General features: G+C 40.5%; 49 protein-coding genes, 1 tRNA gene and 1 pseudogene (1 of these 51 running past the window's edge). 36 read left to right on the top strand and 15 right to left on the bottom strand.

The annotated features are described in order from the left end of the window. The 4 genes from EHQ64_RS00365 to EHQ64_RS00350 form a co-directional block, all read left to right on the top strand. A protein-coding gene (locus EHQ64_RS00365) for a hypothetical protein (protein WP_246048479.1) crosses the window boundary here: on the top strand, positions 1 to 2,031 show its end. Its footprint begins 2,634 nt before the window's first position; only the last 2,031 of its 4,665 coding nucleotides appear in the window; the start codon falls outside the window, past its left edge; it ends in the stop codon at positions 2,029 to 2,031. A gap of 18 nt (positions 2,032 to 2,049) precedes the next feature. Beyond that, positions 2,050 to 2,661, top strand: coding sequence for a toxin-antitoxin system YwqK family antitoxin (locus EHQ64_RS00360; protein WP_167882326.1), 612 nt, complete (start codon positions 2,050 to 2,052; stop codon positions 2,659 to 2,661). 285 nt (positions 2,662 to 2,946) lie between these two features. Continuing rightward, positions 2,947 to 5,832: a polymorphic toxin-type HINT domain-containing protein gene (locus tag EHQ64_RS00355; RefSeq protein ID WP_135647458.1), complete on the top strand. Its 2,886-nt coding sequence runs from the start codon at positions 2,947 to 2,949 to the stop codon at positions 5,830 to 5,832. Further along, positions 5,804 to 6,199, top strand: coding sequence for a hypothetical protein (locus EHQ64_RS00350; protein WP_135647457.1), 396 nt, complete (start codon positions 5,804 to 5,806; stop codon positions 6,197 to 6,199). Before EHQ64_RS00355 ends, EHQ64_RS00350 begins: the two co-directional genes overlap by 29 nt. A 231-nt stretch (positions 6,200 to 6,430) precedes the next feature. Here the strand turns inward: EHQ64_RS00350 and EHQ64_RS00345 are convergent, their stop codons facing one another. Together EHQ64_RS00345 and EHQ64_RS00340 are read right to left on the bottom strand one after the other, a co-directional pair. Next, a complete protein-coding gene (locus EHQ64_RS00345) occupies positions 6,431 to 7,483 on the bottom strand; it encodes an integrase core domain-containing protein (protein WP_135647455.1) in 1,053 nt (350 codons plus the stop codon). Positions 7,484 to 7,632: 149 nt separating this feature from the next. After that, complete coding sequence (locus tag EHQ64_RS00340) at positions 7,633 to 11,232, bottom strand: vitamin B12-dependent ribonucleotide reductase (RefSeq protein WP_135647453.1); 3,600 nt, start codon at positions 11,230 to 11,232, stop codon at positions 7,633 to 7,635. Positions 11,233 to 11,449: 217 nt separating this feature from the next. On the opposite strand from EHQ64_RS00340, the gene EHQ64_RS00335 reads away from it, so the two are divergent. Further along, a tRNA-Asn gene (locus EHQ64_RS00335) sits at positions 11,450 to 11,525 on the top strand. Positions 11,526 to 11,702: 177 nt separating this feature from the next. Here the strand turns inward: EHQ64_RS00335 and EHQ64_RS00330 are convergent. Continuing rightward, the gene (locus EHQ64_RS00330; RefSeq protein WP_135647451.1) at positions 11,703 to 12,854 is read right to left on the bottom strand and encodes an NHL repeat-containing protein; all 1,152 of its coding nucleotides are present in this window, start codon (positions 12,852 to 12,854) and stop codon (positions 11,703 to 11,705) included. 591 nt (positions 12,855 to 13,445) lie between these two features. Here EHQ64_RS00330 and EHQ64_RS00325 point away from each other — a divergent pair. After that, positions 13,446 to 13,997 carry a hypothetical protein gene (locus EHQ64_RS00325; RefSeq protein WP_135647449.1) on the top strand — a complete coding sequence of 184 codons (552 nt, stop codon included), beginning with the start codon at positions 13,446 to 13,448 and terminating at the stop codon, positions 13,995 to 13,997. A 14-nt stretch (positions 13,998 to 14,011) separates the two neighbouring features. After that, positions 14,012 to 16,231, top strand: coding sequence for a membrane dipeptidase (locus EHQ64_RS00320; RefSeq protein ID WP_135647447.1), 2,220 nt, complete (start codon positions 14,012 to 14,014; stop codon positions 16,229 to 16,231). 107 nt (positions 16,232 to 16,338) lie between these two features. Here EHQ64_RS00320 and EHQ64_RS00315 read toward each other — a convergent pair whose 3' ends face one another. Both EHQ64_RS00315 and EHQ64_RS00310 read right to left on the bottom strand, forming a co-directional pair. Continuing rightward, positions 16,339 to 17,046, bottom strand: coding sequence for a LytR/AlgR family response regulator transcription factor (locus EHQ64_RS00315; protein ID WP_135647470.1), 708 nt, complete (start codon positions 17,044 to 17,046; stop codon positions 16,339 to 16,341). 111 nt (positions 17,047 to 17,157) lie between these two features. Further along, complete coding sequence (locus tag EHQ64_RS00310) at positions 17,158 to 18,531, bottom strand: sensor histidine kinase (RefSeq protein WP_135647445.1); 1,374 nt, start codon at positions 18,529 to 18,531, stop codon at positions 17,158 to 17,160. Between the two features lie 371 nt (positions 18,532 to 18,902). Here EHQ64_RS00310 and EHQ64_RS00305 point away from each other — a divergent pair, with 371 nt between their 5' ends. The 5 genes from EHQ64_RS00305 to EHQ64_RS00285 all read left to right on the top strand — a co-directional run bounded on the left by EHQ64_RS00305 (position 18,903) and on the right by EHQ64_RS00285 (position 23,260). Further along, positions 18,903 to 19,499: a hypothetical protein gene (locus EHQ64_RS00305; RefSeq protein WP_246048476.1), complete on the top strand. Its 597-nt coding sequence runs from the start codon at positions 18,903 to 18,905 to the stop codon at positions 19,497 to 19,499. Continuing rightward, positions 19,493 to 21,712, top strand: a complete 2,220-nt coding sequence (locus tag EHQ64_RS00300; protein ID WP_425460373.1) for a membrane dipeptidase — start codon at positions 19,493 to 19,495, stop codon at positions 21,710 to 21,712. Before EHQ64_RS00305 ends, EHQ64_RS00300 begins: the two co-directional genes overlap by 7 nt. A gap of 132 nt (positions 21,713 to 21,844) precedes the next feature. Then, the gene (locus EHQ64_RS00295; RefSeq protein ID WP_246048474.1) at positions 21,845 to 22,312 is read left to right on the top strand and encodes a hypothetical protein; all 468 of its coding nucleotides are present in this window, start codon (positions 21,845 to 21,847) and stop codon (positions 22,310 to 22,312) included. A gap of 140 nt (positions 22,313 to 22,452) precedes the next feature. Then, entirely contained in the window at positions 22,453 to 22,821 is a 369-nt protein-coding gene (locus EHQ64_RS00290) for a DUF5684 domain-containing protein (protein WP_135647440.1), read from the top strand. Beyond that, positions 22,793 to 23,260: a DUF2752 domain-containing protein gene (locus EHQ64_RS00285; RefSeq protein WP_246048471.1), complete on the top strand. Its 468-nt coding sequence runs from the start codon at positions 22,793 to 22,795 to the stop codon at positions 23,258 to 23,260. The genes EHQ64_RS00290 and EHQ64_RS00285 overlap by 29 nt, the downstream gene beginning before the upstream one ends. Here the strand turns inward: EHQ64_RS00285 and EHQ64_RS00280 are convergent. The 4 genes from EHQ64_RS00280 to EHQ64_RS00265 are packed head-to-tail and all read right to left on the bottom strand — an operon-like array spanning position 23,257 to position 26,353. Then, complete coding sequence (locus EHQ64_RS00280; protein ID WP_135647438.1) at positions 23,257 to 23,544, bottom strand: exodeoxyribonuclease VII small subunit; 288 nt, start codon at positions 23,542 to 23,544, stop codon at positions 23,257 to 23,259. The two genes, EHQ64_RS00285 and EHQ64_RS00280, sit on opposite strands and share 4 nt — an antisense overlap. Continuing rightward, a complete protein-coding gene (xseA, locus tag EHQ64_RS00275) occupies positions 23,541 to 24,818 on the bottom strand; it encodes an exodeoxyribonuclease VII large subunit (RefSeq protein ID WP_135647437.1) in 1,278 nt (425 codons plus the stop codon). The genes EHQ64_RS00280 and xseA overlap by 4 nt, the downstream gene beginning before the upstream one ends. Before the next feature lie 6 nt (positions 24,819 to 24,824). Continuing rightward, entirely contained in the window at positions 24,825 to 25,937 is a 1,113-nt protein-coding gene (locus EHQ64_RS00270; protein WP_135647435.1) for an AI-2E family transporter, read from the bottom strand. Further along, positions 25,937 to 26,353 (bottom strand): hypothetical protein, encoded by a 417-nt coding sequence (locus EHQ64_RS00265; RefSeq protein WP_246048484.1) that lies wholly within the window; start codon positions 26,351 to 26,353, stop codon positions 25,937 to 25,939. Before EHQ64_RS00265 ends, EHQ64_RS00270 begins: the two co-directional genes overlap by 1 nt. 149 nt (positions 26,354 to 26,502) lie before the next feature. Between EHQ64_RS00265 and EHQ64_RS00260 the strand changes: the two genes are divergently transcribed. Then, a complete protein-coding gene (locus EHQ64_RS00260; protein WP_135647431.1) occupies positions 26,503 to 27,147 on the top strand; it encodes a DedA family protein in 645 nt (214 codons plus the stop codon). Here EHQ64_RS00260 and EHQ64_RS00255 read toward each other — a convergent pair. Beyond that, a complete protein-coding gene (locus tag EHQ64_RS00255; protein WP_135647429.1) occupies positions 27,144 to 28,685 on the bottom strand; it encodes a phosphatase domain-containing protein in 1,542 nt (513 codons plus the stop codon). The two genes, EHQ64_RS00260 and EHQ64_RS00255, sit on opposite strands and share 4 nt — an antisense overlap. 123 nt (positions 28,686 to 28,808) lie before the next feature. On the opposite strand from EHQ64_RS00255, the gene EHQ64_RS00250 reads away from it, so the two are divergent. The 6 genes from EHQ64_RS00250 to hslU are packed head-to-tail and all read left to right on the top strand — an operon-like array spanning position 28,809 to position 34,210. Then, positions 28,809 to 29,126, top strand: a complete 318-nt coding sequence (locus EHQ64_RS00250; protein ID WP_135647428.1) for a Smr/MutS family protein — start codon at positions 28,809 to 28,811, stop codon at positions 29,124 to 29,126. Next, entirely contained in the window at positions 29,126 to 30,676 is a 1,551-nt protein-coding gene (gene cimA, locus EHQ64_RS00245) for a (R)-citramalate synthase CimA (protein ID WP_135647426.1), read from the top strand. Before EHQ64_RS00250 ends, cimA begins: the two co-directional genes overlap by 1 nt. Then, positions 30,664 to 31,233 (top strand): aminoacyl-tRNA hydrolase, encoded by a 570-nt coding sequence (gene pth / locus EHQ64_RS00240; RefSeq protein ID WP_135647424.1) that lies wholly within the window; start codon positions 30,664 to 30,666, stop codon positions 31,231 to 31,233. Before cimA ends, pth begins: the two co-directional genes overlap by 13 nt. Before the next feature lie 49 nt (positions 31,234 to 31,282). Beyond that, positions 31,283 to 32,236: a tyrosine recombinase XerC gene (locus EHQ64_RS00235; protein WP_135647422.1), complete on the top strand. Its 954-nt coding sequence runs from the start codon at positions 31,283 to 31,285 to the stop codon at positions 32,234 to 32,236. Continuing rightward, complete coding sequence (hslV, locus tag EHQ64_RS00230; RefSeq protein ID WP_425460372.1) at positions 32,211 to 32,768, top strand: ATP-dependent protease subunit HslV; 558 nt, start codon at positions 32,211 to 32,213, stop codon at positions 32,766 to 32,768. Before EHQ64_RS00235 ends, hslV begins: the two co-directional genes overlap by 26 nt. Beyond that, a complete protein-coding gene (gene hslU, locus EHQ64_RS00225; RefSeq protein WP_135647420.1) occupies positions 32,765 to 34,210 on the top strand; it encodes an ATP-dependent protease ATPase subunit HslU in 1,446 nt (481 codons plus the stop codon). The genes hslV and hslU overlap by 4 nt, the downstream gene beginning before the upstream one ends. Positions 34,211 to 34,290: 80 nt before the next feature. On the opposite strand, the pseudogene EHQ64_RS00220 reads toward hslU, so the two are convergent. Next, positions 34,291 to 35,124: pseudogene (locus EHQ64_RS00220) on the bottom strand (hypothetical protein). A 69-nt stretch (positions 35,125 to 35,193) separates the two neighbouring features. Between EHQ64_RS00220 and EHQ64_RS00215 the strand changes: the two are divergent. The 6 genes from EHQ64_RS00215 to EHQ64_RS00190 all read left to right on the top strand — a co-directional run bounded on the left by EHQ64_RS00215 (position 35,194) and on the right by EHQ64_RS00190 (position 39,421). Continuing rightward, a complete protein-coding gene (locus tag EHQ64_RS00215) occupies positions 35,194 to 35,454 on the top strand; it encodes a lipoyl domain-containing protein (RefSeq protein ID WP_135647418.1) in 261 nt (86 codons plus the stop codon). Next, complete coding sequence (locus tag EHQ64_RS00210) at positions 35,451 to 36,353, top strand: metallophosphoesterase family protein (protein ID WP_135647416.1); 903 nt, start codon at positions 35,451 to 35,453, stop codon at positions 36,351 to 36,353. The genes EHQ64_RS00215 and EHQ64_RS00210 overlap by 4 nt, the downstream gene beginning before the upstream one ends. After that, entirely contained in the window at positions 36,343 to 37,389 is a 1,047-nt protein-coding gene (locus EHQ64_RS00205) for an Mrp/NBP35 family ATP-binding protein (protein WP_135647415.1), read from the top strand. Before EHQ64_RS00210 ends, EHQ64_RS00205 begins: the two co-directional genes overlap by 11 nt. 40 nt (positions 37,390 to 37,429) lie before the next feature. Further along, entirely contained in the window at positions 37,430 to 38,119 is a 690-nt protein-coding gene (locus tag EHQ64_RS00200; protein WP_135647413.1) for a hypothetical protein, read from the top strand. A 210-nt stretch (positions 38,120 to 38,329) separates the two neighbouring features. Continuing rightward, positions 38,330 to 38,965 (top strand): helix-turn-helix domain-containing protein, encoded by a 636-nt coding sequence (locus EHQ64_RS00195; protein WP_167882325.1) that lies wholly within the window; start codon positions 38,330 to 38,332, stop codon positions 38,963 to 38,965. 51 nt (positions 38,966 to 39,016) lie between these two features. Further along, complete coding sequence (locus EHQ64_RS00190) at positions 39,017 to 39,421, top strand: DUF3703 domain-containing protein (RefSeq protein WP_135647409.1); 405 nt, start codon at positions 39,017 to 39,019, stop codon at positions 39,419 to 39,421. A gap of 11 nt (positions 39,422 to 39,432) precedes the next feature. On the opposite strand, the gene EHQ64_RS00185 is transcribed toward EHQ64_RS00190, so the two are convergent. Both EHQ64_RS00185 and EHQ64_RS00180 read right to left on the bottom strand, forming a co-directional pair. Next, entirely contained in the window at positions 39,433 to 40,044 is a 612-nt protein-coding gene (locus EHQ64_RS00185) for a UbiX family flavin prenyltransferase (protein ID WP_281275489.1), read from the bottom strand. After that, complete coding sequence (locus EHQ64_RS00180; protein WP_135647407.1) at positions 40,041 to 40,958, bottom strand: UbiA-like polyprenyltransferase; 918 nt, start codon at positions 40,956 to 40,958, stop codon at positions 40,041 to 40,043. Before EHQ64_RS00180 ends, EHQ64_RS00185 begins: the two co-directional genes overlap by 4 nt. 101 nt (positions 40,959 to 41,059) lie before the next feature. On the opposite strand from EHQ64_RS00180, the gene EHQ64_RS00175 reads away from it, so the two are divergent. The 3 genes from EHQ64_RS00175 (at position 41,060) to ychF (ending at position 43,969) form a co-directional block, all read left to right on the top strand. Further along, a complete protein-coding gene (locus EHQ64_RS00175) occupies positions 41,060 to 41,719 on the top strand; it encodes a hypothetical protein (protein WP_135647405.1) in 660 nt (219 codons plus the stop codon). Positions 41,720 to 41,724: 5 nt separating this feature from the next. Continuing rightward, positions 41,725 to 42,804, top strand: a complete 1,080-nt coding sequence (locus EHQ64_RS00170; protein ID WP_246048469.1) for an LIC11612 family fibronectin-binding protein — start codon at positions 41,725 to 41,727, stop codon at positions 42,802 to 42,804. A 67-nt stretch (positions 42,805 to 42,871) separates the two neighbouring features. Continuing rightward, positions 42,872 to 43,969: a redox-regulated ATPase YchF gene (gene ychF / locus EHQ64_RS00165; protein WP_135647403.1), complete on the top strand. Its 1,098-nt coding sequence runs from the start codon at positions 42,872 to 42,874 to the stop codon at positions 43,967 to 43,969. A 5-nt stretch (positions 43,970 to 43,974) separates the two neighbouring features. On the opposite strand, the gene EHQ64_RS00160 is transcribed toward ychF, so the two are convergent. Further along, entirely contained in the window at positions 43,975 to 45,612 is a 1,638-nt protein-coding gene (locus EHQ64_RS00160; RefSeq protein ID WP_135647401.1) for a helix-turn-helix domain-containing protein, read from the bottom strand. Between the two features lie 524 nt (positions 45,613 to 46,136). Here EHQ64_RS00160 and EHQ64_RS00155 point away from each other — a divergent pair. The 8 genes from EHQ64_RS00155 to EHQ64_RS00120 all read left to right on the top strand — a co-directional run bounded on the left by EHQ64_RS00155 (position 46,137) and on the right by EHQ64_RS00120 (position 55,857). Beyond that, positions 46,137 to 47,108: a sodium-dependent bicarbonate transport family permease gene (locus tag EHQ64_RS00155; RefSeq protein ID WP_135647399.1), complete on the top strand. Its 972-nt coding sequence runs from the start codon at positions 46,137 to 46,139 to the stop codon at positions 47,106 to 47,108. 176 nt (positions 47,109 to 47,284) lie between these two features. Further along, on the top strand, positions 47,285 to 49,210 hold the full coding sequence (locus EHQ64_RS00150; RefSeq protein WP_246048482.1) for an alginate export family protein: 1,926 nt from the start codon (positions 47,285 to 47,287) through the stop codon (positions 49,208 to 49,210). 13 nt (positions 49,211 to 49,223) lie between these two features. After that, a complete protein-coding gene (locus EHQ64_RS00145) occupies positions 49,224 to 50,945 on the top strand; it encodes a proton-conducting transporter transmembrane domain-containing protein (protein ID WP_135647395.1) in 1,722 nt (573 codons plus the stop codon). Then, positions 50,912 to 51,802: an NADH-quinone oxidoreductase subunit H gene (locus EHQ64_RS00140; protein WP_135647393.1), complete on the top strand. Its 891-nt coding sequence runs from the start codon at positions 50,912 to 50,914 to the stop codon at positions 51,800 to 51,802. The genes EHQ64_RS00145 and EHQ64_RS00140 overlap by 34 nt, the downstream gene beginning before the upstream one ends. Positions 51,803 to 51,804: 2 nt before the next feature. Then, positions 51,805 to 52,416 (top strand): formate hydrogenase, encoded by a 612-nt coding sequence (locus tag EHQ64_RS00135; protein WP_135647391.1) that lies wholly within the window; start codon positions 51,805 to 51,807, stop codon positions 52,414 to 52,416. Beyond that, on the top strand, positions 52,413 to 53,636 hold the full coding sequence (locus EHQ64_RS00130; RefSeq protein ID WP_135647389.1) for a proton-conducting transporter transmembrane domain-containing protein: 1,224 nt from the start codon (positions 52,413 to 52,415) through the stop codon (positions 53,634 to 53,636). The genes EHQ64_RS00135 and EHQ64_RS00130 overlap by 4 nt, the downstream gene beginning before the upstream one ends. Next, positions 53,633 to 55,051 (top strand): hydrogenase large subunit, encoded by a 1,419-nt coding sequence (locus tag EHQ64_RS00125; protein ID WP_135647387.1) that lies wholly within the window; start codon positions 53,633 to 53,635, stop codon positions 55,049 to 55,051. The genes EHQ64_RS00130 and EHQ64_RS00125 overlap by 4 nt, the downstream gene beginning before the upstream one ends. Next, entirely contained in the window at positions 55,048 to 55,857 is an 810-nt protein-coding gene (locus tag EHQ64_RS00120; protein ID WP_135647385.1) for an NADH-quinone oxidoreductase subunit B family protein, read from the top strand. Before EHQ64_RS00125 ends, EHQ64_RS00120 begins: the two co-directional genes overlap by 4 nt. A 17-nt stretch (positions 55,858 to 55,874) precedes the next feature. On the opposite strand, the gene EHQ64_RS00115 is transcribed toward EHQ64_RS00120, so the two are convergent. Continuing rightward, the gene (locus tag EHQ64_RS00115; protein ID WP_135647383.1) at positions 55,875 to 57,287 is read right to left on the bottom strand and encodes a hypothetical protein; all 1,413 of its coding nucleotides are present in this window, start codon (positions 57,285 to 57,287) and stop codon (positions 55,875 to 55,877) included. Positions 57,288 to 57,671 lie beyond the last annotated feature (384 nt).

Here is a 57,671-nt window from a genome sequence, read left to right as displayed (position 1 = left end):
AAGAACCTGAAGTCAGATACAGCAAACTTCATGCATGATAATAAGGATACGATAGATGCAGCGGCTGCAATTGCGGCAGTGGTCGCATCACCAATGAGTGGGGGAATGTCACTTGTTGCATTTGGAGCATATAAAGCAGCACAGGGAGCATACGAGGGGGGAATCCTCGGCACACTTGCAGGAGCAGCAAATATAGGAAATGCATTTTTACAAGGAGTGAGTTGGGGAGCATTGTCCTACGAAACCTCATACAGTTACAAAGATGGATTTGGAGTGAGTGTAGGAGGAGGATACAAACTCGCAGATGGATTAGCTATCGGAGGAAGTATTGCCTACAATGCAAAATCGGGAGACTTTAACGGAAGTATAGGGTTACAGAATCGATTTGATACAAGTGGAAGACTCACAGGGAACTTAGGAGTATCCTTTAACCAAGATGGATTCACAGGGATCGATGCAGGACTAGGGATCGGATTAGGAACTAAGGCAAATGGAAACTACGCAGGATCCTTGAACTTAGGATTAAACTACGACAATACAAATGGATTTGGACAGTCCGCAGGGATCTCAGAAAATACAAACAAATATCTTCCACAATCTAGTGTAGACTACAACCATTCAGCTTGGGCTGGAAACACATATAGTGTAACAACACCATCCGTAGCAGGTGCAACTGGAACATTATCGTATAACGATATAACCAGAGGATATACGAGCTCAATAAACGTAAATGGTGCAACAGCTATCACATACGACTCGATCAGTGGACAAGCACAGTACAACAAAGGTTTCTTTGGAGATTTGGGTAAGGCCCAAGCTCTTGCTATGGGTGGTATGACCGAAGAAGAGTATAATGATCATGTTAAGAAGCAGGCTGCTTTGCGTGCGGAATCGCAGGGATTGTGGGATAAGACCACTGGGTTCTTTGGTGGGTTATTCTCATCCGATACAAGTCCAGAAACACAAGCATCGAGAGCTGCAAGAGATAGTGCTCAGCGTAACCTTGCAGATGATATGATGGGTGGTTTGATGTATCGTGGAGCAGGTATTGGAGAAGACGAGAGCGGGGGATTACCATTAAAGCAAACTGGTCCAAACACATTTGTGGATAATAATGGTCTGAAATATTTCCTGGTAGATGGTGAATTAGTTAGTGAAACCTTGCGCCCAGATATAGCCTTAAAAGAAGTAGGAAATACTGCTGATAGTGAAGCTAAGTTTAAAGCTGCTATAGATAAACTAGATTCGGATTTGGTACCTATGGATAAAGGGTTGTGGGATAAGTTTAAGGACAAATTGCTTGAAAAAGTAAAAGATAAGTTAAAAGATTTACTTCCAGATGTGTTAAAGCCACACGCCGGCACCCCTGAACTTATGTATAAATTCGGTAGTGACTTAGGTTCGGCCAATTCACTTTCGGATCTGTATCGCCCAATTTTGGATGATATTAAAGATTTATATCAAGCTGCTCAGGCTGCTGCTTATGACAAAAACTATCTAAAGATGGAAGAATTAGAGAACAAAATTTTGGCATTGAGATCAAACAAAGATCCTCTCTTAGATTTAACTGAAACGGCATATGGATTAGAAAAATATAAAGAATTTATTAATAAAAGCTATGAAAACGAGATCAAAATAGCGAAATCTCAAATTCGTAGCTTAGAGGGAGTCGAAGCAGGTTTAAACATAAATGATAGAATGACAAAAGACGACCTTTATCGCACTTTATCTACTCATCTCGATGGATTCACCGGATATGGCGATGCTAAGTTTATTGATAAAGTATCAGCAACCAACGCTTTACTAAAGGCAACATATCAATTGGAAAATACATACAAAACATATAAATATTTACAGGCAAATGATAAAGCAATGTCAGATAAATTGCCCAAGGATTATTCTGGCTTAAAAGATGAATCTATGGATATTGTTCAAGGTATAGTACAAAACGCTTACACAAATTACTTAGAGACATTACGAAAATCTCGTAATACCACAATGCCAGACCGCTATATAATGTTTAACAGGTAATTTAAGATGAATTTCACTATGAAACTAATTCTGATTATTTTATTTACTATAAATCTTTACGCAGAAGAGAAGCTTGAGAAGCCAAGTGAGGATAATTATTTATCAAAATATGAAAATATCGAAAAAGAAGTTCCCGGCGGATTTCAAGCGACTCGGTTACGGGATGGAGAATTCTTCGATCGGATAATAATTTACTATAAAACGCATAAAGAAATCGGACATCTACCTCCAGAAACTATTCCCAAAGCAGTTCCAAAATCGGCGAAATTTAATTTCATTTTCTCAAAATGGGAAGATCTATCAGTTATAGACGGAAAACGCCCTTTATATTATGGAACTTCTGGAAAGAAAGCTGGTTATATTGAAGTAGTAGGCGGTCTATACGAAGGGGAAATGATACTATATTGGCCCACGGGTAAATTAAAAAAGAAGGTATCATATAAAAATGGAAAAGAGAATGGGCTTATCTATTTTTACAACAGAAGAGGTGAATTGCTGGTCACATTTACAATGAAAGACGGTATAGCAGATGGGGAAGCTTGTCGATATGACAAGACGGGGAAAGTAATATTTAAAGAACAGACAAAGCGAGACAGAGAATACGTAGAAAAATATGGATTTCTTGGATAAAACGCGCTGACTTAATTAAAATTCTATTATGGATTAAGCAATATTTCATTTTTTACAACTATTCTCTGAACGGAAGAATTAATAAAGAAAACACAAATCCACCGACCACTAAACCTGCCAGGGATGCGAAGGGCTTTAGTCCCGAGCTCTCCTGGTAAGAGCCTTCGAATAAATCACATATAGCGAAGGGATGAGCGTGACTACGCGAACCCGCAGCAGCCCGGTCCTCGCGTAAGCGAGGAGGCAGCCAAATCTAAATTAATCACGGCATTAGATCCAGTAGCAATGGCAAAGGTAGCACAGGCATCCCAAGGAGCAGTAAGAGCACTCTTAAGCGATCCAAGATATTTATCAGCAAGTTCAGATGATAAAAAAGCAATGGAACAGAATGCATTGAACTCGGGGTATTTGGTGGGACCGACAGAGGGAGGAGTATTCGGAGATTGGCATTTTAATCAATATTATACAACATTAAAACTCAAATCAAAATATGATGAAATAGAAGCAAAAGGAAAAGAATTTAATAGTGATGGATTTGCAAGTGGTGTAGGAACGGTAATTGGGGGATATGCAAATGTGTTTGCAAAAGGAGCAATCTATGTAGCCGGTGCTGCAACTGCATATGTTCTTGCATCTTACGGTCAGACTGGACTCGCATCGAATGTGATGAAGAAAGCTGATAATGTAGCGAACAGTTTCGATTTTAGAAAAGATACCACAGCGTTTTTCCATAAGAACAAAGAAACTATCGATGCAGTGGCTGCAGTAGCAGCTGTCATGACAGGTCCTGCGGGCATGATTGCATTCGCAGCTTATAAAGCTGTGGAAGGAGCATATGACGGTGGGGTCCTCGGGGTTTTAGCGGGAGCAGCAAATATAGGAAACGCTTACTTGATGGGTATGTCGGGCGGTGCTGTTTCCTATGAAACTTCCTACAGTTATAAAGACGGATTTGGAGTGAGTGTAGGAGGAGGATACAAACTCGCAGATGGACTCGCCATTGGGGGAAGTATTGCCTGGAATGATAGAAGTGGAGACTTTAACGGAAGTATAGGGTTACAGAATCGATTTGATACGAGTGGAAGACTCACAGGGAACTTGGGAATATCATTCAACCAAGATGGATTCGCTGGAATCGATGCAGGACTTGGGATCGGGTTAGGAACCAAAGCAAATGGAAACTATGCAGGATCTCTAAATCTAGGATTAAACTACGACAATACAAATGGATTTGGACAATCAGCAGGTTTATCAGAAAACACAAACAAATACCTTCCACAATCCAGTTTAGACTACAATCACACAGCTTGGGGTGGAAACACATATAGTGTAACAACACCATCCGTAGCTGGAGCAACAGGAACATTATCGTATAATGATATAACCAGAGGATATACGAGCTCAATAAACGTAAATGGTGCAACAGCTATCACATACGACTCGATCAGTGGACAAGCACAGTACAACAAAGGTTTCTTTGGAGATCTGGGTAAGGCTCAGGCTCTTGCTATGGGTGGGATGACCGAGGAAGAGTATGATGATTACATAAAAGTTAAGACCGCAAAAGCTAGAGCATTGGAAGAAGGTAAAGAGCAATTTGCTAGTGATTGGAAGCAAAAACATCCAGATGACGTAAATCTGAGCACGGAACAGATCTTATTAAAGAATGCTGAAGAAATGCGTGCCTTAGGATTAAAGAAAGATGGATCTCGGATCGGTCTTTATGAGAATACATCCGGTTGGTTATACGATAAGCTTATGAGCGGTGGAAGCTCAGATAGCTTAGGTTATATAGATAGTGACGGAAAATTCCGTGCCAATGTCTGCTTTGTGGCAGGAACTCCAGTGCATACAAAAGAAGGCATAAGACCGATAGAAACCATAAAAGCAGGGGATGTGGTCTTTACCAAGAGTGATATAACAGGAGACTTGGAATTCAAACGAGTGAAACAAACATTCATCCGGGAGGCGGATACAATCTACAAAGTTGTATTTGCAGATGGAACAATTCTCGAAACAACCTGGAATCATCAATTCAGGAGATTGAAACCTAAAGAGAAAAGGAAGAATTTTGAAATCGAGAATTCAGAATGGAAACAGGCAAAAGATCTTCAATCGGGAGATATTACCTTAACAGTGAATGGAGAAACTCTCGAAATCGAATCTGTTCTTGTCGAAGATCGCTCTGAGACTGTTTATAACTTTGAAGTAGAGGATTTCCACACATACTTTGTAAGTGAAGTCGGAGTTTGGGTGCATAATGATGATAATTATGAAAAGTATTCAAATACGAGAGCTGTACATGATGAAATAGAGAGTAAATTGGATGTAAGAAATCATGTAGCGGATACGGTAACGGGTGGAATAGTTGATGCGATTTTGGGAACCACAAAGGAAATAGGTAAGGCGCTGTATAGTGGAGCGAAAGGTGCTCTTGGTATCTTAGGAATAGTGCTTGAAGTCGGATCAGAAGCATATGCTATGCAGAAAAAATTAAAGGAAATAGTAGAAACCAAAGATACAAAGGATGCCATCCGCCTAATGGATGATCTTTTAATGAGAGAGGAGAAGAAGGCGAAACGAGAATTTAACGATGTGAATGGAGGCCTTGATGCCTTGATTAAAAAACGGAAAGGATTTCTGGATTCTGTTGAAGGAAAAACAACTTATGATACAACTGTCGGAGATCTTGCCGACACAAACATAAACAAGAACTTAATAGATCATAACAAAGAAGTAGCTTATCAGACAATTAAATTGAACGACGATGTACAGGAGAGAAATTCCTTTAACAATTCCTATTATGAAAAGATGAAACTCTTTGATCAGGCAAGGACATTTGGAGAAAATGGAGACTATAGTTCTATGCTTCGAGTCTCAGAAAAAGCATTGATGTATCGAGGACATTCGGATGGTTATGCAGAGATGGAAAGCATTAAGAATTTCCAAACTACGAAGGTAGCTGGCCAATTTGGATACCAAGCCTTGAGTGAGCCTGCATCCAAATTTTCGATTTACACGTTGAATCCGACCTTGCCTGGTATCCAAAAGGCGTATTTGGATTATATGGATACGAGAGAGCAGAATATTCAAAATACTAAAAAGACGAGATGTCAAGACAGAACTTATAATGGAGGTTATTATGTCGTTCCGGTATGTTATAGCTATTAATTTACTGATAGTATTTGTTATAGGTTGTCAGGCTGCAAAAAAGGAACATTTTGAATTACCTGAAATTCGGAAGAAATTTGTACACGAGGTTAATTTTGAAAAAGCTGACTTCATAGAGGAATCGAACTCATATTATCAGCATTTTGATTCTGCAAGTTATAGTTACTCAGTCACTTGGTCCGCTAAAAAGAAATTAATCGCCGAATCTGCTAATTACTCAGATTTGAGTGAGGTGTTTACTTACCAAGACGGAAAATTAAGTATGAAGGCAAAGGCCAAGAAGCATACTTTTGAACCATTCTACAGGGAAAATGTGGATGAAAATTCCGAGCAAACGGAAGATTCGATTTTTTATTATTTAAAATGATAATGAAGCGGGTGAGCCTCGTAAAAACTAAAGTAGCGGACGATTACTCTGCCAAAGCGAATAAAACTATGATAAGAAATGAAAATTATAAATTATTTTTTGCTTAAACTACTTACGAAAAAGATAATTAACGCGTTTTTGTAGTAGTTTCTATATATTCTATGAATCTGTGAGCGTGCGAATTCCTTCTCTGTGTAGCAAAGAATAAAGTGAGAATATGTTTAAAAAAACTTAAGCAGCTTTATCGTAAGAGTAGGTATGATACAATCCACCCAGGATGGGAGTGGAAATTAACTTAGCATCAGGGGGTTTTTCCAAAACAGGAGACGCAATAGGAGTGTTTTTATCTAAAGCTAAATGAGTTCTATAATGATTGTAAAAATGAATGAACTCACCTAAGTTTTTACGAAGATGATATTCATTAGCAGGGATGAAGTAGTCCAGGAATTCGTTTCTTGCAGTTTTTACCCAACGTTCAGCGTAACCGTTTTGCCAAGGGCAGCGAATAGCAGTCCTTTTGTGTGTAATTCCTAATTTCTGTAGATATTCAGAGAGTCTTTTCCCGAAAATGGATTCGTTATCGGATACAAAATATTGAACGTTTGACTTTCCGATTTTACGGATTGCGAATTTAAGCACTTTTCGAATCCATCTTGTAGTAGGGTTTGTATGAATATCGAAATGAAGAATCTCTCTAGATCCGATATGCAGAGAGAAGATTATGCGATAAATTTCTTTGAAATTAGCTGAAAATACGGACAACGTATCAGAGACTATGATGGAGTCCGAATGGAGATGATAAAACTGCTTCCACCTGAGTCTCTTCTTGGGATCAGTTGGTCTTTTAGGGATATATTTGGAAACAGTTCTTTCTGAGATATGGTAACCTAACTTTAAAAGTAAGCCATGTAGTTTGGTAGCACCCCAGATTTGATTTTCTTTTGAGATTCTTCGGATGAGCTTAATGGTATCCCAAGGAATCATTGGTCTTCCAATTTTCTTTGTTTTAGAGATGAGAGTCCAGAAAATCTTAAATTTTCTTTTTCTCCATTTTAGAACTGTGTTTGGTGTTACTAAAACTAAATCATCCTTCCATTGTTTATGGATATATGTAAAGAATATGAAGATTAGGCGTTGGAATGCAGTTGTCTGAAACTTTTTCGCTTTTCTTTTATAAGCTGCTAGCTGGGATTTAAGAAACAAAACTTGAATGCGATTTTGAGCCTGGGTTAGGAAGTAAAAGAGCAGAATAAAGTTTAGAAGTAAGGAGAGATTTAGAAACAAGAGAATCCTTTTTACATTTTATCGGGATAGAAGTGGAGACTTTAACGGAAGTATAGGGTTACAGAATCGATTTGATAATAAAAAAGCCCCGAGTGGTTAACACCCGAGGCTTTCTAATTTTAGAACTCTTGCGAGTATCTTACTTTAGATCAGGAGCATCCTGTAGTTGCCCCGCAGGACATACATTTCAAACAGGAACCGTTTCTAACCATTTCAAAGGATCCACACTCCGTGCAGGAATCTCCAGTATATCCTTTGATCTTAGCGATCTTGATCTCTTCCATCAAAGCAACTCCGGAACTCGGTTTTTCCTTAAACATCATCTGAGAATAAGAAATTGTTTCCGGTTCTGCACTTGGAGTTTCTACTACCGCAGAAGCTACAGGCGCTGGAGCAACGGTCTCTGCCTTAGGCTGAATAGACTCGGAGGATTTTCTGGATCCGATCTCGTCTCCTCTTAGATCTTCCGGAGCTACTTGGCCAAGGTCATATCTTCCAAGATAAGTGATCGCAAGTTCTCTGAAGATGAAGTCGATTACGGAAGTACTCATCTTAATATGTTTGTTTCCGGTTACGATACCGTTCGGCTCAAATTTGAAGAATGTGAATGCATCCACAAATTCTTCCAATGGAACCCCGTGCTGTAATCCGAGAGAAACGGAGATCGCAAATGCGTTCATCAAACTTCTGAATGCTGCACCTTCTTTGTGCATATCCACAAAGATCTCTCCGAGTTGTCCGTCTTCGTATTCACCGGTCCTTAAATAAACTTTGTGACCGCCAACTACAGCTTTTTGAGTATAGCCGGCTCTTCTGTTAGGAAGTTTGCGTCTGTGGGAGATATACTTATAAACGATCTTCTCTGCGAACTGAGAAGGATCTTTAGCGACCGCAGCTTCTGCGATCTCTTCTTGTTCTTCCAACTCGATCCCGTTTAGAAGTTCTAATACGGAATTTAGAGGCTGAGAAAGTTTGGATCCATCACGGTAAAGTGCATTCGCTTTTACCATCATCTTCCAAGAGATATAGTAAGCGTTTTTGATGTCCTCGATAGTAGCATCTTCCGGAAGATTGATCGTTTTAGAGATCGCACCACTGATGAAAGGTTGAGCTGCTGCCATAGTGCGAATATGGGACTCATAGGAAAGATAACGTTTTCCGTATTTTCCACATTTGTTCGCACAATCGAATACAGGGTAATCTTTCTCTTTCAAGTAAGGAGCGTTCTCGATGGTCATCGTTCCGCAAACATAATCGTTTGCTTTATTGATCTCATCTTTAGAGAAACCTAAATGCTCGAGTAAATTGAAAGTGAAAGAATCGTAAGTTTCTTTTGCGATCCCCAAATTCTTTTGTAGGAAGTTTTCTCCCAAATTAAATTTGTTGAATGCGAAATTGATATCAAACGCGTAAGGAAGAGAAGATTCTACTTTTTCCAAAATTTCGTTCGTGAAACCTTTTTCTTTCAAGCTTTGGGTATTGATTACAGGAGCTCCGTTTAAGGTAGCATGTCCCTTACAATAGTTCACGATAGATTCGATCTCAGAAGGGGAGTATCCCAATTTACGAAGTGCTAAAGGAACGGATTGGTTGATGATCTTGAAATAACCACCACCAGCTAACTTTTTGAATTTCACTAACGCGAAATCAGGCTCAATCCCAGTAGTATCACAATCCATTACAAGACCGATAGTTCCCGTAGGCGCAATCACTGTTACTTGAGCATTTCTGTATCCGTGTTCTTCACCAAGAGTTACTGCCTTATCCGAATCTTCTTGAGCAGCTTTTAATAAATAAGAAGGGCAGTATGCAGGATCGATCCCAACTGGAGTGATTGTCAGACCTTCATAATCTTCGGAAGGAACATTATAAGCCGCTCTTTTATGGTTACGAAGAACACGAAGCATATGCTTTTTATTCTTTTCATAACCAGGGAAAGGTCCGAGTTCTTTGGACATTTCCGCAGAAGTAGCGTATGCAGTCATATGCATGATAGAAGTGATAGCACCGGTGATCGCCATTGCTTCTTTTGAATCATAAGGAATTCCCATGATCATCAATGCAGAACCAAGGTTTGCATATCCAAGTCCGAGAGTTCTGAACTTATAAGAAAGTTCTGCGATCTCTCTGGAAGGGAACTGTGCCATGGTCACTGAAATTTCAAGGATGATGGTCCAGAGACGGCAAAGATAACGGAAACTTTCTACATCGAATACAAGAGTTTCCGGATCTACGAATTTCTGTAAGTTTGCAGAAGCAAGGTTACATGCAGTATTGTCCAAGAACATGTATTCTGAACATGGGTTGGAAGCGTTGATATTTCCATCTTCTGGACAAGTATGCCATTCGTTAATGGTAGTATGATACTGGGTTCCAGGGTCCGCGGAAGACCAAGCTGCAAATGAAATTCTATCCCAAAGATCTCTTGCTCTAATCGTTTTCGCAGGCTTTGGAGATCTTTTCTCTTTATGAGCCTTTTCTTTTTCCGTTCTATTGTATAAATGCCAAGGAAGATCTTGCTCTACAGCATTCATGAACTCATTCGGAAGACGAACAGAGTTATTACTGTTCTGACCGGAAACAGTATTATATGCTTCGGATTGCCAGTCGGTAGTTAACTCTTCGAATAGGAGTTCTTTGTATCCTTGTCTTGCAAGATCGATGACTCTTTTGATATAATTATCAGGGATCAAAACTCGTTTTGCTTCTACGATGGCTTTTTTGAGAGCGGAGTTCTTTTTAGGTTCGAAACGATCCTCTCCCTCCATCTCATAACAAGCCTTCATGATTGCGTTCAGATGTCTGTTGTTCAGAATGGATCCGGTTACGAGAGAAGCTACTTTTTTCTCTTCTTCTACTTTCCAATCTACGAAACGGTCGATATCCGGGTGATCCACATCCAAACAAACCATCTTAGCCGCACGACGAGTGGTTCCTCCGGATTTAATCGCGCCTGCAGCACGGTCTCCGATCTTTAAGAAGCTCATTAATCCGGAACTTTTTCCACCACCGGAAAGAGATTCGTTTTCCGCTCTCAAGTTGGAGAAATTTGTTCCAGTTCCAGAACCGTATTTGAATAGGCGAGCCTCACGGACCCAAAGATCCATGATACCACCTTCATTTACTAAATCATCATCAACACTTTGAATAAAACATGCATGAGGTTGTGGATGTTCGTATGCAGAAGAAGATTTTACCAATTTTCCACTGGTAGGATCCACATAGAAATGTCCTTGGGATTTACCGTCGATCCCATAGGCCCAATGTAATCCAGTATTGAACCATTGAGGGGAGTTTGGAGCAGCCATTTGAGAAGCGAGCATGAAAGCTACTTCTTCATAGAAGGTTTTCGCGCTTTCTTCGTCGGAAAAATAACCGTATTTATATCCCCAATATGTCCAGCAGCCCGCTAAACGATGGAAAACTTCCTGTGCAGATGCCTCTCCACCGAAACGATCTTCCGGTTTTAATGAAGAAAGTTTCTCAGTATCCGGTTCGGAGCGCTGTAACCATTCTGGAATGCCTTTTTCATCTACTTTTTTTAAGTATTTCGGCACTCCTTTGCGTCTGAAATACTTCTGGGCCAGGATATCTACTGCAACTTGCGACCATTGGTCCGGAACAAGTATGTCTTTGGCTTCGAAAACGACAGAACCATCCGGGTTAGAAATCTTAGAATTTCTTTTAACCCAGTTCAATTCCTTAGAAAATCCCTTTTCAGGTGAAGTGAAATGTTTATTTAGCTTCATAGCTTGCTCCTCAATGAAACTTCAGCGAAATATAGTGCGTGAATGAATTATGTCACGCTACTATAGCTTTCAAATTTTTCCATAGTACTTTTCCAAATGCTGTTTGGTTTTAACGGAAAAAATCTTCTATGTCTCCTTCAGAAAAATGCCTATGTCTCAAAGATTTTTCATTGCCAACCTGCCTCAATTCTAAAAACTGGATTCTGCTACCGCAAATTCCCCTTTAGCTCAGTCGGTAGAGCAAGTGACTGTTAATCACTGGGTCGCAGGTTCGAGCCCTGCAGGGGGAGCCAATTTTATTCCTTTTTTCCGAATCTTAACAAGAATGACTTTTTAGGATCTATTCAATAGACCCTAAAAGCTAACATTTGTTTAGTCTTTTTTGGAAAAATTTTCCCTTCTATTCAATTATTGAGAAAGTAAGAAACGGGTCCTTGTGCAAAGAACCCGTTGTTAGTCGGAAGGTTCTGCTATTTAGCGTTATAGATCAGGTGGCGATTGTTTCCAGTATCCGTAACGATTAGTTGATTCGAATTGATTAAGGCGAGACCTTGGGGATTGCTCAAGCCGGTCGCAGTCGTATTTGCGCTTGTATCACTAAAGCTTGATTGACCAAGAACTACATCTGCAGCGGCTCCACTAGCTGTAGGCCAGGATTTCCAAATCAATACTCGATTATTCCCAGAGTCCGTCACAAAGATACGAGTTCCGTCAGAAGTTACGTAGGTAGGCCCATTCATCAGATTATTTCCTGAACCGGATATAGCAGGATAAGTATCAAGATCGTCGCTTCCTAAGACTAGATCCGCTGCCTGCCCAAGGGATGTAGGAAAGGTATTCCAAACAAAAACCTTATGATAGAGAGAATCCGCCACAAGCAATTTTGTTCCATCGGTCCATACATCTCTACTAGTTAAACAACCTTCTAAGCCAAGGATGCCGCCTGTATTGGTAAAATTCGTTTGTGCAAGTACAAGGTTCGCACTAGCTCCGTTAGTAGTCGGAATGGAATTCCAGATCAGCACACCGCAGCGATCTGCATCGGAAACAAGGACTTTACCTCCGGAGGTAACGGCAAGACCACCTTTATGCGACCTAAATTCATTTGCAAGGGCAGGGTTTGCCCCTGAATTCGTATTGGTAGAATTCGATTGTCCGATGACTGCATTTGCAGACGCATTGCTCGCAGTGGGGAAGGTATTGTATACGAGTACCCGATTCGCTGTCTGGTCAGAAATCAAAAGTTTGGTCCCGTCGGTGGCAATATCCACAGGTCCAGTGGAAACTGAGGAGGAGGCAGTAGAAGAAGTCGTTGTACCATTTGCCTGTCCGATCACAAAATTCGCTGCCGGATAATTGGAGGTAGGAACCGAATTGAAGACTAGAGTTCTGCAATTTCCGGTATCCGGAATAAAAAGTTTACCGTTGGAATATAAAGGCGATCCTTTGGGAGCAACAGAAGAAGAACAGTCATCTCCTACCGTGGACAAAGAAATGGAACCGGACGTTCCGGAACCGTTATTGTTTGAGACATTCGTAGTAAAATTATTCTGTCCGATCACAACAGACGCCTCTTGTCCAGTTGTAAACCCGGAAGAAGAAGATGAATTAGAGAATGCCAACAAAAGGCCTGTTAGGTTCTGGCCGTCATCGCCAGCACAGGCAGAAAATCCCCCAACAGGGTACAACTCATTAAAAAAATATAATAAACTTTTTCTTCATTTAACAACCTAAATTATAGTTTCGCCATTCGAAGAAATAAATGCTTCTATTACGACAGTGTTTTATTAGAAAAATATTACATTTCTAAATAACTTATTATATCAGTATACATAGCTCCAATAATAATTAAACGAACGTTTACAATGCAGCTTCGAGTTAGAAAAAATTTAGAAATACTGAGAAACTTTCTCTCAAAGTTTTGCCCATTCTTCTATATGTAGATATCAAACAAAATGACACAGATTTAAAATAAAAGTCTCTATTCTTACAAACAAAACAGGACTCCCAAATGCTTTTCCGAAAAATTCAAATTGTTAACCGAATTCGTTCAATAATACGGATTTTTATCTAACAAATGGTTGAATTTAGTATAGGGATTTCTAACAAGCCTTAGATATATTTTTGAACTATTTTTTCCATTCATCATACTTACATAGGCTTTCATCCCAAACTCATTGCACAGTTGCTCAAATACTTATATCTTCCTTTGCATGCAACGCAAATTAGCTCTGGCTACGATATCTGCCCTTATTTTAGGTTTATTCATTCTTTTGGTACTTCCTTCTTCATCACAGGATACGGAAGCTGCTCATTCTCATGCACCAAAAAGCGGTTTTTCCGAAAAGATCTCATCTTTATCCAATTTCTTAGGTCTTAACTCCTCTTCTTCAAACGACGAAGAGGGTTTAATCCCAGCTTCTCTTTTAAGAAATGAAACTCCTGACAATTTATATTGGAAAGCTATCGCGACTCCAAGAGATGCAGCAGAAAAGAAAGCCCAAAACGAATTGAGAGAAGATTGGGCAGCTCTCTACGGAAAAATTTATTCAAACAAGGCCACTCGCGAAGAGATAGTCGAGTATTTTACCACACAGATCAAACTTCATGAAGATCAGTTGGAACTGCTAAAGATTATGGAAGATAGATATCCGGAACGTTTAAACGACGATTCCAGGAGAATGATCTTAGCAGGTAAGGAATTATATGCTAAAAAGTTACAAAGTACCAAAAATGAATATGAAAAACATTTAAACCAAAAATAGATTCGGAGAGAGTTATGAATTATCGGTCAGTACGAAGGTCTGTATTCAGCTTCGTAGTATGTACGATGTTTTTCGCAGGAAGTGCATCCGTGTTTGCGGATCCTTATTGGGGAACATTCAAAAAGGATAGCTGTACGGCTATTTTCCCAGGTAAACGTCAATATTCTGCAATCCTATACGGGATCCCTTCTGGCCAAAGTTGGGAGACTACCTGTGCGAATATGGGAGCTACCATTAACGGCCAAGTGTTTACGAAACCAACTCGTTGCAAGAACACTGGTTTGAACATGTGGGGAGAATTCGATCTAATCGATGATTCCTGTGAAGCAAACTGGTCTGCTACCGACGATGGCGGGGGTTATAATTGGACCCATAAAAACGACGGTTGTCAAACTTCCGGAACCTATGCAGGAAAAAGAAAATATTCTTCCCGTATCTGGAACGTAGTAGGAACCACTTGGGAAGCCGCTTGCGCAGCGCTACCTATTACTATCGCAGGAAAAACTTACACAACTCCAAATAAATGTGTGAATACAAGTAGCACAGGCATGTGGGGAGAATGGTATGTTGCAGATTCAAGTTGTGAATCCGCACCTAAGGCTTATGCAAGAGGAGCAAGTGATTCTTTAAAAAGAACCGGAACTCTTTCAGGTTATGTGGATCTTCATACTCACCCGATGGCTCATTTAGGTTTCGGTGGAGTTATATTCCACGGAGCTCCTTATGGAGAGCCAGCAACTGCGTTAGCCGATTGTCCAAGTATGTCTAATGAAGGTCACTCTGCAGGACATTCAAGGGTAGAAGCAATCGTACAAGACGATATTATCGGAGCACTTCTCTCCACCGCGAAACATGATAATCGCGGATATGCAAGTTTTCCGTATTGGCCGGCGAATAATAGCTACACTCACCAAACAATGTATTATGAGTGGTTGAAACGCGCCTATGAAGGCGGACTTCGTACCATGGTAGTACTTGCTGTAAACGGAGACTATATGTTCGGAGCGACTGATAATGGTCTTCCGGATATTATCAAAGGGATCGCAATCGCTACCGACCCAATCTATGATCTGAACGACATGAACACTCTTCGTCGCCAGACCCAAGCTGTGTATGATATGCAAACTTGGATCGATCAGAAAAGTGGAGGAGCAGGTCTTGGTTGGTTCCGGATCGTAAAAACTCCAGCAGAAGCTCAAACTGTGATCGCCGCAGGTAAACTCGCAGTAGTACTCGGAGCAGAAGTAGACTATTTAGTAGATTGTACTGCAACCACTTGTACTGACGCAATGATCACTCAAGGTGTTCAAGAAATGTATGACGCAGGTTTACGTTATATATTCCCGATCCACTTAAAAACCAATGGTTTTGGTGGAGCAGGTCTCTACAATATCTTAGGAAGCGGAACCAAGTATGACTGTAAACACTACGGTCAAGATTGTAACGTTGCAGGTTTAACTTCTTACGGACCTAAGATCATGAAAGCATTAATGCAAAAAGGAATGATCATAGACGTAGGTCATATGTCTGCAAGATCCTTAGATGGAGCTCTGACTTACGCAGAACAACAGGCTTATCCTGGTATCGTTACAGGCCACACTGGCGTATACGATATGGCGAATAAAGGAAATCGTCACGAAGCAAATCCTACTGGTAACGCTTTAAAACGGATCATCACATTAGGTGGTATGATCGGGCTCATCCCGGGGCAAGGAAACTTGGATGAGGTTGGAGAATATAGACAAAACTCCGACGGATCATATATATCACATGCTTGTGGTGGAACGAGCCAGACATTTGCTCAATCCTATCAATATCTGAAAAATCTAGTAGGGGACCCTGCTTACGACGGAAGAATATCTGTCGGAACAGACTTCAACGGATTTGCTCATATGCCGGGACCTCGCTATGGAACAAGAGCTTGTCCAGGAGGAGTATCCACGATCGCTCAACCTGATTCGGCTAAGGTAGCATATCCATTTGCACCAGACGCTTCTATCAGAAAGGCAGCGACACTTTCCGCTCTTCCTTCTCTGTCAAAGTATACCTTCGGAAATCGTACCTTCGATTTTAACACGGAAGGAGCTTCTCATATAGGGCTCATGCCGGACTTCTTCGAAGACTTAAGACAACAAGGTCTAAAACGATCCGACCTCGAACCGGTATATCGTTCTGCTGATTACTTCGCTAAGATGTGGCAGAATGCTGTGACCAGAGGTGCGAGCATTCAATAAAGGAATCCCTTAAAATAAACTAACTTTAAGTTGGCCCGCTTAATTAAGCGGGCTTTTTTTATTATAAGAGCAGAATGAGAGAAAATTTACGAGAAGGAAAGAGCCGTTTAACCGAGCATTTTTTTAAGAATATTATATCTAGATCTGGATAAGGCTACTTCTGCAGAATCTCCTAAAACAACCTTAAAGTGATTTCCTTTTCCGTGAAGAACCTTTTTTACTTCAGACAAATTGATGATAAAAGAACGATGAGATCTAAAAAAATCAGAATTGAGTTCGGATAACACTGACTCCATAGTCCTACGTATGATTTCTTTTCTTCCAGACTTAAGATGGATCTCTGTGAAATTTCCTGCAGCTTCCAAGTATAAAATATCCTCGAGACGGATCACTTCTAACATCCCGTCTTTTTTTAAGGAGATACTATTCTTACGCATAGAATCCGCTTTGGAAGCGGAAGCGGCTTTCATTCGATCGATGGCCGCAATAAATCTTTCCCTTGTGAAAGGTTTAGCCACAAAATCTAAAACACCGAAATCAAATGCAGTTACCGCGTTTTGTTTGTCGGAAGAGATCACGATCGTATAAAAGGAATCCTTTTCGGGGAGTTTCAGTATCTCGTAACCGGATTGTCCTTTCAGATTGATATCCAAAAGAAGAAGGTCTATCGGATTTTCCTGAATGCTGTAGAGGGCAGGAGTTAATTCGTCGAAAGTTTTCAGAGAAACCAGATTTTTTCCGAAAGCTTCCCTGCAATAATGTTGAATGGTTCTTGCCATAAGTTTGTCATCTTCAACAAGAACCGCTCTCACCATGGTTAGCGAGTTCAACAGAAAAAACCGGAACGGTCAATCCGAAATTACAAAAGAATATGCAAAAAGAAGAATATTATATCCAACGAATTCTGCCCATTTTGTGTCGGAACTTCAAACGCTTTCAAACAGAAGAGTAAAGATCGCTCCTTGTCCTGGCTCGCTATCCAAATTGATCTTAGCATGCAACAGTTCTGCAAGTCTATGAACCGCATACAAACCAACACCTGTAGAAGGTTCGTTACCAGTAGGTCTTGCAGACAAACGAGTGAATCTTGAAAAAGCGAGTTTTTTATCTTCTTCGGTAAATCCTTTTCCCTCGTCTCCGATCTGGATCTGAATAAAATTCCCATCTTCTCTCACGATCTTAGTATCAATAAAGATAGATCCGCCTATAGGAGAATATTTTACTGCGTTCGAAACCAGATTGTCCAAGATCCTAGCGACAGCCTTTCTATCAGAACGGATCCTTAGATCTTCTTTTTCAAATTTAGTATGGAACTGGATTCGTTTTAAAGAAGCTTGATAATCGAAATTTTGCACAGTAGAGCGTATGTACGAATTAATATTAAAAACATCATAATTGATCTTAATATTCTCAAGTCCGGACGCAGCGATCCCCACCAAATCGTCTATATGCCCAAGGATCTTTCTAGAAGAACCTTCTATATCCGTGAGAATTTCTTTTTTTTCGCGGTCCGAAAATGATTTTAAATTTTTGCGTAAAATCGTACTAATACTCATGATACCTGAAAGAGGACTTTTCAGATCATGGACTGCGATACTGATCATATCACTTTTGTTGATATCTTCTTCCCTTAATCTTTCGTTTAGTCGAATGATCCTCTGTGTTTTTAAATATGTATTTGCAAGGGTTAAGAAGGATACTCGATCTAAGATCAGGATCAGAAAAAGGGTCACAAGAGGGTTTTGTATGAGCACAGGCTCACGATTCCCACTATAATATATGAATCCGTACAAGATCGAATAATTGATAATATAGATAAAGTATTTCGTATGATCCGGAAAACGGAACATGATAGCCACACTAAACATCGCGGCAGAGAATAGGGAGATCTCCGGAAGTCTCGGGAAAACCACCACTGTGATACATGTTCCCGTCAAAGAGAGAAGAACGACACCAATCCTAGAGATTAACTTGATCCGACCAAGATCTGCCCGGTGCAAACGGCCGGAATTCAAAAGCACATTCATCAAAATAAATGTAAAATAAAAGAGTAAATCGAATAGAACAAACGAATTGTCTTTTGCCCCGGTAAAAGCATCTACAAGATCATAAGCAGCGAATGGTAAGATAATTACCGGTAAAACGAAATATACATATCTAAGTACTGTAAGTATTTCCAAATAGGCGTTTCGAGTAAATACAGGAGCAAAATTTACGGAAGAAAGGATCTTTGCCTTTCTATATTGCCTAAGAGCAAAACGATAATTAAGTCCGAAAAAAGATTGAAACAGCTTTCGCATTTTCCTTCTGCTACTAGGAATTTCAAAACAAGAGGGTCAATTAGAAAACGACCTTCCCGTTTTTCTATCTTCTCACATTAAGATCATTTCGGTCAAAAAATTCTTTATTTTATTCAAACATTCGATTTAGGAAAAAGAAGGAAAACTTTGTCAAAAATATGATAAAGAAAAGCCATAATTTACAAAGAAAAACAAGAACTGGCGTATAACTCAAAGATCAATTTTCATAAACGAAAATCTTTCGCTCTTAGTCTTGTGACTTAAGTACCAATTCCTATTAAAAACTTAAGCGAGCAACAACTCACTTATAATCTGGAACACGTTATGAAAAACTAATAACATTTTTATAATAAATGAATTAAAAAATTTGCATGCGAAAGTATATATTATATACTTTCGCACCAATGCCATATAGAAAAATAGTTATCGCTGCTGTTTCACTAGTACTCATAACTTTACTAGTTTTATTTTTTACGAAACAGTCGTCGCCAGGACATCCGGGTCATTCATCCAAAAATGTATTAGAAGAAGGATTATCTTTATTCTCCGGTTTCATAGGTTCTAAAGGATCATTCTCCGGAGGAGAGGAAGACGGGATCGTTCCTGCATCTATTTTAAAGAACGAAACTCCTGACAATTTATATTGGGTTGCGGTAGCTACACCGAAGGACCCAGCAGAAAGAAAAGCTCAAGTAGAACTCTTAGAACATTGGGCAACTTTACACGGAAAAATTTATTCGGGAAAAGCGACCCAAAAGGAAATCGACGAATATTTTAAGGCACAGATCAAACTACAAGAAGATCAATTGGAATTATTACATATCTTAGAGGAAAGATATCCTGATCGGATCGACGATGATCGTCGCAGAATGATCACCGCTGGAAAAGAATTGTATAGTAAGAAGCTAAAGAACGTAACTGAAGAATATAAAAAATACTCTAATGAGACTAGGGAGAGAAGATTATGAGCCGATCGTTCAGGAGGATCGCGTTAGTCGTCATATCAGTGACGATTTTTAGCTTTGGCACCTCTTTATTTGCGGATCCGTATTGGGGATCCTTTAAAAAAGATGGATGTAAATCGATTTTTCCAGGCAAAAGACAGTATTCTTCCATTCTGTATGGGATCCCATCCGGACAGAGTTGGGAAACTACCTGCGCAAATATGGGAGCAACCGTTAACGGCCAAGTATTCACAAGACCTACTCGTTGTGTAAACAGCGGTTTTAATATGTGGGGAGAATTCGATGTTACGGATGATTCTTGCGAAGCGAACTGGGCTGCTACGGACGAAGGTGGAATTTACAACTACACTCATAAAAATGACGGATGCCAATCTTCCGGAACGTATGCAGGCAAAAGAAAATATTCTTCACGCATCTGGAACGTAGTAGGGATCAGTTGGGAAGCAGCTTGCGCTCAATTGCCGATCACTATCGCCGGAAAAACTTATACCACTCCTCATAGATGCGTAAATACAGGTGGGGCCACCGGTATGTGGGGAGAATGGTATGTCTCCGATTCAAGTTGTGAATCCGCTCCTCAAGTCTACGCGAGAGGACAGCAAGATTCATTAAAAAGATCAGGTACATTATCCGGTTACGTAGATCTTCATACACACCCGATGGCAAACTTAGGTTTTGGTGGAGTAATATTCCATGGATCTCCTTATGGAGATGCAGTATCTGCACTCGCAAATTGCCCAAGCACTTCCGACGAAGGACATTCTGCAGGACACTCGAGAGTAGAAGCAATCGTCCAAGACGATATCATCGGAGCTCTTTTAGGAACTGCTCGTCACGACAATCGTGGGTATACATTACTACCTTATTGGCCAGCCAACAATAGCTACACTCACCAAACAATGTATTATGAGTGGATCAAACGCGCTTACGAAGGCGGAATGAGAGCAATGGTCGCTCTTGCAGTCAACGGAGATTATATGTTCGGGGCAACCGATAATGGTCTTCCGGATATCATCAAAGGGATTGCAATCGCTACTGATCCGATCTTCGACCTAAACGATATGAACACTCTTCGTAGACAGACCCAAGCGGTATACGATATGCAGACTTGGATCGATACACAGAGTGGTGGACCAGGGCAAGGTTGGTTCCGGATCGTAAAAACTCCAGCTGAAGCGCAGAGTGTGATTGCTTCCGGAAAACTTGCAGTCGTTCTCGGAACGGAAGTGGATTATTTAGCAGATTGTACTGCAGCTACCTGTACAGACGCAATGATCACTCAAGGTGTGCAAGAACTCTATGATCTAGGCTTACGTTATGTATTCCCAATTCACTTAAAAACCAACGGATTTGGTGGAGCAGGTCTTTACAATATCTTAGGAAGTGGAACTAAGTATGACTGTAAACATTATGGCCAAGATTGTAATACCTCAGGTCTGACTACTTACGGACAGAAGGTCCTAAAAGAGCTCATGAAAAAAGGTATGATCATAGACGTAGGTCATATGTCTGCGAAATCCTTGGATGGAGCAATTAGTTACGCAGAACAACAGGCTTATCCTGGTATCGTAACAGGTCACACAGGCGTGTACGATATGGCGAATAAAGGAAATCGTCACGAGGCAAACCCAACAGGAGCAGCCCTTAAAAGGATCGTTACTTTAGGTGGAATGATCGGCCTTATCACTGGCCAAGGAAACTTGGAAGAGATAGGAGAGTGGAGACAAAACTCAGACGGTTCCTATATCGCACATGCTTGCGGTGGAACAAGCCAAACATTCGCTCAATCCTATCAGTATCTTAGAACTCTGATCGGTGATCCGGCTTATGACGGAAGGATTTCGATTGGAACTGACTTCAACGGATTTGCGCATATGCCAGGACCTCGTTTCGGAGGTAGAGCTTGTCCAGGAGGAGTAACCACAATCTCACAACCGGATGCAACGAGAGTTGGTTATCCGTTCTCTCCAGATTCCGCTCTAAGAGTTGCTTCTACCTTACCGAATGCTCCTTCTTTTGGACAGCATCAGTTTGGAAATAGGACCTTCGACTATAATACGGAAGGCGCTGCGCATATCGGATTAATGCCTGACTTCTTTGAAGATCTAAGACAGCAGGGATTAAAACGTTCCGATCTGGAACCGGTGTATAGGTCTGCTGGATTCTTCACAACCATGTGGCAGAATGCAGTGAACCGAAGTCCGAATATCCAGTAATTGACTAGGCCCGCTTTCTTGCGGGCCTTTTTCTATTTCCCTTTAGATACAACCAAAGAAAATCCTTTCTTCTTTGGAACGAAGCGAAGATTCTAGTGTTCTAAGATCTTAGAATATGAACTGGGGCCTTTTTTGAACCTACGAATCCTATCGATCCCGTTATTCTTTTTTCTATTGCTCTCTTGCGCCAAAGGAGACTCTTCCTCTGCGGATGACACAGCCTCGACCCTGCTATATTCCGCATATGGAGCAAGTTTTACTCCGGTCCCACTCACAGGCTGTTCTGACTCTTCCGTCCCAACCATTTTTACGGGTGGAACAGATAGTTTTTCCGGATCCAGTTATCATTATTATTTCTACTCTTTTACAGGAAATGGCGCAACAAATACCTTCAATGTCAGTTTTACTACTGGGGAAGCTGACCTTTGGATCGGTACAGAAAATGCAGTATTGATCCCATCGGATTTTAGCCAGGTAGAATTTAGAAGCGAGAACATTGGAGCAGAAAGTTATTCGGGTGTAACCACAACTAACGGAAGCACTCGTTGTCTGGTAATCCCAGTAACGGATTCCGGAACCATTACACTTTCCGTCCAATAATAGAAATTTAAAATTTTTCTATTCCATTTAGGTTATATACAATGACCTGATTAGGAAATTAAAAATTTCATCAATTTTCTTCTTGATTTCCTGCCATAAAAAGTAAACTTCCCAAGATTCATATTTTTGGAGCAAAAAGAATGGAAGAAAATTCAGGTTCAGGGATCGCAGTAGCCATAACCATAATCGTTTATCTGGCTATCGCTGTGGTATTCATCATTTCCTTCTGGAAAATTTTGGAAAAGGCGGGCAAACCAGGCTGGGCAGCTCTTATTCCGATTTATAACCTTATAGTGTTGTTAGAAGTTGTAGGAAGACCAGGTTGGTGGATAATTCTATACTTCATTCCTTGTGTTGGTCTAGTTATCAGTATCATTACTGCTATCGATTTGGCTAAATCATTCGGAAAATCTGCAGGTTATGCAGTGCTTTTGATTTTCGCGATTGGATATCCTTTACTTGCATTCTCCGATGCAAAATATGTGGGACCTGCTGCAAAATCCGCTTAAGATCCTCCTAATACAAGAAGTCGGGCCTAGTAGAGGCTCGGCTTCTTATCTAAATATTTACTTTATTTCAAAAGTATTCCTTTCACTTTTCCTTTTCCTTCTAATTTCTATTTCGATAGCGTCCGTTTTTCCATTGGATACGGAATCAGAACATTGGTTTACGATCTGCTGGTGGAAACATCTAACAGGATGGGATTGTCCCGGTTGCGGATTAAGTAGGGCAGTAATCTGCTTTTTTAGAGGGGATTTTTCCAGATCCTGGAATTATCATCCATTCGGAATACCAATCTCCATTTTAGGGACTGTAGGTTTTCTGATCAGATTGAATTTCGGGAAACAGGTCTGGGGCAAAATATTAGAAAATCATTATGTTGGATTTTTTTCCTGCATAGGAATTATCGGGATTTTTGTTTGGTACTGTTTTAAACACTTCTTTTAGAACAATTCATCATCATCCGCAGGAGGTGTAGCAGCTCTTGTAGAAGTTTCCGATTTAGTATTTGCAGTTTTTTTCTGGGTCTCTCCGCTTCCAGATTTCGCTAAGTATTCGATCTTACCTTCCGCTTCCGCAAGTATAGACTGACAAAGGGTCCTAAGTTCCATTCCTCTTTCATAAGATTTAATGGACTCTTCTAAGGTCAATTGCCCTCTTTCCAAATTTTCAGCGATCTGCTCTAATTCGGTTAAAGCCTGTTCAAAACTAATTTCCGTTTTTTTGCTCATTGTATTTCACCTTGGTAAGAGACCCGAATTCTTCCTTCGGATAATATAACCTCTAGTTCTTCCTCTTTCTCCAATTGTGCCGGAGATGTAACGACTTTTTTTCCTTTCTTTCGGACCACAGAATATCCTCTTTTTAAGGTCCCTAAAGGAGAGAAACCTTCTAATTTTCCCGAAAGAAGTTGGAACTCCTTCTTCTTGCTTTCCAATTGGGACTTAAAAGAAGTAATGAGTCCATTGGAAACCGGACTGAATTTATTCTGAGCACTCATTAGATAGTTTTTACCTAATAAATGGATCCTGGAATTGATCTCATCCAATTGAAGGATCCGATCATTCAACATAGATCTAGGATCTAAAAATGCTTTCTTATTGGTAAGTATCCTTAACTTTTCCTTTAAGTTGACCGCCTGATTCTTTAAAGCGGTCTTTAATCTAATTTCGAATTCTACGAGTCCCGATTCTATGAGTTCCATTTCTGGCACAGCCATTTCCGCTGCTGCAGTCGGAGTGGGTGCGAAATGATCCGCTGCTAGATCCGAAAGAACTGAATCGATCTGGTGACCCACAGCTGATATGATAGGGACCCTAGATTCCGCAAATGCTAAGACTACTTTTTCGTCATTGAATGCCATTAGATCCTCGGTGCTTCCTCCACCTCGACCAGCGATAATCAGATCCACTTCCCATTTGGGATCATTCAACTGACGGATCGCAGAAATAATAGATTCGGGGGCACCGTCTCCTTGCACAAGACAGGGAGAGATCAAAATATCGATCTTAGGGAATCTTCCTTTTGCGATCCGGATAATATCCTCAATTGCTGCTCCAGTAGGGGATGTAGCGACCCCGATCCTCCAAGGAAAAGAGGGGAGTTTACGTTTCCTATCAGGATCAAAAACCCCTTGGGCGGCCAGTTTACGCTTTAATTCTTCTATTTGAAGAAGTAAATCTCCCTGACCCATTTCTTCTATTTTAGAAATATTTAAATTATACTGCCCTCTTGGCTCATAAACGGAGATCCCACCGAATGCCTTGATCTCCATTCCGTTCTCAAGAGTTTTGCCCTTATAACGAGCATTGCTATACGAAAAAAAAGTACAGGCGATGAGAGATTTTGCGTCTTTTAAGTTAAAGTAAATATGTCCTTGGTGGGATTTAGAATAATTGGATATTTCTCCCTGGATCCAGATATTTCGTAAAATTTCCGGACCGGTTAGAAGTTGTTTAACGATAGAATTAATTTCCGAGACGGAATATGTTTTGGTTTCTTCCATCAGAAATTAGCTAGCGAAAAAGTCTTTTCTGTACAATTTCCAAAAATCCCAAAGGATCACTACCATAGTCACAGCTACTGGTCCAAGTACCAACCCCATGATCCCAAATTCCTGGATCCCGCCGATCAAAGATAAAAAGATCAGAAGAGGGTGTATCCTGAGTTTTTTATCCAACATCTTAGGTTTGACCACATTCTCCAAAACGATGTATAAAGTGAGGCCCATGATCATGAATAAACTGGCACCCAGTATATTATTCTCTATGAACATCAAATATAAACCGATCGGGAGCCAAACCACCGAAGTTCCTACAACCGGGATCAAAGAGAAGAATGCAGCAAGACTCGCGTACAGGAATGGGTTGGAAATTTTAGCGAATAAAAGTAAAATATAAACACCGGCTCCCTGCAAAATGGAAACGATCAGATTTCCTTTAAATACAGTTTGGACCGCAGAAGCGATCTTTCTTCCCACCTGTTCTTCCACTTCCGTAGAAAATGGAAGATTGTCCAAAATGAATCTTTCGATCTTACGCCCATCCTGATAGAAGAAGAAAAGGAGCAAAAGTGAAAAGAATAGATTCATAATGATCCCTGCAGGAAGATCTATGGATCCTAAAATAAAACTGGATGCATTGCTCAAGACGGCATACAAACTATCTAAGTTTAATATATCTATGTAATTTTTTGCAAAATCACCGTATATCTCCGGAAGTTTCACCCAAAAGAATGGATTATCCGTAAACAGATCCGTAAGAATATTCAGGCTCATGATCGTATCTATGATCTTGTCTTCTGAGAGAGAGATCCGGATCTTAAATAGGATGGAAAGAGATTCCTCGATCAATGTACGGATCATAAAATAAGAAGGAAGAATAACGATCATACAAACGGATCCGATCATGATCCAAGGAGCAAAAGGTTCGAATTTAGGTCCGATCAACCTTCTGAGTTGTTTGTATTGTTTCCGCGTAGCTATATATAAGATCAAAGCTACAAGTCCCGAATAAAAATAAGGTCTTAAAACTACGAATAATAGAACTCCTGTCCCAATACAAAAAATACCTAGGATCAGATTGAAAAGTTTACGGTTTGTTTCCTGGCCTTCTTTGGGGGACATTAAAATCCTCTGTTCGTGGTTTTTTGGAATAATTTTACCAAGGATCCATTCTCCTTGGATTGGATGGTAATCGCTACGATCTTATGCCTTAAAACATCCACCAAATACAAACTTTTCCCTTCAGACTTTTGACTTTGTAGGATCTTATGGCCGAAGCTCGTGATCAGATATTCGTAATATCTTTCCATAGTTTGTTTAGGTAGAGCGGTTTTAAAAACTACAACAGCCTCTTTATTTTCCAGAAAACGTTCCGCTTTCAATTCCGTAAAAAAGAGTATCTCAGAATCATCCGGAACAAAATTGCCAGGAATAGAACTAGGTGCCCGATATGGACTTTCTACGATGGTTAGGTTATTATGCCTGAAAATTTTAGGTCTATCTTTAAGCTTTTTCGTTTTTACAGGATCCTGACCCATCAAATCAGGTAATTTGGGTTCCTGAGAAAAAATAGAAAGATTCCCGACTAGGAACGAAATGAGAACCGGAACTAATATTTTCGATAAACTGCGGCCTTGCACGAAATTTAGTTGAATCTAACGCTCCCCACTTGACAATCCTTTTCTAGATGCAATTCGCCGGATTCGATTCTTATATCCAAACTCTATTGGATTGGGTCTCCGGTCTGCCTTCCGCGCTCGTCTGGTTCTTCTTCGCGTTCTCCAATTTTACCGAAAACGTTTTCCCACCTTGGCCTGGAGACACTGTCACAGCCTTCGGAGGATTTTTACTGGCAAGAGGTGGACTAGGATTCTGGGAATTAGTAACAAGCACTCTTGTAGGAAATCTTACAGGAGCCTGGGTAATGTATGTATTCGGGCACAAAGTTTTGGATTGGCTAAAGAACAAAAACTTTCCATTCAAAGAAGAACTGTATAATGAAGAGTCCATCCAGAAGACATTGGATTGGTTTTCCAGGAATGGGACCATCGTAGTCATCTTTTCTAGATTTTCAGCAGGGATCCGGTTTTTCGTATCTATCGTAGCCGGTATGGTGGATATGAAACCAATCATCTTCTTTTCCGCATTTTCTTTAGCGGTAACGATCTGGTGTGGGATCCTGATCTACGGAGGATTTTATCTAGGTTCCCATTGGGAGAAAGTTTTAGAGTTTCTAGCCCTGTACAATAAAATTTTCTCCGGATTCTTTATTACCGCAATCGTAGGTTTTATCTTTTATAAGAAGTTTATCGAAAAGAAAAAAGTCGCTTAAGCTTCCAAAACTTCTTTTAAGGTTTTCACGAATTTTTTGTGAACTGCTTCTACTTCTTTCGGAAGTTCCAATTTTTTCGCAAGTTCCAATAAAACATTCGGCTCTATCACTTTTCCTTCGAACCATTGGCCAGCCATTTCTCCTGCAATTTTTAAAACAGAAGATAGATCCAAAATTTCTCTTTCGACTAGCACGAGAGCAAAACCTAAAGCACCATCCGTAGGAATATAAGGCTGGATCCCCTCCATTTTCCAAGGATCGATGCCTGTAGGAAGAGCACTTCTTACATTCCATTTCATTTCTTCCGAAGGAGGTCCAAGTTCCGTCTTGTTCACGAGTACAAGCTGGACCGGATTGATATCTCCGTGGATCCTTCGATTTTCTTCTGCGAGCTCTCGGATCAATTTTGCGTTGTCACGAGTAATCGCATCTCTTCCTAAAAAGTTCAATTTATATAGATAATCTTCTAATTCTTTTCCTTGTAATGCTCCAGTCAGGATCAATTGGTAAAGAATAAAGATCAGATAATCACTTTCAGTATTATCTCCGAGAAGTATTTCTTTTGAATTTGTAGGAAGATAGATCCTATCTCTAAGTAAGATCGTAAGTTTATAAGCCAACTGATCAAATAAACTTTGAAAAGAAGATCCTGCAAATTTGCGAACTCTTTCCAAGGCACCCCAAAGACCTTCCGTCAAAAACTTTGTCGGGTGAGAAAGAGTGTCCCAGAACTTATCCACCATTCCCTTAATTGTACCTTCCAGATACTTTAAGTGAAGAGATTCTGTTCTGACTCCTTGGGTCCTAAATGTAGAAAGTAATGTTCTTCTGAAAAAATGAGGGCTCGCAGAAATAAAACATAAAGGAGAATCGTCTGTAGATTCTCTCAATTCTCTAAATAGAGTAGGCATTCCTGGAAGCGGGAGTTTTTGCTCAGGTGTTTCGAATAATGTAGAAATTTTTCCCTTATTAGAATGGATATCCGTCGCAAGATATGTCTGGTCAATATCGGAAGTGCTTACGATCCCGGAATATTCTTCCGGTAAGATCCTAAGTGCACCCATTCCGATCAAACTCTGAGAAACTAACTCATGTTTGCCTGGAGTGTTTAAATAGGCAAGGTCCTTCCCAAACTGTCTATAAGAGTCCGGTTTTAGAAAATGGATATGAAATACATAATTTCCGGGTTGGATCGGAAATGTAAATTCGTGAAAGAAGAAGCCACTTTCATCACCTCTGATCTCAGGAGAACGATGTAATACTTTTCCGGAACCGTCCACGATCTCTGCCATCAAAATCGGCTTTCTTACGGATTCTAGACTGTAATCCAAAAAGGGAGTGATTTCCTTTTCTTGGCCTTGGAAGAGTCCGGTAAGAAGATCCCATTTTTTAGGATCCGTCATTTCTTCGCTGATCCCGATATCCACAACTTGGCCTCGGATATAATAGCGATTTTCTCTTCCTAAAGTTCCTCCGCAAATAGCGGCTCTACGTTTTTCCGTATTCCGGGAAATTTTGCGCTCTGTTTCTTCTGTCAACTTTCCGGATTCCTTTTCTAGATTTTGGGAAAGGAAAACTCTATCATGGGGCTTCTAAAGGGAAAGCAAAAATCCAATTTCTTTGTTTTCGCAAAAAAAGCTCCGCCTAGGATGGTCCTTAAGATGCCGAAGGGGAAACATTCGGGTAAAAACCAGAAAGGTCCCAAGTCTATCTATATCCGAAAGATGAGATATGAAGAGGCGTACCGGCTCTTGGATCGGGAGATCCAAGCCGCTTTTTTGAAAGGGGAAACCCTGGTAGAAGTGGTGCACGGGATCGGAGAAGGAGTCCTGAAAAGAATGACCGATGATTATATTCGGGAACATTCCTTTCTGAAAATTTTGGAAGATGGAGGCCTTCATCTGGGAAATAATCCAGGCTCCACCTTGGTTGAGATCATGGGCCCTTCTTCGGAAGATTTACAGAAGTATTTAAAATAATGGATCATACCCGAAAAAAAATCCAAATCCTGGATGTGACTCTCCGAGACGGAGAACAGACTAGAGGCGTAAGCTTCTCCGCTTCCGAAAAACTGAATATTGCAAAGTTCTTATTACAAAATCTGAAAGTAGATCGAGTAGAGATCGCGTCCGCGAGAGTCTCTCAAGGAGAATTGGAAAGCGTTCGTGGGATCATGAATTGGGCCAATTCGGAAGGAGTTGGAAATCGGATCGAAATTTTAGGATTCGTAGACTCTCATAAAAGTGTGGATTGGATCTTAGCTTCCGGCGCAAAAACATTAAATCTACTTACAAAAGGTTCTCTTAAACATTTAGAAGGCCAACTCAAAAAAACTCCCAAAGAACATTTTGAAGAAGTTTCAGAAACGATCCAATATGCTAAAAAGAACGGACTCGAAGTAAATATATATCTGGAAGACTGGTCTAACGGATATCTGAATAGCAAGGATTATGTTTTAAGTTTTGTAGAACATCTTTCCAAAGAACCTTTGGGTAAAATTTTTCTTCCCGACACTCTGGGCGTTTTATCTCCGGATGAAACATTCTCCGGAATCTCACTCTTAACTGAAAAATATCCGCATCTTCATTTCGAATTTCATGGACATAACGATTACGATCTTTCTGTAGCAAACTGTATCTTCGCAGTAAAAGCTGGAGCAAAAGGAGTTCATGTGAGTGTGAACGGCCTTGGAGAAAGAGCAGGAAATTCTCCCTTAGAAGCAGTAATCACTGCTCTTCATGATAAAGTTGGTGTAACAACCGATGTCGATGAAAAAGCGATCTCAGAAGCAAGCAGGCTTGTAGAAGTCTTCAGTGGAAAAAGGATCTCCGCAAACCGCCCGGTAGTGGGAGAAGATGTATTCACACAAACTGCGGGAGTGCATGCTGATGGAGATAAAAAAGGCAATTTATACGCGAACCCGATCTTACCGGAACGTTTTGGTAGAAAAAGAAGTTACGCTTTAGGAAAACTCGCAGGAAAAGCAAGTATCTCCGAAAACCTGAAACAATTGGGTCTTGTTCTCTCTCCCGAAATCGAGAAGAAAGTTTTGGAAAAAGTAATCGAACTTGGGGACCAAAACAAGACGATCACTCCGGAAGATCTTCCTTTTATCATCGCAGATGTTTCCGGAAGTTCCAGCATCCAAGCAATCAAGATCACAGGCTGTAAGATCAACTCAGGGATCGGGATCCGACCAAAAGCATTTGTAGAATTGGAACTCCAAGGTAAAAAATATTCGGAAGAGGGAGAAGGGGATGGAGGCTACGACGCATTCATGTCCGCACTCACAAGCATCGCTTCTAAAGCTGGACTTTCTATCCCGAGACTCGTGGATTACGAGGTTCGAATTCCTCCTGGCGGAAAAACGGACGCACTCGTGGAAACTATGATCACTTGGAACAAAACCTTAGAAAATCATGAAGAAGAGAACTTCAAAACTATGGGGATCCATTGCGACCAAACTGTAGCAGCAGTACTTGCTACTGAAAAAATGCTGAACTTAATTCTTCCTACATGGCAAACTTGAAACTATTGATCGTGGGCCTAGGCAATCCCGGCCAGAAATACGAAAAAAATCGTCATAATGCAGGCTTTCTAGTCTTGGATGATATAGCCAAAGATTGGGGAGTTTCCTTAACTGCTTCTCCTAAAGAAGAAAAAGGAAAAATCGACAAGGACGGAATTTCATTCTATTTTCTAAAACCATTAGAGTATATGAATCTTTCCGGAAGAGCTGTGGCTGAACTTTCTAGAAAGAACGGAATTCCTCCCGAGAATATCCTAGTAATCCATGACGAAGTGGATTTTCCATTTACCAAACTCAAATTCAAACAAAGCGGTGGAAACGGAGGCCATAATGGGCTCAAGGACATTGCGGAAAAATTAGGCTCTCCTGATTTTTTTAGGCTCAGATTTGGAGTAGGAAAACCGGGAGATAGCGCACTCACTCCAGGCCATGTTCTATCGAATTTTAATAAGGAAGAAATGTCAAAACTCCCGGAATTATTCGACCAGGCGAAACAAAAAATCAAGGATTGGGTCAGGGAAAGACAGATCCTTTTTTCGAAAGCCTCCGATAAATAAACTATCCCGGGTGGACGATTTTTCCGGGAATTTTTATCCGGAGAACCCTGTGAGCGAATACGCGGTTAAACTTCCCCAATTTCCTTCTGAAATCCTGAATTCTGCCGCAACTCGTTTTTACGAATATTTGAGAGTGGAAAAAAACTATTCTCAAAACACTCTCAACGCATATCTCCTAGATCTAAAATCATTCTTCGAATTTTGCCTACAAGAGCAGATAGAAATTTACCAATTAGAATCGGTAGACGTTCGTTCTTATTTCGCTTTCCTTTCTAAAAACCAAGGTTTGGATAGAAGGACCCAAAGCAGAAAACTTTCCAGCCTCCGAACATTCTACAAAGTATTATTAAAAGATAATTTAGTACCCGGAAATCCGATCCTTTCGGTGAGTTTTCCAAAAACCAGAAAACAAATCCCTAAAAATTTCAAAATAGAAGAGACCGAAAGTATTCTAGAGTATGAATACGAAAACGAGAATGCTTCTGAAATTTTAAATCTAAGAGATAAAGCGATCTTAGAAGTTTTATATTCTTCCGGACTTCGGGTTTTTGAGTTAGTCGATGCGACTTTAGTTCAATTATCTGCAGACCATACGATCCTAAAAGTTTTGGGAAAAAGAAGAAAAGAAAGATTCGTATATTTAGGAAAAGAAGCCATTCAAAGTTTGAATGAATATTTGGAAGTTCGTCCTAGATTCCGCCCAAGATGTGATGAAATTTTTCTAAATCAAAAGGGAAATAAACTGACGACCAGAGGGGTTCGTTATATTTTGAACGAGAGAAGGAAAAGAATGGGATGGGACAAACCCATTACCCCACATAAATTCCGTCACACGTTCGCAACGGACCTACTCGATGCCGGCGCGGATATCCGCGCTGTCCAAGAGCTTTTGGGGCATTCCTCTCTATCCACCACCCAGGTTTACCTGAGCGTGAGTAAGGAAAAGATCAAAGAGGTCTACCGAAAGGCTCACCCACATGCAAGACTCGATAAATCCAAATAAAATCCACGCAACCACAATACTCTGCGTTCGCAAAGACGGAAAAGTAGCGATCGCAGGGGACGGGCAAGTTTCCTTCGGGAACACCGTTATGAAAAACACCGCAAGAAAAGTTCGCAAACTTTATTCCGACAAGATCGTATCCGGCTTCGCAGGTTCTGCAGCGGATGCATTTACATTATTCGAATTATTCGAAAAAAAAGTACAGGAATACGGGGGAAGTCTTTCCAGATCTGCGGTCGAACTTGCGAGAGAGTGGAGATCCGACAGAGCACTTCGTAGACTAGAAGCAATGCTTATAGTTGCAGATAAGGACGAATCTTTTCTAGTTTCCGGAACTGGAGATGTAATTTCTCCCGACGACGGAATACTCGCGATCGGATCCGGTGGAAATTACGCTTTATCAGCTGCAAGAGCATTGTATCATCATACGAATTTGGATCCTTCTCAGATCGTAAAGGAAGCCATGAATATCGCCGCTGATATCTGTATATACACGAATCATAATATTATCGTAGAGGAAATCGGACAATGAACGAACCAATCCCCCTAACTTCCTCCCAAGACGAAAACAAACTAGGTGACGACGAATTAACTCCTAGACAGATCGTTTCCAAATTAGATGAGCATATCATTGGGCAAAAAAACGCCAAAAAAGCGGTAGCGATCGCTCTTAGAAACAGAACTAGACGAAGAAAACTGGATCCTGAATTAAGAGAAGAAATTTATCCTAAAAATATCATTATGATCGGCCCAACGGGAGTAGGAAAGACAGAGATCGCAAGAAGACTTTCTAAACTCTGCGGAGCACCTTTCTTAAAAGTAGAAAGTACGAAATTTACGGAAGTAGGTTATGTAGGAAGAGATGTGGAAAGTATCATCCGCGATCTCGCAATGGTTTCCTTAAACCTTGTAAAACAAGAATTCAGAAAGGAAGTAGAAGCAAAGGCAAAAGAAAGAGCAGAAGAAGCTCTACTCGATATACTATTACCTTTTCCTTCTAAAACTTCTATCGCAGATCCTCATCCTCCCTCCATAGGTTTTTCTACAAACGATGTGGAAGAAGAAAGAGAAAAACGTTTTTTAGAAACCCGCGAAACAATGAGAAAGAAATTAAAAGCGGGAAAACTGAATGATCAGATCATTGAGATAGATATTCCTCAGGCAGGTCCGCAAGGAATGCCTATGCTCCAAGTATTCGGAGCAGGAAATATGGAAGATCTAGACAATCATATCCAAAATGTTTTGGGCGATCTAATGCCTAAAAAACAAAAGAAAAGAAAACTACCGATCACAGAAGCTCTAAAAGTTTTAGAAGAAGTAGAAGCAGAAAAACTTTTGGATCCGGACAAGTTACAGAGAGAAGCCCAAAAAAGAGTAGAGGAAATGGGAATAGTCTTCTTAGACGAGATAGACAAGATCGCGAGTAGAGAAGGAAGAGCCGGAGCGGATGTTTCTAGAGAAGGTGTCCAAAGAGACTTACTTCCTATCGTAGAAGGTGCAACTGTAACTACTAAGATAGGTCCGATCGTAACGGATCATATTTTATTTATCGCAGCTGGCGCTTTTCATATGTCCAAACCTTCCGATCTGATCCCTGAATTACAAGGACGTTTTCCAATCAGGGTAGAGCTTGAAAAACTTTCTATGGACGATTTCGAAAAAATATTAACAGCCCCTAGATCTTCTCTAGTAAAACAATACCAAGCATTACTCGCAACAGACGGGATCAAGATAGAGTTCGCAGCAGATGGGATTCGAGAGATCGCAAAAATTGCCTACGACATGAATGAAAAACATGAAAACATAGGCGCTCGAAGATTGAACACCATCATGGAAAGACTTTTAGAAGATCTAAGTTTCGAAGGCCCGGATCTACCAGAAGATCAAAGAAAATTGGTCATAGATAAAACAGCAGTCGAATCTAAACTGAAAGGAATTATAGAAGATAAAGACCTAAGCCGCTATATTCTTTAGGGTTCGCACAGAGTTCACGGAGCACACAGAGCTCTTTATTCTTATAATTTCTCCGTGCTCTCTGTGATCTCCGTGCGAAATTAAAACGCCATTTCCCGCAGTGCAGTTAAAGGATATCTCATATAAACTGTAGTAGTCCTTGAACCGGAAGTGATGGTGAGAAGATCCAAAGGATTCAGACCCATGGTATAATAACCTTCGTCGATCATCGCAATCCCGAAACCCGCACTTTCTTTTTCGTCCAAAAATTCAGGACGGAAGAAGTCTGCAGAATTTCCCTGGTCGAATAATTCCTTATGACGCAGACGAGATTCTTCTATTCTACCGAAATCCATATTATGGATCGGAGAATCGTTACGGATCCTGAAATTCAGCTCGTCCTTAGTAATCCTGATCTTCACAGAAATTCTCATCCGGTTTTTCTTTAACTTATAGCGGACGTCTGTTAAGAATTCTTTTTCTTCTGATTTTAGGATCTGTTTTTTAGCACGAATTCGATCTTCTAACTGAAGGATATTCTGGACCTGTTTTTTGATCTTATCCGGAACAACATATCTCTGCATCGCATCTCGAAGAGGAGAAGTGTCCATGATGATCTCTAAAAGTTCTTCAGCTTCTTCTTGAGTTTCTCCGAGCTTTTCGATCTTTTTCAAAAGCTCGTCTCTAAAGATAATATGACGGATGTTTCCTTTGATCGCGTTTAAGAGAGCTTACATAAGCCCGCTAAATAGATGAAAGGCAGCAAGTGGATTGGCTCCGATCTCTTCCAAAAGTCCATTCACGAGTTCGGAAAGTATATCCCGAGTCGGTTTGGTCAGACCTTTCAATTCTAAATGAAAGAATCTTCTCTGCTTGAGTTCTTCTATATTTTGGAGGATTTGAGCCCCTTTGAGGACAGATTTCTGGTTTGCCATAGGAGGGAACTTAGAAAATTTAGTACACGTTGGCTTGTGGACTCTATACGGCAAGCTGGTTTTAGAGAGATGACATCAAAAACCGAAGATTTCGAACTAATCACTCCAGACTTGGGCGACACGGATAAGATCGAACTAGTTCGATGGAATTTTCAGTTGGGAGATCAAATTAATGAAGGAGAAGAAGTCTGCGAACTCGTAACAGACAAAGCTTCCTTTCCGATGGAATCTCCGATTAACGGAATATTAGCGAGAATTGATAGAACGAAAGGATCCATCATCAAAAAAGGAGAAATTTTGGGAATGATCCGGAGGAATGTTTCCGAGTGAAATTGGTCCATTTATCGGACCTGCATTTTCCCGTAGTACTTCCTTTCTCTAGTTTGAAAGGAAAGATGATCCCGGGATATTTAAACTATACCTTTCGGCGTAGGAAAAAATATCCGATCTCTCTTTGGAATGCCATTGTTCGAAAAGTAAATTTAATCAATCCGGATGCGATTATTATCTCCGGAGACATCACAAACGTATCTCATTGGAAAGAATACGATGAGTCTAAAAAAATTTTAGAACCTGTACTAAGTAATAATACATTCATGATCCCTGGAAACCATGACAGGTATACGGAAGAAGCAACCGGATATTCAGGAAAAGAGATCCCATACTATGAAAAGTTTTTCTCTCCTTGGATGGGAGAAACAGTTCCGACAAAAAGCGGATATCTTCGAATCAAAAAAATCGGAAAACTTACCTTAGTTGGCTGGGACTCTAATATGCCTCTTTCCGTACTCAATGCATACGGATACGTAAAGGAAGAAATCGTACATTCCACATTAGAATATCTGGAAAAGGAAAAACTGGATCATTATTTTCTGATCTGCCATCATCCGATCTGGAATCCTCCGGAACGTCAGGAAAGCTCTGGCCATAGGATGAAAAATCGGGAAGAGATCGCAGAACTACTTAAAAAAAGACCACCTTTAGCATATTTGCACGGTCATGTACATACGAATTGGGTCAAACATCCCGATCCACAAAAACCGTATTACGTGATCAATTCTGCGTCTAGCACGAGGATCTCAGACCAGAGACACCAAAGTGGATTCCATGTAATGGAATGGAACGAAAAACAATTACAAGTGAAACGATTCTCCTATTCTGAGGAACAGGGAGAATTCACAGAAACACAAACGATCTCATACGAAGAAAAGGAAACAAATGGCCGGTAAACTCCAACCAATAGACATTCAAAGAGAACTCACAAAGATCAAACATCCCGAGCTCAAAAAAGACATCGTCTCTCTCGGAATGATCGGTTCTCTAGAGATCGGAGAAGAAGAAACAAGTATCCTAGTCAAAACTCCTAGCCAAGATAGAAGGGTCCAGATCGGGCTTGAGGCTCAGATCCGTCAGGCACTTTCCAAAAAAGAAGGGGTCGGAAAAGTAAAAATCAAATTCGAAGTGGATCCAAAGATGACCTTGGATGATTCGAATAAGATCCTAGGAGTTAAAAAGGTAATCGCAGTAGGCTCAGGAAAAGGTGGGGTCGGAAAATCGACAGTCACAGTAAACCTTGCTTCTGCAGCTGCAGCACTCGGTTATAAAGTAGGTGTAATGGATGCAGATATCTACGGACCTTCCATTGGAAAAATGTTCGGCATCAACGGTAAAGTCGCACTCAAGGCAGAAGAAGATAAAATTTATCCTTTGGAAAAAGACGGACTTAAGATTATTTCTTTCTCATTTTTAATAGAAGAGAAACAGCCGGTGGTTTGGAGAGGTCCAATGCTTGGAAAGGCTGTGGAACAATTCTTATACGATATCGTATGGGGAGAGTTGGACTATTTATTTATAGACCTTCCTCCTGGAACAGGAGATGTGCAACTATCTCTCGCACAGCTCATAGATTTAGACGGAGCAGTTTTAGTAACTACACCACAAACTGTCGCACTTTTAGATGCAAATAGAGCCGCAGCTATGTTCCAACAAGTCAAAGTACCGATACTAGGTGTAGTGGAAAATATGAGCGAATTTGTGTGTCCAAACTGTGGACACTCTTCTGCAATTTTTTCCAAGGGCGGAGGTCAAAAATTGGCGGATTCTACCGATGCAAAATTCCTGGGAGGGGTCCCACTTACTATGGATGTAATGAGTGCTGGAGAAGCTGGAAAACCGCTGGTTTTTCAAGAACCCGAAGGAATTATCGCTAAATCCTACAAAAACATACTCCAAAACCTGGCTGAAGAGATAAAAAAGTGGGAATAATACTCTGGGGCCAGTCAGTTAGTACAGAGGGAGGCAAACCGTGAAGTTCGAAAAAGGCACAGAGAAGAATCCATCCGGAAACCTCATAGTATATTGCAACGTTGTTGGTGAAAACCCGCTATTTCCGGGCGGCAAAATTATCGCGTCCAACGTAGTGGTCAGTTTTCTTCGAATCGGAGAGAACTTTCCTGTTGTAACATTTCCTCCAGTCTCCCTAGACAGTTACGAAGACTTGAAAAGGATCATCACAGATCATTATGATAAATATGATGTGGTGAAGATCAAAGACTTCGAAATGCCTGCAGGCCAAGAAGATTCAAATTCTTACATCAAAGAAAGAATGGATCATTTCGAGAATGTGGTCATTCGTTACGTTGAATTATGCAAGAATAGAGAAGGAAATTCTTTTCCTCCTCAGGAAAAAGAACCTGAAGGAGTTAGGGATTACCTGGATGCTTTGGCAAATCTTTCCTTAAAAGTAAGACGTTCTAGCGGGATCGCAAGAGAAGCCTCCTTACTTCATATGGAAAGACTCGTAGAGACTTTCTCAGGAAAACATCCAGAATTCGATCTTCATAATTTCAGAAAAGCATTGGAAGTTCCCGGCCAAACGGGAGAAGAATTAGTTGGATTATATCTCCAAAAATTCAATGCAATCTCATACGAAAGATACGAAGATGCTTCCGATCTAAATAAAAAGATCCAAGCAATCGAATCCGTTAGTCCTTAAAAATTTCAGGGCCGCTCGGTCCTGAAACTTAATCTACTTCATTTCTTAGTTGCAATCCAGACCATAAACTGATTTTCATTTTTTGCAATGGGAAACAGTTTTTATATCTGGCCGGACTTAGGTGTTTATTCGGGTGAATCTTTTTCTACCCAAAGACATAGTCATTTTTTCTCCCAGATCTGTTGCACCCTTGACGGAGGACCGGTTCGATTGCAAGGAAGCAACGGAGAATGGAGAGAATACGAAGCCGTTTTCGTTCCATCCAGGATCTCACATAAAACTGAAAAAACCTCTGAAAAATTTATCGTTCTACTAGTGGATCCTTTGGGCATTGGAAAAGGTATATTCCAAAATCCGAAAATTAGAAAGGGAGAACCCGGATTAGAAGTAGGAGATCAAATCTCTATTAAAAAAATCCGAGAGTCGTTTAAAGACGAAGATCCAAAACAAATTAGAAAATGTATTTTAGAAATTTTAGATCCGATCAGATCCTTATGGAATCCTAAAACTATGGATCAAAGGATCCAAAATTCTTTGAAAAAGATCTCAAATGAAGAAGGTTCTCTCACCGAAATTGCGAAAAATTTCGGATTATCACAAAGTAGATTCAGACATTTATTCAGAGAAGAAACAGGAATTACTTTTTCAGAATATAAGATCTGGACAAAGATCAGAAAGGCGATCTTACATTTATCTACTCAACCTCAACTTGTACAAGCTGCACTCGAAGGTGGATTTGCGGACCAGGCTCATTTCACTCGGATCTTCAAGAATTCGTTCGGTCTTCGCCCTTCCGACTTTTTTCAAAAAGAAGAAGTTTTTCTTCCCAGATTTTTTACGGACTAGCCCCAAAATTCAAGACCCGACAAATATATTAGGTTAATCTATTTTTGGAGAATGAGAATGAACTGGATGATGCCTTCAAACTGGAAACTTAGATATAAAATAGAATTGGATCAATATAAAAGTTCCTACAATCGCGGGGACAAACTAGATGCATGGAAATTTTTAGAAAGAGCTCATTTAATTGGGCAATATTATCCAATTCCTCATACGGGGACCCATTTTAGAATGTTATTATTTGCTCTTAGAGAAGGTGATTTAAAAGAAATATTCGGACAATTATTAAGACTTTCTTTTGGTTGGCTTGGTTCTTGGCTAAATCGGATCCCAGTAGGAAACACGGGAGGAGCGAATGTTCCGGTCTTTCAACCTATGCCGATACCCGAAGATTTGCTAGATCTACTTTCTAAAGCAGACCAGACCTCTAAAGGTTTATCAGGTTTAAACAGAAATACTTAATTCAAAAAATCTTATGGAGTCCAGCGAGGATACAGATCTATTTCTCTACCAAGCAATCTAAAGATACGAGTTGCCATAAAATCTCCCAGATCTTCCAAACTTTTGGGCATTTGATAAAAACCGGGGGAAGCAGGTGCAATGATAGCTCCAGCATCATGGAGAGCTAACATATTCTCCAAATGGATCCGATTATAAGGAGTTTCTCTCGGGACAAGGATAAGTTTTCTTCTTTCCTTTAAGGTAACATCCGCAGCTCTTTCAATCAAATTTTCGGTTATACCGGTACGAATAGCCGCAACAGTTTTCATAGAACAGGGAACTACTACCATTCCATCCCAAATATTGGATCCGGAAGCGATATCCGCTCCTATATCTTCGAATTTTCTAATATGGAATTTGTGAACTTGTTTCGGTCCCCATTTTTCTGTAACAAATTTAAGAATATCTTCTCCGGATTGTACATCTGTTTCGAATTCTTCTCTAAAAACTCGAACGGATGCGGGGCTAGAAACGAACCAGGTTTCTCCAGGAATCTCCATTAGAGCACGAATAAATCTAGCAGCATAGATGGAGCCGCTTGCACCAGCCATTGCAAGTACAAGTCTAAGAGGAGCTTCGCTCACAAAGAAAATCCTTGGGTAAATAATCTGATCAGGCCAGGAACCGTTTCCGAAAGGATACCCAAAAAGATCACAAGAGAGATCCAGGAATGGATCTGATAAAAGGAAGGAGGGAAGTTCCCATCCTTATTCTCAAATGCGATTTTTTGTTCTTTAAAGAGCAAAAAGGCGACAAATACTAAGAATATCCAGAAAAAACTATTCAATCCTGCATTTAGCGCCGCAACACCTAAGAAGAGGATTGAAAACACATGAGAAATTCTTGATATGATGAGAGACTTTTGTTCTCCAAAACTTGCCGGAACAGAATGAAGTCCTTCTTTTTTATCAAACTCTCTGTCCTGCAAAGCATACAATATATCGAAGCCTGCCAAATTGAACGCGAGCCCCAACGTCCAAAATCCGGCGATCCAGGAAAATTCCTCTCTGATCGCGATCCAGGTGGCGAGTGGAGCAAGACCTATCGTAACTCCCAAATAAAAATGGCAAAGAAAGGTAAATCGTTTTGTATAAGAATAAGTTAATAGAAGAAATAAAGTAGGAAAAGAAAGATAAAAAGAAAGTGGATTTAAGAACCAGCTTCCTATAAAAAACAAGATCGCGGAACCGACGATAAACAATATTGCCATCGCATCGGAGATCTGTCCGCTTGGGATCTCTCGGTTCGCAGTCCTTGGGTTTTTAGCGTCTATCTTTTTGTCCGCCCATCGGTTAAAACCCATGGCAGCACTTCTTGCGCCCACCATACACACTAAGACCCAAAATAGTTTTTGAGCGATCAAGGAAAGTGGAAGAGCAGGCTCTCTTAAGATCGCGAGAACAAAAGCGATCCCTGCGAAAGGGAGAGCGAACAGAGTATGGGAAAATTTTATGAATCGACCGTATTTGCCTAGGGCGGCCAGAGTATTGGAAGCCATCGATAGAATGATTGGAAAAATCATCTTGGTTAGGAAGCAGATTTTTCCAAACCAAAACGAAAATGGGTGATTTTTTGGCCTTACGAATAAATTCTCGTACTATGATCAAAAATGCGGATACTAAATCAAATCAGACGGTTTCCTCAGAAGAAATCGATTCATTACTTACTTCTATCGTATCCTCCCCTGAGCTACATTTTAAATGGTTAAATACCCTCTCCTTGTTGGAACATATTGGAGCAAGAAAGATCCATACAAGCCAAACCGGGACCGGGCTTTCCGAAATGGTATTAAGACATGCCTCGGAAGAAGCAAGACATGCCGCTTATTTCAAAAAATTGGCATTGAAAGTACTACCGGAAGGCTCTAAAACTTTCGGAAAAGATAGTTTATTATCCGGTTTCTCTGCGGTTTCCTATTTTCAAAAATTGGATCTTTGTGTAGAAAGATCCTTCAAATCAGATAGTCTTCCAAAAGCTACCAAATCCTTTCTTTGTTATTTGTATGTTACCAAGATGATCGAAGAAAGAGCAGGTCTTGTATACGAGATCTATGATCAGATCTTGGATGAACAAAAAATTGGTATCTCTATTAAAGGGATCATCAAAGAAGAAGAATCCCATTTGACCGAAATGGATTCTAATTTAGAAGAATTGGATCCAAAATTCCAAGCCAGAGCGGAAGAATTCAGAAAAGCTGAATATGGATTTTTCGTAAAATACTTTCATAATCTTAGAAAAGAAGTCTTTCAATATTCTTGAGCAAAATGAAACAAATCCCAAAATTCGGAAGAGCAAAAGTATTCGTTTCAATTTTCGCTACGGCAATATTTGTCGCGTCTTCTTCTATTCAACCCCAATCGGATCTATCTAATAGAAAGGATTCTCCGATAGGGTTAGTTGTATATTGCCCTGTAGTTTCCAATGGAGAAACTCCTTTCGATTTTGAAAGAACCTTAGGCCTTTGGTATAAAAGATATAAACAACAAAAGATCCAAGAAGGTGGGGGAGCTATCCTACTCGTTTCCGCTCCTTATATTCCTAAAACCTCTCCCGAAATAGAAAGACTAAAAAAAAGTCTTGGAGCGGAGATCATTTTCACAGGACATCATTCCGTTCTTCCCAAAAAGGAGACTGAGACAAAACCTTCCGATAAAAAAAGTAAAAATAAGAAAGGTTCGAAGAAGAAAAAACAAACTCCTCCTACTGAGTCTCAGACAGATCCTACACAACCAGAAAAATTAACTCCCGTAAAGGTAGAAACTCCTAAACCAAAAGAAGAGACACAGGAAGAGAAGCCGAAACAGACAGTAAAGGCCAAACCTTCTTCCAAACGAAAAGGAAAAAAGAAAGCACCTAAGATTTCCGCCAAAAAACAACCTGTGATTCCTCCAGGTATACTTTCTGTACAAGAAGAGGCAGGTTTAAATTTTGTATTTTATTCTCCTTCTTTAGAATCATTAGCGGTAGATGAAAAGAATCCGGCTGCATGGATCCCCGATTTCAAAAGCCAATATTCTAAAACTGCAGAGTCACAAGTGGTACATTTTCTTTTAGCACAAGATCCAAGTGATAAACCAAAAGAAGATCTGAATCCAATTACAGACGGATTGGCTACATTCAAAAAAGAACTTTCAGATAGTTTACCTTCCGTAACACTTCTATCCGGCCCAAGAGCTTTGCGTTTTTTTAATGGAGAATACAGCTTTGGTTGTGGCGCAACGCCGGACTCACTGAAGATCAGCATACTGGAATTATTCTTTCGGAATGGAAGACTGATCCGTATTTCAGAAGAGACCCAAACCTTAAATTCCAAAGAATCAAACAAGTCCTGGATCTTAGAATAGTAAGCTTTCACACAAATCCTTTCCGAAACGAATTTACAGATTCTCTTTCTGCCAAAAATTGGCCTGTATGAGCTTGAATTGCGGAATTGTAGGACTTCCAAACGTAGGAAAATCGACCATATTTAATGCGTTGACCAAGGCGGGAGCCGAAATGCAAAACTATCCGTTTTGTACGATCGAACCGAACAAGGGAATCGTGGAAGTTCCGGATTCAAGATTAGACAGACTCACTGAACTTTATAAACCTCAAAAAACAGTCCCTGCGATCATGGAATTTGTGGATATCGCCGGCCTTGTAAAAGGCGCAAGCCAGGGAGAAGGTCTTGGAAATAAATTCCTTTCTCATATCAGGGAAGTGGACGCAATCTGCCATGTAGTTCGAGCATTCGAAGATGAAAATATCACCCATGTTCATGGAAAGATTAATCCGGTCGAAGACGCACAAGTCGTTACTATGGAACTTATCTTTGCGGATCTGGAATCCGTAGAAAAACAACATCAAAAAATTGCAAAGAATGCAAAGTCCGGAAATAAGGAAGCCCAAGAGATCGTTCCGGTTTTAGAGAAAATCCTAAATGTTCTGAAAGAAGGAAAGCCCGCAAGACTTGCAGACATCAAACCTGAAGAACAAAAACTCGTAAAAACATTCAATCTGATCACATCCAAACCGGTGCTTTATGTTGCGAATATCACAGATAAAGCAGCGATCGCAAAAGAAAATCCACTCGTGGATGCTGTAAAAAAGATGGCAGAAAGCGAAGGGGCAGAAGTTGTTACTCTTTGCGGAAAATTCGAAGAGGAAATTTCAGGCCTAAGCAAAGAGGAACAGTTGGAGTTCCTAAGCGAGATCGGAGAAAAAAGTAGCGGTCTAGATAGAATGATCCAAGCGGCTTATAAACTTCTTGGGCTTGTTACTTTTTTCACTGCAGGAGAACAGGAAGCAAGAGCCTGGACAACCGGAGTAGGAAGCACAGGTCCGATTGCAGCATCCGTAATCCATTCGGATTTCGAAAAAGGTTATGTTCGTGCAGAAGTAATGAAATTCGAAGATATAGACAGGACCGGAAGCCCTGCCAAAGTAAAAGAAGAAGGAAAACTAAGGATAGAAGGAAAAGAGTATATCGTCCAAGATGGAGACGTGATCTTCTTCCGAATAAACGCCTAAACTATTTAGGCATTCTTAGTGCTACTTTCTTTACGGTATGAATTCGGATTCGTACCGGTAAGTTTTTTAAACTCCAAATAGAATGCGGATCTAGAACTGAATCCCGCCTTTGAACCGATCTCGGTCGTATTCTCATCCGGAAATTCGTTTAAAAGTATTTTAGCCTCTTCTACTCTATACTGATTGATGAGAGAAGGGAAATTCGTTTTGAATTCAGTATTGATCAATTCTGAAAGCTGATGGATCGTTATCCCAAGTTCCTTGGCCATATGCTCTTCTTTTAAAGACTTGGTAAGATATATTTTTTCCTTCTCCAATAGATCGCCTATCTTATTCACATAGTCTTTTATATCCAAAGAAGAAAGGTGAGTTTTACGATTGGAACCTTCTTCTTCTCTTCTTCTTAAGATCTCTCTGGATAATAAAGATACGAACACTGTTAAAGGGGGAAGATAATATAGAACACCATAAACTGCCATTCGATTGTACGGATAAAAATCAAAATGGAAGATTGTCTTGTACAGATCTAAAAGTAGGAAGATCCCCCACACGGAGATGAAGAACATCTCGTACATCGTATTGTTTCGAATGGACGAAATATGAGTCTTCCCGAAATAGAATAACATACATCCGTAATTCAAAACCAAAACCAAGATGCGATGATCATACCAAAATTGGTACAAAGGGATCAGAGGGTATAAGATACCGGCAAAACATACGAGCCAGAAAAACGGGGACCGATAGACGTTTCCGGAATTTTCCCGATTCCAGGATGCTAAATATACAAAGAATGCAAAATGTGTGATCCCTAAAAATAGGAAATAATTATGCCTGAATAGATTATTCTCGTTCCCGACTATGGAAGCGAATTCTTTCCCATGTAGAAAATATAGAGTGGCCCCGACTGCAGTGAGATGCAGTGGAAGTGTTAAAAATAAGAGCTTTTTGGATTTTAAATAGAAGTAAAAATTAAAACTAAATGCAAGAACCAATACAAAACCAATAGAGAGGAATAAGACAGATCTTAGCCTTACGATCACCATATAATCATCTTCAGAAAGTAAACGTACCGGGTAGTTTATATCCTCATTGGATAATACGTATAAATAAAATGTCCTACCTTCCTTCGGTTCTAAACGGATATTAAAATGAGGAAGGGGGGAAATAAAATCGTTCCAAATCGGATCCAGATCGTATCCGGCAAAGCCTGCTTCAAAATTTCCCTTGGAGTCCACAGAACAAAGTTCCGCATCCGGAACATTCAGCCAAAAGAGAACTAAGGTTCTCAAAAGTATCTCGTTGCCGTCGTTCACCAACCGAAATCGGAGCCAATTTCCGGAAGAACTTCTTTTAAGTCTTAAAACATTTCCAGCATTATGATGCCATTCCAGTTGGTTCAGAGAAGAAATGGTTTCAGGTTTACAATGTCTGAACTGGTAGCCTCTGTATCTGTATTCCATTTTTGGACTAATATTTTCCACAGGAGAGGCGGAAGTGAGGCGGATCACCTCTGGACTAGGCAAAGTGATAGGGGCAGAGGAAACATCCAAAGTAAAAAATAAAAAACCGAGAAGTAAACCGGCTCTTAAGAATAGATGTCTGGAAAATGGATTTCGGAGGATCCTAAAACTGGAATCTTTCATTTACGCGTAATACCAGAGAATCCCTTGGAGGGAAGGATACCAGGTATTTTTCCCTAGTCATTCTCTTTTTTACCAAATCCAAGACCCAGGTCGAATTTTGTTCAAGTTTCTAAGAAAGTCCAAAAATATAAACTAAGCTATCTAAGATTATAATCTTGGAAATATTAACTCATTGGTTTATTCATGCCAAAATTCTATATAAATACGATCTCACTCGTATAACAATTGATATGAAAAAATTGAAAAAATGCTAAGCCTACCTATTCATTTTTATCTATTGAAATTAGATGGAAAGTATAATGCCAAGCTGTCACTCGTGGTTTCAAATCGAGATGATTTGTTTATATATTAAGCAGAAAAAGTCCAAGGGTTTAAATCTTAGAAAAAATTCTCAGGATATTTATTTTTTTGTGTCCAATTTTATAAGTTTGGAAGGTATTGTATTCTATAAGTTCGTCCCTTGTTTAGGATAGAACTCAAAATAGTCGGGAAACCTGAAATAACAAAACCCGAGGAGAGACCAAATGGTAGATTCGGCGATTATACAGAACATACTTAACCCACCGGTACTGTTCTTCTTTTTAGGAATGGGCGTGATCCTTTTCAAATCTGATTTGGTCATCCCAGAGGCGTTATCGAAATTCTTTTCGATGTATCTTCTTTTTTCAATCGGGTTCAAGGGTGGACACGAGCTTTTTAAAGCAGAATTCACTTCCGAACACGCATTTACACTTCTCGCATGTAGCATCATGGCGACTCTCGTTCCGATCTACGCGTATTATATTCTTAAAGTAAAGTTAGACAAACATAACGCTGCGGCTTTAGCAGGATCATTCGGCTCGATCAGTGCTGTGACTTTCGTTACCGCAGGTGCTTATCTACACAATAAAGGTGTGGAATACGGCGGATTTATCGTAGCTGGTATGGCCCTAATGGAATCTCCAGCGATCGTAATCGCAGTAGTATTGGATAGACTTTCCAAAAATAAAGCGAACGGCGGCGGAGCAATCAACTGGAAAGCTCTTCTTCACGAAGCATTATTCGGTTCTTCCATCTATCTACTTGTTGGAGCTTTGATCGTAGGATATCTGACAGGAGACAGCGGCTGGAACGCAGAGAAACCGTTTACTGAGGACTTATTTAAAGGGATTTTAACCTTCTTCCTATTAGATATGGGTATTTCCGCTGCGAAACGTTTCAAAGAACTTAAAAATGTAGGATCATTCTTGATCATTGCATCTCTAATCCTTGTAGCGATCAACGCAAGCCTTGGTTTGGTATTAACCAAAGTGATCCACATGCCGGAAGGAGACGCTTTCATGTTTGTGGTGCTTTGTGCTTCCGCTTCTTATATCGCGGTTCCTGCAGCAATGAAAGATATGATCCCTGAAGCAAACCCTAGTATCTATATTACGGTAGCTTTATCGATCATATTCCCAATCAACATCATCGTCGGTATCCCACTGTATCATTACTTAGTAAAAGTTATCATGTAGGGTATTTTTTCCCCTCCGAGGACTTTCCCTCGGAGGGTTTATTTTATTAATTTAATATACAAAAAATCTAAAATTCTTTGGACAATTTCCGAAATCGGGATCTCTATATCCCGTCGAGAATTCGAGGAAAATTTTCCTGGATTCTAAAAGAATAAAACACGGAGAACCATATGAAAATGTTTCAGTTCTTTACGAAAATTCCGCAACAGGGACTTGCGGGAATTTTTAGTTTCGCTCTAATTTTCCTTGCGATCGGCTCTCAGGGGATTTTCGCACAAGCGGCCAATAAAGGCACAGTAACTGCTGAACCGACTGCAACTCCAGCTGTTCCTGCTCCGGCAAAAACAGCCGCAGAAGAGGAAGATAGTTATGTATCACCTATGAAGTCCGGTGGACTTACTCCTGAATACACTAGGAGCATGTTTTTCGAACCAGAGTTAGGTAAAAAAGTCGCGAACCATAAAAAAGCATGGTTGAACGATTGGATCCGTATCGGCGCATATGTTCGCCCTAGATACGAAGACAGATACAACCTAGCATTCGATAAATCGAATAAAGGGTATACTTCGAGAGCAATGCAGACGTCTCAGGTATTCTTCCTAATCGATCCAAGTCCTTATTTTACTGCAAAAGTAACAATTCAAGACGCAAGAGTATGGGGTGGAGAAACTCCAGCAAATGTGGGCGACGTTCGTGCAAACACATTTGATGCGGCGGGAGCAACTGCAGTAAATAATCCTGCAGCAGCCGGCGCGACTACGATCCCAAGTCAAACAACCATCCGTGAAGCTTTCGTAATGTTGAAAAAACTACCTTTAGATGCAAAGTTGCAAGTAGGTAGACAGATCATGGCTTACGGTGATCAGAGAATGATCGGTGGAGCTAACTGGACGATCAACGGTCTTTCCTATGACGGAGCAAGACTTATGTTCGATCAGGACAATTATAAAATCCACTTCTTCGGAACTAAAATCGCAGCGAATCAGAACGGTGTAAACGGTGTAGTTTCCGCAAACGCTCCAGTGAGTGTTACGGATCCTGTGACTAAAAAAGCTACCGTAGTGAACCCAGGGCAACCTGATCAATATTTAGTAGGTACATATAACTCAGTAACCGCTAAAGATTGGTTTACTTTGGATGTTTATGCATTGGGTGTTCTTACTAAAAAGACCGCAATTGCAGGGGCTAAGTCGGACTTAGATCTCTATAATAATGGCTGGGCTAAACAACAAAGTGATTTAGTCACGACCGGATTTAGGATCACAAACCGCACTGCGAACAATAATCTTCCTAAAGACGGTCTCTGGGGAGCTTGGGACTGGGCGATTGAAAGCGCATGGCAATCGGGAGCAACTGGTGAGAGAAGCGTTAAGGATCCATTATTGAATTCTTATGTGCAACAAAACGTCGCAGGAATGGGAACTCAGAATTATGGGACTCAAGCCCAAAAATACTCTGGCTCCTTCCATGTTTTACAAACCGGTTATACTTTCTTCGAGAAGTTCAGAGCGGGATTCCAATATACTTACGCGTCCGGCGATAGAAATCGTACAGACGGAAGTAACGGCACCTTCCAAACACTTACCAACCCTCGTTTCGGAGTATTCCCTTATTGGAATAACGTTGCAGGATTATCCGAGAACATCGATACAAAGAACTTAAGTTCTTATAATATCAACTTCTCCTATAAGACAGACCATTACGGAACTTTCTACGCAGCGTATATCATTAACGATAAGGCTCAAACCCAAGATGCTTGGTATGCGATCAACGGATCCGCAAACACAGGAGCTTCTACTGAAAGCAATGGGGTAGGACAGACTACAGTTACTTTAGGCGGAACTGGAAGAAATATTTATAATGAGTTCGACCTGACTTGGATGTATGTAGTCAACGATTACGTATCCATTTGGATCGGAGGCGGAATTCTTACTGCTGGTAATGCTGTTAAGAACCAAAGAAACGCTCTTTACCATTATAATTTACAAGCAACCTCTACGGAAACTGCGGGGCTGCATTTGAACACAGGAGTCGCTACTGGAGCGAATGGTGTCGCATCTATGGCGCATATGTTCTTCTTCCAAGTAAACGCAGGCTTCTAATAAAGGAATTCGTATGACAGTATTGGCTTATCTATCCGTCATAACTTCTGTGCTTGCACCTTTCCTGATAGGAAATGTGTTAGGACTGGATTTTTTCGGTAAGGATAGTTCGATCGGGCTTGGATTATCTCTCCAAGCGATACTAGGGATTTTCATATCCGTATATGTTTACGGGTATGAAAAAGAAAGAAAGGCGTTAGTCATATTTGGCTACGCCGTTTTTTTTCTAAGTACGGGACTTTGTTATCTCGTAGGAAAAAGTCTGTGGTTGATCCTTTTCTGGGAATTATCCACGATCAGCGCCTTTCTTCTCTATATCGGAGGCAGATGGAACGACGCGTCTATCCGAAGTTTCGTTGCACTTGTTGCTGCGGGCGGAATAGGGGCCTTCTGTTTTACGTTTTGGATTTTTTCGAACGATCCTAGGTCAGGATTGTTCTTCTTAATTTTAGGACTTTTGATCAAGTCCGCTTTTTTCGGAGTTCATTTCTGGCTACCGGAAGCTCATGCCGGAGCTCCTGCACACGCTTCTGCTGCTTATTCCGGCCTATTAGTTAATTTGCCTTTGGTATTATTTTCTAAATTTGCACTTCCTATTTTGCCAGGAACTCATTATGCAACTGTCCTAATTCCGATCGCTGGAATCGGAGTTCTTTGGGCAGGGATCACTGCATTATTCAGTAAGGAAGTTAAAAAATCCATCGCATATAGTACGGTGGAAAATATGAACTTCCTCTGGTTGTGTCTTCTTATTTCGGGATATTGGCAATCAAGCGAACAGGAAAGTCTGAGAATGTTAAGTAAGGCATTCGGAGTTCTTTTCCTGATTTCATTAGTTCACCATAGTATTAGTAAAACGTTTCAGTTCCTTTTCTTCGGATATCTGACCAAATTATCAGGCAAATCCGGATCAGACGATAATACTGGGATCGGCAGGATCAGCGGTGTTCCTACATTCCTCGCTGCTATAGGGACTATGAGTTTCTTAGCTATTCCGGGAACTACGGGTTTCTTATCCGAATCCACCTTTATTAAATTATTATCCGCAGTCTTAGAGGTTACGGATACTAGTGCGGCACTTGTTCTTCCTTTGTTAATCCTGGTTTGTACCGGTTTAGCAGTGGGCGCGGCTGCACATCTAAAATTATTCTTAGGATTAGTACTTTCCAGGCCTCGAGAAAATTTCGAAGACCATGGAAAGAACACCACGATCAACGTTTCCTTATTCCTAACCGGAGGATTAGTCTTAATTTCTCCGATCATTATCCTAATATTAACAAATTATTATGCGCTGAGAGTGGATTGGTTGGATCTTTCTTGGTTCAAGGGGATAGGAATATTAAACGTAATCGGTTTAGTCATACTGTTAAGCGTAGGGTTGTTAGGACTCAGACATAAGATCAAAGAGAGAAAACTGTGGGATTGCGGTGGTTTATTCGGCGGGTCGGAAGTAGCGATCACAAGTTCTGCTCTTTCCGATCCGCTCGCCGCTCCTTTGGGCAGATATTTTACAGACGAATCCGGAAATTCTAGGTTCGATAAGGGATTCATTAAGATCCTTTTAAAAATACTTTCCTCTTTAAAGGCAAAAATCCGCGGAGCAGACGACGAATCCATCTCCGTAGACTTAACTTATTCTTCATTTACCGTACTCACTATATTAATCGTCATCATCGTTGTTCGATTGGCGGAGGGGGACATATGGTCACAGCTACTTTCGTATTGGGCATTCTGATCCAAATTTTAGCTTTTATTTCTCTTCCGTTCCTATGCGGAGGAATTTTACAAAAGATCCGCGCTTACTCCCAAGGAAGAAGAGGAGCACCGGTCCTACAGATCTTTTACGACACGATCCGAATGATCAAAAAAAGTCCTATCGATGGACCGTTCTCAGGATTCTTTTCCGAAAGTTCTGCAATCTTTGCATTCGCATTCGGACTAGTTCTTTGGTCTTTGGTTTCTTTCGAATGGGCGTCCCTGCTACTCATCCCTTTCTTAATCGGAATGATCCGTTTTGCAACGGTTGCGTATGCGGTAGAAAACGGGACTTCCTTCGGTGGAATGGGAGCAGCAAGAGAAACTCTTTTATTCATCTTCGGTGAACCTGTACTAATTTTAGTCTTAGTCGTTCTGGAATCGAATGTAGTATTTCATGAGAACTTCGCAAATATTTCCTTCGCGATCCTTTTCTTCTTAGGCGCAACATTAATCGTTCTTTCAGAACTTGCCAAGCCGCCGTTTGACGATCCAAGAACCCACTTGGAACTCACAATGGTCCACGAAGCGATGCTATTGGAAGCATCCGGAAGAACTAGAGCATTTTTCGAATTAGCTCATCAGTTCAAAACCGCATCTTTATTCCTGTTACTCACAAAACTCGGACTGGAACACGTAGAAGTTTTCTTGGGAGTTTCTTCCGTTCCGATATGGAAAGAACTCGCTTCCTTCGGAGGAGCAATCCTTCTCTCGGCGTTAATCGGTTACTGGGAATCAAACAGTACAAGAAGAAAATGGATCTGGATCCCAGAACTTTTGGGACTCAATTTTATCTTCATGCTGATCCTCGGAATTCTTCTGAAACTAGGTAAATAAATATGAGCACAGACCTTAGTTATCTTATTATTTTACTCACCGGAGTAATGATCCTTTTGGAAAACCGCCTTAAAAGAGTGGTGATCCTACTTGGGGTCCAAGGTTTTCTTTTACTTCTTCCTTTATACCAAGAAGAGGCAGGGGATGGCTTTCATTCTATCTTCTTGGCAGCAATGGTGATCGTATTTAAAGGGATCTTAACCCCGATCATTCTCCTTTGGACAGCAAGAAAGATCCATTCTCCAGAATCAACTTTTCCTAAAGTAGGCTATCTTCCTACGTTGGCCCTATTATTTGCGGGGGCCGCGGCAAGTTATTTCTTCATGGGCATGGTTTCCACATTCTTCGGAAAAACACACCAATACGGATTACTATATGTCCTTCTTCTAATATACATAGGAGTTATCGGATTCATCGTTCGTAGGAACTGGATCGGTGTGATCGCTTGTTTTAGTATTTTTGAGAATGGAACCTTCCTTCTGACCTTACTCTTGAAATCCGGAGTTCCGATCGGTAGCGAATTCGGTTCTTTCTTGGATGCGGTCTTGATCATAGGCGCAGGGGCCGCACTTAGGATCAATAGCGAACAATATAAGGGAGAAGCTTCCAGATGAACTTTGAAATTCTTTTGGGGATCGGAGCAGGGGTTTTTGCTCTTATATTCCTTACCTACGTTTTAGCTCCTACTAAGAACCAAACGAATCTACTCTTTTGGTCTATCTTATTGATCGTATGCGCCGCAATCAATTTTGCTGTTTGGATCATCAGGGATTGGAATGAAGAAGTAAGCACGTTACAGTGGGTTTTGATAGAAGCGACCACATTCGTTGGAGCACTTCTCATCTCTTCGAGTAGAACCGCAAAATCCTTTCCGATCGCTTGGAAATTTTTGTTAATCAATTCATTCGGACTTGGGATTGCTTTTTTAGGGATCATTTTGATCCGCTCTTCTTTGCATGTCATCAATCAACCGATAGAATTTTTAGCGGCAAATTCAGCATCTCATCCGGAGATCATTTGGGTGGAGATCGGTCTTTGGCTCGCGATCTTCGGATACACCGCGAAGTTAGGGCTTTTTCCGAATCACGTTTGGATCGAAGATACATATGGGGAAAGTCCTACTCAAGTTTCTTCTCTACTTTCTTCGTTTATCCCTGTATCGGTTTGTTTCGCACTAAGACCTTTCGTTCACTTAGATCATCAACTTTTTCCTCATACATTCAGCGGCGCAGATGGCTTGTTAGTCCTAGGGATATTTACGATCTTCTTAAGTATATTCGCAGTGTATGATCGCGACGACATCAGAAGGATTTCTGCAAAAGTAGCCCTATTCCATACAGGGGCCTTGGCTGTTTTCCTTTGGATGGATCTGAACGAGACAGTTTTCCTTTTCATGATGGCAACGAACCTAGTAGTAAAATCACTTCTGTTTATCAGTATGGGAATCGTGAGAATGGATGCTGGAAAAAGAGAACTGCATAAGATCATCCAAGCAGATTCCATCAATAAACCTGCATTATCTCTTTTCATTCTCGCACTATTCCTTGCATTCGTAATGCCTGGATCTCCTATCTTTGTTACCGACATCGTACTTATCAAAGCAGGACAAGTCGGAGGAAAAGCATTCGTGATCTTAGTGCCTATCCTTGGGATCGTATTCTTTGGAGTAATGTTGTATAAACTTGCACCTCTTTTGAATATCAAAGGAAGACCTTTTTCGAAAGATCTCTCCACAATTCTTAGGATCAGAATGACGAATGGATTCTTCCTACTTCTACTTCTACTCAGCACAGGTTGCTGGGGATTCTACCTGTTATTGCAAGGTGTATTATGAAAAACGTTACTGGAATTTTTCATTCTTCTGAAACAAAACAAACTCATCGCTTTTGGCTGACTAGAGAAGGGATCGAAAAAGAGACCCTTTCCAAAGCAGCGGAAAAAAATATCTACGAAGATCATTCCAACCCGATCTGGATATTAAGACATAGTCTCGGAACAGATCAAGGCCCTGAAGATTATTCCGGAATCGATTACGAGAAATATCTTTCTCAAGATAGAAAACACTTACTCGAAAAATTCCTGACTAAGTCAGGGATCAAAGACATCGTATATAGAGGGATCAATGTTCCGGTCCCGACTTCCTTTTATTCTCATGCAGTCGGCCCTATTCATGCTGGGGTAATCGAACCGGGACATTTTCGTTTTATAGTAGAAGGAGAGGAGATCCAAAACCTGGATATCCGACTCGGCTTCCAAAAACGTGATCTTCTGGATAAAATGAAAGGGAAGAATAAGGACTCTATTTCTTCCTACGCGGAAGCAATTTCAGGTGATTCCACAGTCGCTTACGGGATCGCATTCAGTAAAGCATTTGAAGAGGCTCACGGCATTGACGTTCCGGAAGAAGTGAATTTCGCAAGGACCGTTCTTTTAGAAATAGAAAGGATCGCGATCCATATCGGAGATATGGGAGCTATTGCGGGTGACGTAGGGTATTATCCACTACAAGGTGTTTGCGCGATGCAGAGAGGTGTTCCTCTAGGAGTTATGGAGGCTTTGACCGGTTCTAGATTCGGAAGAGGAGCTCTTGCCCCAGGAAAAGTACGTCTCAGAAAAGATCTTTCAGAATCTTTCCTAAGCGATCTTGCAAAAAGGATAGAAGACGTAACTTCCGACGTTGCAGCCCATTTCGAAAGAGCAGCAAACCAATCCACCAATAGAGAAAGACTTCAGATCTGCGGAGTTATTACTCCAAAACAACTTAGAGATCTTGGATTTGTGGGAATGGTAGAAAAATGCACAGGTCATTCGAGAGATCTTCGTCATCACGACTCAAGCTATTCATTAGCCGGAGAATCCATCAAACTAGATTTAGATCATGGTCAAATGACTGGTGACGCGTGGGCAAGATTTTATCTTCGTTACGAAGAATTAAAGAATAGTGGACGTTGGTTGATCAAAGCGATCCCAGTATTAAAAAACTTTCATAAAGTTTACGAAACATTTTCCAAATCGAAAATTTCTAAAGCCAAATCCGGAGTTTATTTCGGCTCTGCAGAAGGATGGAGAGGTCCGGTTCTTATCTCATTTACTTTGAATTCTTCAGGAGATATTTCTGAAGCATATGTAAGAGATCCTTCCGTTCTGAACTGGCACGCACTGGAACTCGCGGTAAGAGGCGAAAACATAGGGGATTTTCCTCTCAATAATAAATCTTTCAACCTCAGTTATGTGGGAGTGGATCTATGAAACAAATTCATGAAATCCTAAATATCTTTCGTCCGGCAAAAAATCTAAATTTTGATAAGATGTCGGCAACCAATCCGAATGCAAGAGGGATCCCTGTTCCGAGCACTAAGAAAGGTAGTATAGACAAATCGATCGAGAAAGTTTGTCCTACCGGAGGACTTAAAGTCCTATCTTCTAAAGAGGTAATCTTCGATTACGGAGCCTGTCTACAATGTGGAGCTTGTGTGGAAGTTTCTTCCGGACATCTGGAAAATTCCGGTTTTATCCATGTTTATTCTGTGGATAGAGAGGCTCTGAAAGTCCGTTACGTTGATGGAACTCCTACGGAATACGAGGAGAACATTTCAGAAAACGTAAAACAATTCCGTAAGATTACAAAGAACACCGGCTTTCAGTATAGAGAAGTTGCTGCGAGTGGAAACAATGCAACTGAAGCGGAGATCAACGCCAGCTTTAACGCAGTATTCGATAGTGAAGCTAGTATGGTAAGAGTTGTCGCTTCACCAAAACATTCCGACGCAGTTGTATTTGCAGGGCCTGTGGGTCCGAATATGGAAATTCCTTTGCAAGTTGCCTGGGATACAACTCCAGGACCAAAAGCATTGATTGCCTGTGGAACCGAAGCAGTTTCCGGAGGTTTATTCCAAAGAGGAAAACTCCCAAAAGAGCCGGACCTTTTTATCGGAGGAGATCCTCCCAGACCGGATGTAATCGTAAGCGCGTTTCGTTATTTAATGGGCAGAAAAAAATTCTCTTTCAGAGAAGAACTTTCTAAATTCATAGCGAACCGCTCTCAAAAATCCTAAATCTCCCATTTATAGTTTTACGCGGATGTGATTTTTTCCGCCGCGTAAAACGCTTCCTTTGTTTTCAAACCTATATCAGAGAATTTATCCTCACCGTTAATATCCACGATCACATTCGTAGGATAAGAGATCCTAGGATCTAATTTTGTCTGAATAGGATAGAATCTTTTTTGATCCAAATAAGAATACGTGGTCAAGATCACAATATCCTGGTTCTGAAAAACCGCATCTAGATTGCGGATCATAGTATTGACTCGAGAGGAAATGTTCTCATTAAAATCATTCCAACTTCTCAATTCTCCAGAAACTTCCACATTCAGATGAATAATAATAGGGTAGGGCTTAGCTTCATGTTGCCTGTTCTTTTCTAAAACTTTTTTGGCGACACTTAAAGCATCCGTATCATCCCCTCTTCCTGTTTTAACAAGAACCGCTTTATTCCTTTGCAATAACTCGAAACCTTCTCCGTAGCAGATCAATTCTTCTGCATGGTCCAAATGCCTCCAACGTTCCTCGGCTGGAAGTTTGGATAATTTTCTTTTTTGATTCAGAGAATACGCAACATTCCAAATAATCTGATATAACAAACTAGGAAGCAAGGTAGAAGGGAGTTCTTTGATCCCAGAAAGCTTTTGATAAACTGCATTAAACAGATCTGGATGTATTAATTTCTGAGATTCTATCTCTCCTGAAGAAATGATCGCAGAAATTTCTCGGATCAAAAAAGATTTTAATGAAAGAGAAGTTTGAAAATCTGCGTAAAAATCAGGAATCTTTCCCGAAAAAAGTTCTTCCGGAGTTTTAAATCCTACATTCTTAGAGATCGCAGGATCCTTAATTTTATATTTTAAAAAAGCAGAATGAAAGATCTCTGAAGGCTCATTAAATCCGAAATTCGCCACAATCTCCTGGGAATCTATGATCGTTCCATCGTCAAAAATTAAAGTTTCGGACATTAAATCCGTATTTGTAATTCCTTCGATCACATACAGTTGCTCTTTCGGAAAAACTTTTCTGACTGCGGCGGTTTGATCCTTGATCGCTGCACGAGCGGCTTCTTCATTTCCACCATGAGCAGCGCAACCAAGGCCAGGGATATCCGACCTATGCATATAAGCGATAAATAATGCAGGCATTCCCGGAGTGTTGCATAACGCATCATTTACAACTCGATCGATACGATTCCAGAACCAAAAATTGTTTATATTAGTAGAAACTATATTTCCGTCCGTTCTACCGAACCGGATCGTAGTAACAGGATAACCTTTCAACTTACTTCCATGCACCCGACCGTCTATACACTTAGTAACTAATACTTTAGGAGTTCTTAAACTAAACTCACGGATGACATGTTTCATTCTTTGGATCGTTTCCGATTGCAGAACATTCTCTTTTAAATATAGATCTATGTATTCCTTTGCCGGTCCCACTTAGTTCTCCCTATCTTTTAGTCCCTTCAGAATACTTTCCGAATCCAATAACTTATATATATATAATTCTCAGGATAATAAGATCCACATCTATTGGAAATCATTTATGCGACAGAAGCTTGGTCATAAACTGAATAAAACTTCAAAAGGAGAAGAAGACATCTCCGGCTTATGCTCGGCTTATTTACAGAAGAAATTCCCAGCTATAAAACTCGAAAAAAAAGAGAAAAACCAAGAGAAATAGATACAAAAGTTATTTGACCGGTTGGGTGACGTAATTAATATGGTCTTTACGCCTGAAGGAATTCGCCCGGGAGGGAAAGAGTCCTGAGGGGATCTTAAAAGATCTTTGAAAACATATAGAGTAGCGTGACCCGCGAGATT

The sequence above is a fragment of the Leptospira sarikeiensis genome (assembly GCF_004769615.1).
Taxonomy (GTDB): domain Bacteria; phylum Spirochaetota; class Leptospiria; order Leptospirales; family Leptospiraceae; genus Leptospira_B; species Leptospira_B sarikeiensis.
The sequence above is the reverse complement of the archived record's forward strand: the minus strand, read 5'-3'. Positions and strand labels throughout refer to the sequence as shown.

Bases quoted from the DNA above. Each gene is read 5' to 3' on its own strand.
- EHQ64_RS00130 (WP_135647389.1), top strand. From the start codon at position 52,413: ATGAACTTTGAAATTCTTTTGGGGATCGGAGCAGGGGTTTTTGCTCTT.
- EHQ64_RS00180 (WP_135647407.1), bottom strand. From the start codon at position 40,958: ATGGCTTCCAATACTCTGGCCGCCCTAGGCAAATACGGTCGATTCATA.
- EHQ64_RS00320 (WP_135647447.1), top strand. From the start codon at position 14,012: ATGAATTATCGGTCAGTACGAAGGTCTGTATTCAGCTTCGTAGTATGT.
- pth (WP_135647424.1), top strand. From the start codon at position 30,664: ATGGCAAACTTGAAACTATTGATCGTGGGCCTAGGCAATCCCGGCCAG.
- EHQ64_RS00250 (WP_135647428.1), top strand. From the start codon at position 28,809: ATGCCGAAGGGGAAACATTCGGGTAAAAACCAGAAAGGTCCCAAGTCT.
- EHQ64_RS00325 (WP_135647449.1), top strand. From the start codon at position 13,446: ATGCAACGCAAATTAGCTCTGGCTACGATATCTGCCCTTATTTTAGGT.
- EHQ64_RS00360 (WP_167882326.1), top strand. From the start codon at position 2,050: ATGAAACTAATTCTGATTATTTTATTTACTATAAATCTTTACGCAGAA.
- EHQ64_RS00205 (WP_135647415.1), top strand. From the start codon at position 36,343: ATGGCCGGTAAACTCCAACCAATAGACATTCAAAGAGAACTCACAAAG.
- EHQ64_RS00315 (WP_135647470.1), bottom strand. From the start codon at position 17,046: ATGGTGAGAGCGGTTCTTGTTGAAGATGACAAACTTATGGCAAGAACC.
- EHQ64_RS00305 (WP_246048476.1), top strand. From the start codon at position 18,903: ATGCGAAAGTATATATTATATACTTTCGCACCAATGCCATATAGAAAA.
- EHQ64_RS00160 (WP_135647401.1), bottom strand. From the start codon at position 45,612: ATGAAAGATTCCAGTTTTAGGATCCTCCGAAATCCATTTTCCAGACAT.
- EHQ64_RS00125 (WP_135647387.1), top strand. From the start codon at position 53,633: ATGAAAAACGTTACTGGAATTTTTCATTCTTCTGAAACAAAACAAACT.
- ychF (WP_135647403.1), top strand. From the start codon at position 42,872: ATGAGCTTGAATTGCGGAATTGTAGGACTTCCAAACGTAGGAAAATCG.
- EHQ64_RS00280 (WP_135647438.1), bottom strand. From the start codon at position 23,544: ATGAGCAAAAAAACGGAAATTAGTTTTGAACAGGCTTTAACCGAATTA.
- EHQ64_RS00120 (WP_135647385.1), top strand. From the start codon at position 55,048: ATGAAACAAATTCATGAAATCCTAAATATCTTTCGTCCGGCAAAAAAT.
- EHQ64_RS00270 (WP_135647435.1), bottom strand. From the start codon at position 25,937: ATGTCCCCCAAAGAAGGCCAGGAAACAAACCGTAAACTTTTCAATCTG.
- EHQ64_RS00175 (WP_135647405.1), top strand. From the start codon at position 41,060: ATGATCAAAAATGCGGATACTAAATCAAATCAGACGGTTTCCTCAGAA.
- EHQ64_RS00260 (WP_135647431.1), top strand. From the start codon at position 26,503: ATGCAATTCGCCGGATTCGATTCTTATATCCAAACTCTATTGGATTGG.
- EHQ64_RS00355 (WP_135647458.1), top strand. From the start codon at position 2,947: ATGGCAAAGGTAGCACAGGCATCCCAAGGAGCAGTAAGAGCACTCTTA.
- EHQ64_RS00140 (WP_135647393.1), top strand. From the start codon at position 50,912: ATGGTCACAGCTACTTTCGTATTGGGCATTCTGATCCAAATTTTAGCT.
- EHQ64_RS00155 (WP_135647399.1), top strand. From the start codon at position 46,137: ATGGTAGATTCGGCGATTATACAGAACATACTTAACCCACCGGTACTG.
- EHQ64_RS00350 (WP_135647457.1), top strand. From the start codon at position 5,804: ATGTCGTTCCGGTATGTTATAGCTATTAATTTACTGATAGTATTTGTT.
- EHQ64_RS00170 (WP_246048469.1), top strand. From the start codon at position 41,725: ATGAAACAAATCCCAAAATTCGGAAGAGCAAAAGTATTCGTTTCAATT.
- EHQ64_RS00290 (WP_135647440.1), top strand. From the start codon at position 22,453: ATGGAAGAAAATTCAGGTTCAGGGATCGCAGTAGCCATAACCATAATC.
- EHQ64_RS00340 (WP_135647453.1), bottom strand. From the start codon at position 11,232: ATGAAGCTAAATAAACATTTCACTTCACCTGAAAAGGGATTTTCTAAG.
- xseA (WP_135647437.1), bottom strand. From the start codon at position 24,818: ATGGAAGAAACCAAAACATATTCCGTCTCGGAAATTAATTCTATCGTT.
- EHQ64_RS00285 (WP_246048471.1), top strand. From the start codon at position 22,793: ATGTGGGACCTGCTGCAAAATCCGCTTAAGATCCTCCTAATACAAGAA.
- EHQ64_RS00190 (WP_135647409.1), top strand. From the start codon at position 39,017: ATGAGAATGAACTGGATGATGCCTTCAAACTGGAAACTTAGATATAAA.
- cimA (WP_135647426.1), top strand. From the start codon at position 29,126: ATGGATCATACCCGAAAAAAAATCCAAATCCTGGATGTGACTCTCCGA.
- EHQ64_RS00310 (WP_135647445.1), bottom strand. From the start codon at position 18,531: ATGCGAAAGCTGTTTCAATCTTTTTTCGGACTTAATTATCGTTTTGCT.
- EHQ64_RS00145 (WP_135647395.1), top strand. From the start codon at position 49,224: ATGACAGTATTGGCTTATCTATCCGTCATAACTTCTGTGCTTGCACCT.
- EHQ64_RS00265 (WP_246048484.1), bottom strand. From the start codon at position 26,353: ATGGGTCAGGATCCTGTAAAAACGAAAAAGCTTAAAGATAGACCTAAA.
- hslV (WP_425460372.1), top strand. From the start codon at position 32,211: ATGCAAGACTCGATAAATCCAAATAAAATCCACGCAACCACAATACTC.
- EHQ64_RS00215 (WP_135647418.1), top strand. From the start codon at position 35,194: ATGACATCAAAAACCGAAGATTTCGAACTAATCACTCCAGACTTGGGC.
- hslU (WP_135647420.1), top strand. From the start codon at position 32,765: ATGAACGAACCAATCCCCCTAACTTCCTCCCAAGACGAAAACAAACTA.
- EHQ64_RS00135 (WP_135647391.1), top strand. From the start codon at position 51,805: ATGAGCACAGACCTTAGTTATCTTATTATTTTACTCACCGGAGTAATG.
- EHQ64_RS00150 (WP_246048482.1), top strand. From the start codon at position 47,285: ATGTTTCAGTTCTTTACGAAAATTCCGCAACAGGGACTTGCGGGAATT.